The organism is Halomonas sp. ND22Bw (genome assembly GCF_003011945.1).
GTDB classification, from domain to species: Bacteria; Pseudomonadota; Gammaproteobacteria; order Pseudomonadales; family Halomonadaceae; genus Halomonas; species Halomonas halophila.
Genome location: NZ_PXWD01000001.1, coordinates 563,816 through 610,949, shown reverse-complemented (window position 1 = coordinate 610,949; position 47,134 = coordinate 563,816). Strand labels below are relative to the sequence as shown.

The 47,134-nt window shown below is 69.5% G+C and carries 45 protein-coding genes and 1 tRNA gene (1 of these 46 only partly in view); 23 read left to right on the top strand and 23 right to left on the bottom strand.

The window, feature by feature from the left end; translation table 11 throughout:
• Window positions 1-83: 83 nt before the first annotated feature.
• The 6 genes from CVH10_RS02875 to bioB form a co-directional block, all read right to left on the bottom strand.
• Window positions 84-168: transfer RNA gene (locus tag CVH10_RS02875), tRNA-Leu, on the bottom strand.
• A 45-nt stretch (window positions 169-213) separates the two neighbouring features.
• Window positions 214-915 (bottom strand): dethiobiotin synthase, encoded by a 702-nt coding sequence (gene bioD / locus CVH10_RS02870; RefSeq protein WP_106487751.1) that lies wholly within the window; start codon window positions 913-915, stop codon window positions 214-216.
• A 1-nt stretch (window position 916) separates the two neighbouring features.
• On the bottom strand, window positions 917-1,735 hold the full coding sequence (locus CVH10_RS02865; protein ID WP_106487750.1) for a malonyl-ACP O-methyltransferase: 819 nt from the start codon (window positions 1,733-1,735) through the stop codon (window positions 917-919).
• Entirely contained in the window at window positions 1,732-2,502 is a 771-nt protein-coding gene (locus CVH10_RS02860; protein WP_106487749.1) for an alpha/beta fold hydrolase, read from the bottom strand. Before CVH10_RS02860 ends, CVH10_RS02865 begins: the two co-directional genes overlap by 4 nt.
• A complete protein-coding gene (bioF, locus tag CVH10_RS02855) occupies window positions 2,499-3,650 on the bottom strand; it encodes an 8-amino-7-oxononanoate synthase (protein ID WP_106487748.1) in 1,152 nt (383 codons plus the stop codon). The genes CVH10_RS02860 and bioF overlap by 4 nt, the downstream gene beginning before the upstream one ends.
• A gap of 4 nt (window positions 3,651-3,654) precedes the next feature.
• Window positions 3,655-4,752 (bottom strand): biotin synthase BioB, encoded by a 1,098-nt coding sequence (gene bioB / locus CVH10_RS02850; RefSeq protein WP_181244341.1) that lies wholly within the window; start codon window positions 4,750-4,752, stop codon window positions 3,655-3,657.
• A gap of 70 nt (window positions 4,753-4,822) precedes the next feature.
• Here bioB and CVH10_RS02845 point away from each other — a divergent pair, with 70 nt between their 5' ends.
• The gene (locus CVH10_RS02845; RefSeq protein ID WP_369335713.1) at window positions 4,823-5,563 is read left to right on the top strand and encodes a phosphoribosyltransferase family protein; all 741 of its coding nucleotides are present in this window, start codon (window positions 4,823-4,825) and stop codon (window positions 5,561-5,563) included.
• A 16-nt stretch (window positions 5,564-5,579) separates the two neighbouring features.
• Here CVH10_RS02845 and CVH10_RS02840 read toward each other — a convergent pair whose 3' ends face one another.
• Complete coding sequence (locus CVH10_RS02840; protein WP_106487747.1) at window positions 5,580-6,272, bottom strand: glutathione S-transferase family protein; 693 nt, start codon at window positions 6,270-6,272, stop codon at window positions 5,580-5,582.
• 34 nt (window positions 6,273-6,306) lie between these two features.
• Window positions 6,307-6,948 carry a LysE family translocator gene (locus CVH10_RS02835; RefSeq protein ID WP_106487746.1) on the bottom strand — a complete coding sequence of 214 codons (642 nt, stop codon included), beginning with the start codon at window positions 6,946-6,948 and terminating at the stop codon, window positions 6,307-6,309.
• A 155-nt stretch (window positions 6,949-7,103) separates the two neighbouring features.
• Here CVH10_RS02835 and CVH10_RS02830 point away from each other — a divergent pair, with 155 nt between their 5' ends.
• Window positions 7,104-8,087: a serine/threonine protein kinase gene (locus tag CVH10_RS02830; protein WP_035599689.1), complete on the top strand. Its 984-nt coding sequence runs from the start codon at window positions 7,104-7,106 to the stop codon at window positions 8,085-8,087.
• Window positions 8,088-8,323: 236 nt separating this feature from the next.
• Here CVH10_RS02830 and CVH10_RS02825 read toward each other — a convergent pair whose 3' ends face one another.
• Window positions 8,324-8,842, bottom strand: coding sequence for a hypothetical protein (locus CVH10_RS02825; RefSeq protein WP_035599686.1), 519 nt, complete (start codon window positions 8,840-8,842; stop codon window positions 8,324-8,326).
• A 273-nt stretch (window positions 8,843-9,115) separates the two neighbouring features.
• On the opposite strand from CVH10_RS02825, the gene folE reads away from it, so the two are divergent.
• From folE to CVH10_RS02810, 3 genes are all read left to right on the top strand, one after another.
• Entirely contained in the window at window positions 9,116-9,673 is a 558-nt protein-coding gene (gene folE, locus CVH10_RS02820; RefSeq protein ID WP_035599683.1) for a GTP cyclohydrolase I FolE, read from the top strand.
• Between the two features lie 19 nt (window positions 9,674-9,692).
• The gene (gene folX / locus CVH10_RS02815; RefSeq protein ID WP_052052603.1) at window positions 9,693-10,103 is read left to right on the top strand and encodes a dihydroneopterin triphosphate 2'-epimerase; all 411 of its coding nucleotides are present in this window, start codon (window positions 9,693-9,695) and stop codon (window positions 10,101-10,103) included.
• Between the two features lie 121 nt (window positions 10,104-10,224).
• Complete coding sequence (locus tag CVH10_RS02810; RefSeq protein ID WP_035599680.1) at window positions 10,225-11,685, top strand: NAD-dependent succinate-semialdehyde dehydrogenase; 1,461 nt, start codon at window positions 10,225-10,227, stop codon at window positions 11,683-11,685.
• Window positions 11,686-11,907: 222 nt separating this feature from the next.
• Here the strand turns inward: CVH10_RS02810 and purH are convergent, their stop codons facing one another.
• The 7 genes from purH to dsbD form a co-directional block, all read right to left on the bottom strand.
• Window positions 11,908-13,482, bottom strand: a complete 1,575-nt coding sequence (gene purH / locus CVH10_RS02805) for a bifunctional phosphoribosylaminoimidazolecarboxamide formyltransferase/IMP cyclohydrolase (protein ID WP_106487745.1) — start codon at window positions 13,480-13,482, stop codon at window positions 11,908-11,910.
• 74 nt (window positions 13,483-13,556) lie between these two features.
• The gene (gene fis / locus CVH10_RS02800; RefSeq protein ID WP_235207488.1) at window positions 13,557-13,781 is read right to left on the bottom strand and encodes a DNA-binding transcriptional regulator Fis; all 225 of its coding nucleotides are present in this window, start codon (window positions 13,779-13,781) and stop codon (window positions 13,557-13,559) included.
• A gap of 107 nt (window positions 13,782-13,888) precedes the next feature.
• Window positions 13,889-14,947 carry a tRNA dihydrouridine synthase DusB gene (gene dusB / locus CVH10_RS02795; RefSeq protein WP_081945903.1) on the bottom strand — a complete coding sequence of 353 codons (1,059 nt, stop codon included), beginning with the start codon at window positions 14,945-14,947 and terminating at the stop codon, window positions 13,889-13,891.
• Window positions 14,948-15,071: 124 nt separating this feature from the next.
• On the bottom strand, window positions 15,072-15,992 hold the full coding sequence (gene prmA / locus CVH10_RS02790) for a 50S ribosomal protein L11 methyltransferase (RefSeq protein WP_035599674.1): 921 nt from the start codon (window positions 15,990-15,992) through the stop codon (window positions 15,072-15,074).
• Window positions 15,993-16,071: 79 nt separating this feature from the next.
• Window positions 16,072-17,412, bottom strand: a complete 1,341-nt coding sequence (gene accC, locus CVH10_RS02785) for an acetyl-CoA carboxylase biotin carboxylase subunit (protein ID WP_035599672.1) — start codon at window positions 17,410-17,412, stop codon at window positions 16,072-16,074.
• A 29-nt stretch (window positions 17,413-17,441) separates the two neighbouring features.
• Complete coding sequence (gene accB / locus CVH10_RS02780) at window positions 17,442-17,912, bottom strand: acetyl-CoA carboxylase biotin carboxyl carrier protein (protein WP_035599669.1); 471 nt, start codon at window positions 17,910-17,912, stop codon at window positions 17,442-17,444.
• A gap of 186 nt (window positions 17,913-18,098) precedes the next feature.
• Entirely contained in the window at window positions 18,099-19,961 is a 1,863-nt protein-coding gene (gene dsbD / locus CVH10_RS02775) for a protein-disulfide reductase DsbD (protein WP_106487744.1), read from the bottom strand.
• 240 nt (window positions 19,962-20,201) lie between these two features.
• On the opposite strand from dsbD, the gene CVH10_RS02770 reads away from it, so the two are divergent.
• The gene (locus tag CVH10_RS02770; RefSeq protein WP_369335712.1) at window positions 20,202-21,509 is read left to right on the top strand and encodes a DUF2333 family protein; all 1,308 of its coding nucleotides are present in this window, start codon (window positions 20,202-20,204) and stop codon (window positions 21,507-21,509) included.
• Window positions 21,510-21,585: 76 nt separating this feature from the next.
• Here the strand turns inward: CVH10_RS02770 and ppa are convergent, their stop codons facing one another.
• Entirely contained in the window at window positions 21,586-22,116 is a 531-nt protein-coding gene (gene ppa / locus CVH10_RS02765; protein WP_035599659.1) for an inorganic diphosphatase, read from the bottom strand.
• 261 nt (window positions 22,117-22,377) lie between these two features.
• Between ppa and CVH10_RS02760 the strand changes: the two genes are divergently transcribed.
• A complete protein-coding gene (locus CVH10_RS02760) occupies window positions 22,378-24,096 on the top strand; it encodes a bifunctional protein-serine/threonine kinase/phosphatase (protein ID WP_035599704.1) in 1,719 nt (572 codons plus the stop codon).
• A 111-nt stretch (window positions 24,097-24,207) separates the two neighbouring features.
• Here the strand turns inward: CVH10_RS02760 and CVH10_RS02755 are convergent, their stop codons facing one another.
• Window positions 24,208-25,467, bottom strand: coding sequence for a 6-phosphofructokinase (locus CVH10_RS02755; RefSeq protein ID WP_106487743.1), 1,260 nt, complete (start codon window positions 25,465-25,467; stop codon window positions 24,208-24,210).
• A 242-nt stretch (window positions 25,468-25,709) separates the two neighbouring features.
• Between CVH10_RS02755 and mpl the strand changes: the two genes are divergently transcribed.
• The 3 genes from mpl (at window position 25,710) to CVH10_RS02740 (ending at window position 28,427) form a co-directional block, all read left to right on the top strand.
• Window positions 25,710-27,095, top strand: coding sequence for a UDP-N-acetylmuramate:L-alanyl-gamma-D-glutamyl-meso-diaminopimelate ligase (gene mpl / locus CVH10_RS02750; RefSeq protein WP_106487742.1), 1,386 nt, complete (start codon window positions 25,710-25,712; stop codon window positions 27,093-27,095).
• Window positions 27,085-27,714, top strand: a complete 630-nt coding sequence (locus CVH10_RS02745) for a flavin prenyltransferase UbiX (protein WP_046080180.1) — start codon at window positions 27,085-27,087, stop codon at window positions 27,712-27,714. The genes mpl and CVH10_RS02745 overlap by 11 nt, the downstream gene beginning before the upstream one ends.
• Window positions 27,715-27,803: 89 nt before the next feature.
• A complete protein-coding gene (locus CVH10_RS02740; protein ID WP_181244340.1) occupies window positions 27,804-28,427 on the top strand; it encodes a LysE family translocator in 624 nt (207 codons plus the stop codon).
• 147 nt (window positions 28,428-28,574) lie between these two features.
• Here CVH10_RS02740 and CVH10_RS02735 read toward each other — a convergent pair whose 3' ends face one another.
• From CVH10_RS02735 to CVH10_RS02725, 3 genes are read right to left on the bottom strand one after another with little or no spacing between them, the layout of a single operon-like run.
• Window positions 28,575-29,978 (bottom strand): bifunctional DedA family/phosphatase PAP2 family protein, encoded by a 1,404-nt coding sequence (locus tag CVH10_RS02735; protein WP_106487741.1) that lies wholly within the window; start codon window positions 29,976-29,978, stop codon window positions 28,575-28,577.
• 25 nt (window positions 29,979-30,003) lie between these two features.
• Window positions 30,004-30,939, bottom strand: coding sequence for a diguanylate cyclase (locus CVH10_RS02730; RefSeq protein WP_106487740.1), 936 nt, complete (start codon window positions 30,937-30,939; stop codon window positions 30,004-30,006).
• Window positions 30,932-31,801: a hypothetical protein gene (locus tag CVH10_RS02725; RefSeq protein WP_106487739.1), complete on the bottom strand. Its 870-nt coding sequence runs from the start codon at window positions 31,799-31,801 to the stop codon at window positions 30,932-30,934. Before CVH10_RS02725 ends, CVH10_RS02730 begins: the two co-directional genes overlap by 8 nt.
• Before the next feature lie 90 nt (window positions 31,802-31,891).
• Here CVH10_RS02725 and CVH10_RS02720 point away from each other — a divergent pair, with 90 nt between their 5' ends.
• The 11 genes from CVH10_RS02720 (at window position 31,892) to lipB (ending at window position 42,230) form a co-directional block, all read left to right on the top strand.
• Window positions 31,892-33,184, top strand: a complete 1,293-nt coding sequence (locus CVH10_RS02720) for a glutamate-5-semialdehyde dehydrogenase (protein WP_035596270.1) — start codon at window positions 31,892-31,894, stop codon at window positions 33,182-33,184.
• Window positions 33,185-33,195: 11 nt separating this feature from the next.
• The gene (nadD, locus tag CVH10_RS02715; RefSeq protein ID WP_106487738.1) at window positions 33,196-33,873 is read left to right on the top strand and encodes a nicotinate-nucleotide adenylyltransferase; all 678 of its coding nucleotides are present in this window, start codon (window positions 33,196-33,198) and stop codon (window positions 33,871-33,873) included.
• A gap of 121 nt (window positions 33,874-33,994) precedes the next feature.
• Entirely contained in the window at window positions 33,995-34,369 is a 375-nt protein-coding gene (gene rsfS, locus CVH10_RS02710) for a ribosome silencing factor (RefSeq protein ID WP_035596198.1), read from the top strand.
• Window positions 34,366-34,833 (top strand): 23S rRNA (pseudouridine(1915)-N(3))-methyltransferase RlmH, encoded by a 468-nt coding sequence (rlmH, locus tag CVH10_RS02705; protein WP_035596195.1) that lies wholly within the window; start codon window positions 34,366-34,368, stop codon window positions 34,831-34,833. The genes rsfS and rlmH overlap by 4 nt, the downstream gene beginning before the upstream one ends.
• A gap of 22 nt (window positions 34,834-34,855) precedes the next feature.
• On the top strand, window positions 34,856-36,760 hold the full coding sequence (gene mrdA / locus CVH10_RS02700; protein ID WP_106487737.1) for a penicillin-binding protein 2: 1,905 nt from the start codon (window positions 34,856-34,858) through the stop codon (window positions 36,758-36,760).
• Window positions 36,760-37,917, top strand: a complete 1,158-nt coding sequence (gene rodA, locus CVH10_RS02695; protein WP_035596189.1) for a rod shape-determining protein RodA — start codon at window positions 36,760-36,762, stop codon at window positions 37,915-37,917. The genes mrdA and rodA overlap by 1 nt, the downstream gene beginning before the upstream one ends.
• A gap of 36 nt (window positions 37,918-37,953) precedes the next feature.
• A complete protein-coding gene (gene mltB / locus CVH10_RS02690) occupies window positions 37,954-39,018 on the top strand; it encodes a lytic murein transglycosylase B (protein WP_106487736.1) in 1,065 nt (354 codons plus the stop codon).
• Window positions 39,015-39,941, top strand: a complete 927-nt coding sequence (locus tag CVH10_RS02685) for a septal ring lytic transglycosylase RlpA family protein (RefSeq protein WP_035596184.1) — start codon at window positions 39,015-39,017, stop codon at window positions 39,939-39,941. The genes mltB and CVH10_RS02685 overlap by 4 nt, the downstream gene beginning before the upstream one ends.
• 44 nt (window positions 39,942-39,985) lie before the next feature.
• Window positions 39,986-41,203 carry a D-alanyl-D-alanine carboxypeptidase family protein gene (locus CVH10_RS02680; protein WP_035596267.1) on the top strand — a complete coding sequence of 406 codons (1,218 nt, stop codon included), beginning with the start codon at window positions 39,986-39,988 and terminating at the stop codon, window positions 41,201-41,203.
• Between the two features lie 72 nt (window positions 41,204-41,275).
• A complete protein-coding gene (locus tag CVH10_RS02675; protein WP_035596183.1) occupies window positions 41,276-41,593 on the top strand; it encodes a YbeD family protein in 318 nt (105 codons plus the stop codon).
• 1 nt (window position 41,594) lies between these two features.
• On the top strand, window positions 41,595-42,230 hold the full coding sequence (gene lipB, locus CVH10_RS02670) for a lipoyl(octanoyl) transferase LipB (RefSeq protein WP_106487735.1): 636 nt from the start codon (window positions 41,595-41,597) through the stop codon (window positions 42,228-42,230).
• Window positions 42,231-42,347: 117 nt separating this feature from the next.
• Here the strand turns inward: lipB and lipA are convergent, their stop codons facing one another.
• Together lipA and CVH10_RS02660 are read right to left on the bottom strand one after the other, a co-directional pair.
• Window positions 42,348-43,406 carry a lipoyl synthase gene (lipA, locus tag CVH10_RS02665; protein ID WP_035596179.1) on the bottom strand — a complete coding sequence of 353 codons (1,059 nt, stop codon included), beginning with the start codon at window positions 43,404-43,406 and terminating at the stop codon, window positions 42,348-42,350.
• A gap of 138 nt (window positions 43,407-43,544) precedes the next feature.
• The gene (locus CVH10_RS02660) at window positions 43,545-44,531 is read right to left on the bottom strand and encodes a LysR family transcriptional regulator (RefSeq protein ID WP_106487734.1); all 987 of its coding nucleotides are present in this window, start codon (window positions 44,529-44,531) and stop codon (window positions 43,545-43,547) included.
• A 149-nt stretch (window positions 44,532-44,680) separates the two neighbouring features.
• Between CVH10_RS02660 and CVH10_RS02655 the strand changes: the two genes are divergently transcribed.
• Window positions 44,681-45,592, top strand: a complete 912-nt coding sequence (locus tag CVH10_RS02655; protein ID WP_035596175.1) for a hypothetical protein — start codon at window positions 44,681-44,683, stop codon at window positions 45,590-45,592.
• A gap of 126 nt (window positions 45,593-45,718) precedes the next feature.
• Window positions 45,719-47,134 carry the 5' portion of a DUF3141 domain-containing protein gene (locus tag CVH10_RS02650; protein ID WP_369335711.1) on the top strand. It continues 1,167 nt past the right edge of the window, so the window shows 1,416 of its 2,583 coding nt (coding positions 1-1,416); the start codon lies at window positions 45,719-45,721; its stop codon lies beyond the right edge, outside the window.

Here is a 47,134-nt window from a genome sequence, read left to right as displayed (position 1 = left end):
TCTATAACCCACGGGGGGCACTATGGCCACTTTGCTTTTCAGCGGCCGACTGTCAGGTAAATACCGTCACACCTCATTCAGAATGGTGCGGATGGGGAGACTTGAACTCCCACGCCCGAAGGCACCAGAACCTAAATCTGGCGTGTCTACCAATTCCACCACATCCGCACGGGTCAGGCAGGCGTCATTATTTTACGGACGCCTTGCGGCAAGTCAATCGTCGTCGGGCAACTCCAGGTGATCGGCGGCCGCAGCGGCGCGGGCGTCCGGGGTGTCGGCATCCAGGCGCGGCACGATGCCGAGGCAGGGCGCGTTCAGGGTGCGCTCGAGGGTGGCCAGGTTGTCGCGATAGCAGGCCTCGTCGGCAGAGAAGTCGGGGTCGATCAGGTTGCCTACCCAGCCGGCCACGCGCAGGCCGTCGGCGCGGATCGCCTCGGCGGTGAGGCGGGCATGGTTCAGGCAGCCGAGCTTGAGCCCCACCACCAGGATTACCGGCAGCTCGAGGTGCCGCGCCAAGCCGGCGAGGTCCTCCTCGTCGTTGAGCGGTACGCGCCAGCCGCCGGCGCCCTCGATCAGCGTCAGGTCGCGTCGCTCGGCCAGCGGTGCGGCGACGTGGTCGGCCAGGGCGTCGATCGTCGGCCGCTCGCCGATCTGTCGGGCGGCCAGGTGAGGCGCGATGGGCGGCGCATAGGTGTAGGGGTTGATGACGGCGTAGGGCGTGGCCGGTTCGCTCTGGGCCTGCAGGGTCAGGGCGTCGATGTTGCGCAACCCCTCGGCGGTGGCGTCGCAGCCGGAGGCCACGGGCTTGAGCCCGAGAGTGGTCAGCCCGCGGCGGCGGGCCTGGGCCAGCAGGCCGCTGGCGACGAGGGTCTTGCCGGCGTCGGTGTCGGTGCCGGTCACGAAGTAGGCGGTCATCTCAGCGTTCCAGGTCCAGCGTCAGAAGTTGGTAGGAGACAGGCAGGCCGTCCTCGGTGCGCAGCGCTTCGAAGCGGCGGGCGGCGCGGGCGACGTCGGTGCGCGAGAGCCGGGCGCCGTCGCGGGCCACCTGGGCGCCCACGCCCTTGATCGAGGCCATCACCGCGGACAGGTCGGGATAGTGGAAGCGTTCGATGCGCTCCGTGACCTCGACGCGGCGGAAGCCGGCCTCGTGGGCGGCGCGGCGATGGTGGCCGGCGTCGCGGAAGTCGAGCAGGGCGGCGGGGCGCTGCCAGGCCTGGCCGACCTCGGAAAGCGTGCCCGGTGCCAGGGTGTTGATCAGCGCGCGACCGCCGGGGCGCAGCACCCGCCGGACGTCGGCCAGCACGGCGTCCAGGTCCGGGCACCACTGGATCGCCAGATTGGAGACCACCAGATCGAGGCTGCCGCTCGGCAGCGGCAGGTCGGCGGCGTCGGCGCACAGCCAGTGAATGGCCTCGCTGTGGCGGCGGCGGGCCTCGGTGAGCATGCCCGGCGCCAGGTCGAGGCCGTGGATGGTGGCGTCGGCACCGAAGCGTGTGGCCAGCTCGGCGGTCAGGTCGCCGGGGCCGCAGCCCAGGTCCAGCACGGCGCCGGCACGGTCGGGCAGCCGTTCGATCAATCGCTCGGCCATGGCCTGCTGTGCCCGGGCGCGTTCATGATAGTACGGCGCGGCCCGGGAGAAGGCGTGGGCGACCCGGGCGCGCCAGTCGCGATTCCTCTGATCGTTTTGCTCGTCGACGGTGCGCGCGTCGACGGCGTGGCTCGGCTGGGCGGTCATGGCGTGGGCTCCCGGGCCGTCTCGGCCCTGGCCCCGGAAAGCGTCGTGCGCTCGGGTGCCTCGGCGATGGCGGCCAGCGCGTGGGCGAGCTGTGCCGGCTGGCTGATCAGCGGGCAGTGGCCGGCCTCGGGCAGTCGCAGGTCGGCCCGCTGGCGCTCTGCCGGAGCCAGCAGCGGGTCGGCCTCGCCCGCCAGCCGATGCACCGGGCAGGGCGGCGAGGCGAGGCGCTCGGCGTTGTCGATCTCGGCGAGCTGGGCGAGCCCCGCGGCCAGGGTCGCGGTGTCGGCGCTGGCGTCATCGCCGAGCAGGGCGCGCAGCCGGCGATGGGCGGCCCGGGGCGACGGCTCGCCGCCGAGCTGCCAGCGCAGGAAGTGGGTGTGGGTTCCCGCCGGGTCGCGCCGGAAGGCCTTGCGAAACTGGGCCAGGGCGGCGCGGCTGACGCCCTCGGGATGCGGGAAGCGCTCGCTCATGCCGAGCAGCACCAGGGCGCGGGGTGCCGGCAGGCGGTCGAGCAGGGCGCCTGCCAGCAGGCCGCCCAGCGACCAGCCGACCCAGACGGCGTCGCTCGGCAGATCGTTGGCCATGGCCTCGGCCAGTTCGTCCAGCGAGGCGGGATCCTCTAGGGCGTCGCGCTCGCCGTAGCCCGGCCACTCCGGCGTGGTGACCTCGAGCCCGCTCGGCCAGTGGCCGTCGAGCGCCTGCCAGATTCGCGCGTCGCAGCCCCAGCCGCTGAGCAGCACCAGCTTGTTGTCTGCCGATTCGCTCATGCGGCCTCCTCACGCTGGCAGGCGGCCAGCTCGTCGAGCAGGGCGTCCAGGGCGTCGTCGTCGTGGGCGGCGGAGAGCGTGATGCGCAGCCGCGCCTCGCCTTTCGGCACCGTCGGGGCGCGGATGGCGCCGACCCGCAGGCCCGCGTCGCCCAGCCGGGCGGCCCAGCGCAGTGTGCGCGCGCTGTCGCCGAGGCGCAGCGGCTGGATCGGCGTGGTCGATTCGTCCAGCGTCAGGCCTAGGGTGGCGGCTTCCCGGCGGAAGCGCGCGATGCGCTCGTGCAGCCGGGCGCGCCGCTCGGGCTCGGCCTCCAGCACGTCGAGGGCGGCCAGGGTCGCCGCCGCCACGCCTGGCGGCTGGGCGGTGGTGTAGACGTAGGGCCGGGCGAACTGCACGAGATGCTCGATCAGCGCCTCGTCGCCGGCCACGAAGGCGCCGGCGCTGCCCAGCGCCTTGCCCAGGGTGCCGACCAGCACCGGCACGTCATCGACGCCGTGGGTCCGGCCGGCGCAGCCGTCGCCCACCTCGCCGAGCACGCCCAGGCCGTGGGCGTCGTCGATCATCAGCCAGGCGTCGTGGCGGCGGGCGGTGGCGGAAAGCCCCGCCACGTCGGCCACGTCGCCGTCCATGCTGAACACGCCGTCGCTGACCACCAGCGCCGGGGCGTCGCTCGGGGCGCGGGCCAGCAGGCGTTCGAGGTCATCGAGGTCGCGGTGGTGGAAGCGCCGCGAGGGCGCGCCGGCCAGCCGGGCGCCGTCGATCAGCGAGGCGTGATTGAGACGATCCTGGAAGACCGGCGTATGGCGATCGCACAGCGCCTGCAGCACGCCCAGGTTGGCCATGTAGCCGGTGGAGAACAGCAGCGCCCGGGGGCGGCCGGTGAGCGCGGCGAGGCGCTGCTCCAGCGCCTCGTGAATCTGCTGATGGCCGCACACCAGGTGCGACGCCCGGCCGCCGGCGCCGAAGCGCCGCGCGCCCTCGGCCTGGGCCTCGGCGAGCCGCGGGTCACGGGCGAGGCCGAGATAGTCGTTGCCGGCGAAGTCGAGCCGGCCGTCCGCCGGCCCTACGGTAGGCCGGGTGCGCCACAGCCCTGCGGCGCGGCGGGTCTCGGCCCGCTCGGCCAGGCGACGCGACCAGGTCTCGGCCATGGGGTCAGGCTCCGGTGGCGTCGTAGAACAGGGCGTCGTCCTGGCGCTCGCGCATGGCGGCTTCCAGGGCGGCCTCGGTCTTCTCGTCGTCGGCGCAGGTCTCGCGCTGCTCCGGGTGCAGGCCGAGCTTGTCGAACAGCGCCCGGTCGCGCTCCACCTGGGGGTTGCCGGTGGTCAGCAGGGTGTCGCCGTAGAAGATCGAGTTGGCGCCGGCCAGGAAGGCCATGGCCTGGGTGGACTCGTCCATCTGCTCGCGGCCGGCGGACAGGCGCACGTGGCTCTTCGGCATCAGGATGCGGGCCACGGCGATGGCGCGGATGAACTCCAGCGGGTCCAGGTCCTCGGCGTGCTCCATCGGGGTGCCCGGCACCTTGACCAGCATGTTGATCGGCACCGACTCGGGATGCGGCTCCAGGCGCACCAGCTGCTGGAGCAGGGCGGCGCGGTCGCGGGGCGCCTCGCCCATGCCCAGGATGCCGCCGGAGCAGACCTTCATGCCCGCCTCGCGCACGTTGGCCAGGGTATCCAGGCGGTCGGCGTAGGTGCGGGTGGTGATGATCTCACCGTAGTAGTCCGGCGAGGTATCGAGGTTGTGGTTGTAGTAGTCGAGCCCGGCCTCGGACAGGCGCTTGGCCTGATCGACGTCGACCATGCCCAGGGTCATGCAGGTCTCGAGCCCCAGCGCCTTGACCTGGCTGACCATCTCCATGACCACCTCGAGATCCTTTTCGCGCGGGCTGCGCCAGGCGGCGCCCATGCAGAAGCGGCTGGCGCCGGCCTCCTTGGCGGCCTTGGCCTGGTTCACCACCTTCTCGATCTCGAGCAGCTTCTCCTTGCCGAGCCCGGTGTTGTAGTGGCCGGACTGAGGGCAGTACTTGCAGTCCTCCGGGCAGGCGCCGGTCTTGATCGACAGCAGGGTGGAGACCTGCACGGCGTTGGCATCGAAGTGCGCGCGGTGGACCTGCTGGGCGCGGAACATCAGGTCGTTGAAGGGCAGCGCGAACAGCGCCTCGATCTCCTCGAGGGACCAGTCGTGGCGAAGGTCCGGACGACTGGCTAGGGTCAGATCAACCGGGGCGTTGTCGTGGGGCTGGGCAGGCATGAGGGGCTCGCTTATGGTCAACTTGGCACGAATACGTGAGTTGACCGATAGGGTACGGAGGCAGGTCGGCATGTCAACCTTGTGGCGACATGAGGTTGACGACTGGCTGCGTCGCGTCCTGCCGGGCCGCTGCGCCTTCTGCCTGGCGGCCTGCGAGTCCGGCCGCCCCTGGTGCGCCGCCTGCCACGCGGCGCTGCCCTGGAATCGCATGGCCTGCCCGGTCTGCGCCGAGTCGCTCCCGGCTACCATCACCCCACGGCCCTGTGGCCGCTGCCTGCGTCGGCCGCCGGCCTACCTTCGCGCCCGGGTACCGCTGCGCTACGAGGGCGAGGTGGCGGGGCTGATGCAGCGTTTCAAGTTCCATGCCTCGCCGCGGGCCGGCACGCTGCTGTTGACGCTGCTGGAGGAGGGGATGAAAGAGGGGATGAAAGAGGGCCAGGCTGGCATCGCGCCGCCCCAGGCGCTGATCGCCGTGCCGCTGCATCCGCGACGCGCCCGTGAGCGCGGCTTCGACCAGGGCCGCTGGCTGGCCGAACGGCTGGCGGCGAGGCTCGAGGTGCCACTCGTCATGGCCCGGCGGACGAAGGATACGCCGAGCCAGCGGGGCCTCGACCGGCGAGGGCGGCGGGGCAACCTGCGCGGGGCCTTTGATGTGTCCGAAACGCTGCCGCCTCGGGTGGCGCTGCTCGATGACGTCATGACCACCGGCGCCACCCTCGACGCCCTGGCCCGGGCCTGTCGCCGGGCGGGCGCCGAGGACATTGAAGCGTGGGCGATCGCGAGAACGCCGCCGGGGCACGGCAGCGCCTAGCGGCCTTGCCGGGGGATCAGGCCGGGGAGGCGTCGCGGTGGTCGACCAGCCGCTCGCCGGCGGCCAGGGTCTCGCGCTCGTGGGGTTCGTCGCGCCAGGGCTCGGCGAGGGCGGCCCGGTACCAGGCCTGCGTTCCGGGCAGGGCCAGCAGCCGCTCGACGTAGCCGCGGGTGGCCGCGCCGAGGGGCAGGTCAAAGCCCTGCACGCGAAAGGCGACCGGGGCGAAGAAGGCGTCCACCGCGGTGAATGTTCCTCCGGCCAGGAAGGGTCCGCCGAACGTCTCCAGCCCTTGCGCCCAGAGCTCTTCCAGACGCGCCAGGTCGTGCCTCAGCGGCTCGGAAAGCGTCGTGACCCGCACGCGCAGCCCGCAGTTCATGGGGCATTCGTCTCGCAGTGCCCGGAAGCCGGAGTGCATCTCGGCGCAGGCCGATCGCGCCCAGGCGCGAGCGTCGGCCGCCGCCGGCCACACGCCGGGATGGTGTTCGGCCAGATACTCGACGATGGCGAGGGAGTCCCAGACGGCGATCTCGCCGTCGATCAGGCAGGGCACCTGGCCGGTGGGCGAGAAGGCGCGAAACGAGGCCCAGTTCGCATCGGCGTCGAAGGGCGTCAGCCGTTCCTCGAAGGGAATGGCCAGCTCGCTCATCAGCAGCCAGGGGCGCAGCGACCAGGATGAGTAGTTCTTGTTGGCGATATGCAGTCGATACACGGCGGCAGGCCTTTCGCGAGGGAAGGAAACGGGATCAATGCGACGTGGCGATTAGCGAGCCACCGGCGGCCATGAACAGGCCGCCGGTGGCACGATGAAAGCCCCTGGCACGGCCGGGATGACGGAACCACTGGCCGAGGCCCGATCCCATGGCGGCGTAGAGCCACATCAGGCTGAGGTCGATCACCGCCCAGGTGGCGGCGAGGATGGCGAACTGCGCCAGCTGGGGCTCACCCACGTCGATGAAGTTGGGGAACAGGGCGGCGAAGAACAGCAGATCCTTGGGATTGCTGATGCCGACCAGGAAGCCCTGGCGGAACAGGCGGAGGCTGGAGGTGTTCGCGGACGGAGGCGCCTCGGTGGCGTCCGGGGCGTCCAGCGGCGAGTCGTCGCCGGAGCGGCGCCAGGCCTGAAGGCCGAGGATCACGAGATAGGCGCCGCCGAGGAGCTTCAGCACGTGGAAGGCGGTCTCCGAGGCGGCCAAGATGGCACCGAGGCCCAGCGACGACAGCACCATCAGGGCCAGCGAGGCCAGGGTGCCGCCGCACACGGTGGCCGTGGCGCGGCGGCGGCCGAAGCGCAGGCCGTGGCTGGTGCAGAGCAGCGCCACCGGGCCGGGGAAGATGATCAGGGCGACGATCACGCCGAGGTAGGTGATCCAGGTAAGCAGTTCCATGGCGTGTCTCCGGCCGGGATGTCCGTGAAGTGCATCGGGCACCGTGCCGATGGAGGCACCAGCATAGGGCAGGCGCGGGGACGATTTCCAGGCCGCCGGCGCGGCAGGCCGGGCGGCTTTGTTACCATGGCGTTTTGCCTGCGACGAGAACGCCCATGACCGATGCGATTCATCCCTTTGCTCGCCTCGAGCCCGCCCGGGTCGTGGCGGCGGTGGAGTCCCTGGGCTTCTGGCTGCCGGGCGAGCCCTTCGCGCTCAACAGCTACGAGAACCGGGTCTACCTGGTGCATGACGACGAGCGTCGCCGCTGGGTGGTCAAGTTCTATCGCCCGGGCCGCTGGACCGACGCCCAGATCCAGGAGGAGCACGACTTCCTGGCCGAGCTCGAGGCGGCCGGTGTGACGGTGGCCGCCCCCTGGCGCGATGACGCGGGGGCGAGCCTGCACCGCCACGACGACTTCCGCTTCGCGCTGTTTCCCCATCTGCCCGGCCAGGCGCCGGAGCTGGACCATCCCGAGCACCTGTTCGCCCTCGGCGAGACCATCGGCGCCGTGCACGCGGTGGGCGAGCGCCGGGCCTTCGTGCATCGTCGCCACCTGGCGCCGCGGGCGATGGCCGAGGAGGCCGCCGAGACGGTGCTGGCCAGCCGCTGGCTGACGGATCATCAGCGCCCCGCTTACGAGCGCATCAGCCGGGGCCTGATCGAGGCGCTCGGCGCCCGGGACTGGCCGGCACGACAGCTGCGGGTCCAGGGCGACTGCCACCTGGGCAACATGCTGGGCCGCGACGAGCACTTCGCGCTGGTGGACTTCGACGACTGCCTGATGGCACCCGCGGTGCAGGACCTGTGGATGCTGCTCACCGCCGAGGACGAGGGCGAACGCCAGATGCAGCTCTCCGAAGTGATCGAGGGCTATGAGCAGCATCGCGACTTCGATCGTGGCGAGCTGGCGCTGGTGGAGCCGCTGCGTGCGCTGCGGCTGATGCGCCACAGCGCCTGGCTGGTGGCGCGCTGGGAGGATCCGGCCTTTCCCCAGGCATTCCCGTGGCTGGCGGATGCCGGCTACTGGGACGCTCACCTGCGCGAGCTCGAACAGCAGCGGGTGATGCTGGACGGCACGGCCCGCTGGCTGTCCTAGGCACTGCCCGAAAAGTGTCTGCGCTTGGTTATACGGTGTTAACAATCAGCTCGGGCGCGAGTCCGATCAAAATGCTCATTTACCGATCGTAAACTCCGCCTTTTCGCTAATTTTTGCCTTGCGACCCACAGGGAGGTGGGAAGTGCGTTGGCCCGTCGGGAACGGGCCTAGCCCTAACCTTCGCTCGCCGACTTTTCACACAGCGCCTTGTCGCCGCCTGATCGCCTGAGTGCCGGTTACGGCTGGTCGGCGGCCTCGTCGGCGTCGTGCTGGCGGCGACGGGCGTTGATCTCCGCGGAGGGGTTCGCCTGCTGTTCCAGGCTCAGCGGCCGGGTCAGCGTCAGCACGAAGACGTCATCCGGCGTCAGCCGGCAGCGGTCGCCCTGGCAAGCCGCGAGGCCGAAGTCGCCGTCCGCGTCGTAGGCGCCGGCAGTGAGTTCGCCGCTATAGATGGCGCTGTCGGCGCCGGCGGTCTCGATGCAGGTCAGGGCGCTGGCGGTCAGCCGCACGCGCTCGCCGTTGCGCCGGGCATCGCCGGTGACGACGCAGTAGTCGGGAAGGCGGTGGCTGCCCCGCTCGCTGTGGACCGGGTGCATCACCACGTCGTCGAGGCGCGGGGTCTCGGCGTCGAGGGTGAGGTCATCGACCAGGGCCATGGCGACCCGAGCGTCGGCGGGCAGGGAGAGGGTGTCGCCCATCGCCAGGCTCGGCAGGGTCAGGGCAGTTGCCATCAGCAGGATCGTCGGCTTGAACATGTCGGTGCTCGGCAGGCAGCGGGTCGAAAGAAGAGGGTCGGCCCAACTCTACCATAGCCATCGGCGGCAAGAAGCCGCCCTGGCGCGACATGGCGTCGCTCCAATCGGATGCCGAGGCCGCCATGGCACTGCGTCGGGCGGCGCCTTGCGCTAGAATAATGCGTTCCCCGAGCCGCTGGTTGTACAAAAGCGGTTTTTTGAATAATTTATGTATAAGGTGTGGCCGGGCCATCGCCGACGCACCGACATCACGACTCTGCATGGGGCCTGACCATGACCGAACATCTCGCCAACCACTACCGCCAGATCATCGAGGGACTGGGAGAGGACCCCGAACGCGAGGGGCTCCGTGACACCCCCAAGCGGGCCGCCAAGGCCATGCAGTTCCTCAACCACGGCTATCAGCAGTCGCTGGAGGAGATCGTCAACGGCGCGGTCTTCGCCTCCGAGACCGACGAGATGGTGCTGGTGAAGGACATCGAGCTGTACTCGATGTGCGAGCATCACCTGCTGCCGTTCATCGGCAAGTGCCACATCGCCTATCTGCCGCGGGGCAAGGTGCTGGGGCTGTCCAAGTTCGCCCGGATCGTGGACATGTACGCCCGTCGCATGCAGATCCAGGAGAACCTGACGCGCCAGATCGCCGAAGCGGTGCAGCAGGTCACCGAAGCCCGCGGCGTGGCCGTGGTCGTCGAGGCGCGTCACTTGTGCATGATGATGCGCGGCGTCGAGAAACAGAATTCCAGCATGACCTCCTCGGTGATGCTCGGTGCCTTCCGCGAGCACCAGAGCACGCGCCAGGAGTTCCTGACCCTGGTTCAAGGCCGCTGAGGCCGCGAAGGAGAGCGATATGCCACTGCACGCGCTGGGCGACGAGCACCTCGATCACGATCTGGCCACGATCCGTATCAAGGATCTGCGCCTGAGGACCCATGTCGGCATCAAGGAAGAGGAGATCCAGAATCGCCAGGACGTGGTGATCAACATGGTGATCCGCTATCGCGCCGACAAGGCGGTGGCCTTCAATCACATCGAGCAGGCGCTGAACTATCGCACCATCACCAAGGAAGTGATCGCCCACGTGGAGGGGCATCGCTTCCAGCTGCTGGAGCGCATGACCCGTGAGGTGCTCGACCTGGTGATGAGCTACGAGCAGGTGCTCGCCGCTCAGGTCGAGATCGACAAGCCCCATGCCCTGCGCTTCGCCGACTCGGTGTCGATCACGCTCTCCGACTCCCGCGAGGCGCGGCGCGAGGGTTGAGACGCAGGGGGATCGCCGCGCGAAGGGTTGAAGATCGCTCATGGATGAGCGGTTGGCGTGTCGGGGGGCTTGCGCTTAGCATGAGGTGCATCCCCGCAAGGCCGCACGCCAGGAGTCAACCATGGAAGCCCTGAAGGAAACCCAGCTCTACTGCCCGTTCGCCTACATCGACGGCAGCTGGGTCGCCGCCGACAGCGGCGAGCAGATCAACGTGATCAATCCCGCCACCGGTGAGCCGATGGGCGACGTGCCCCGGCTCGGCCGCGCCGAGACAGAGCGCGCCATCGCCGCCGCCGACGCGGCCCTGCCGGCCTGGCGTGCCCTCACCGCCCAGGAACGGGCCGATATCCTGATGAAGTGGCACGACCTGATGCTCGAGCATCAGGACGACCTGGCCATGATCATGACCTTCGAACAGGGCAAGCCGCTCAAGGAAGCCGCCGGCGAGATCGCCTATGCGGCGAGCTTCCTGCGCTGGTTCGCCGAGGAGGCCCGCCGGGTCTACGGCGAGACCATTCCCGCCGCTCAGTCCCAGCAGCGCATCCTGGTCACCAAGCAGCCGATCGGCGTGGTCGGCGCCATCACGCCGTGGAACTTCCCGGCGGCGATGATCACGCGCAAGGCCGGCGCCGCGCTGGCCGCGGGCTGCACCTTCGTGGTCAAGCCGGCCAGCCAGACGCCGTTCTCCGCCACCGCGCTGGCGCTCCTGGCCGAGCGCGCCGGGGTGCCGCGCGGCGTGTTCAACGTGGTCCCCGGACGTGCCTCGGAGATCGCCGCGGCGCTGACCGAGTCCCCGGTGGTGCGCAAGATCACCTTCACCGGCTCCACCGAGGTGGGCCGCGAGCTGATGAGCCAGGCCTCGCGCCACGTGCAGAAGATCTCGCTGGAGCTCGGCGGCAACGCGCCCTTCATCGTGTTCGAGGACGCCGATCTCGACGCCGCCGTGGAAGGCGCCATGGCCGCCAAGTTCCGCAACGCCGGCCAGACCTGCGTGTGCACCAACCGCTTCCTGGTGCAGTCCAGCGTGGTCAACGCCTTCTGCGAGAAGCTGGCGGTGGCCATGAACAGCGAGCTCAAGGTGGGGGACGGCACCCAGTCAGGCGTCAATATCGGCCCGCTGATCGACGACAAGGCGGTGGCCAAGGTCTCCGAGCACGTCCAGGACGCCGTGGACCACGGCGCCGAGCTGCTGCTCGGCGGCCATCCGCATCCGCTGGGCGGCAACTTCTTCACGCCGACCCTGATCAACGCCGCCAACGACAGCATGAAGGTCGCCACCGAGGAGACCTTCGGCCCGCTGGCCGCGGTCTTCCCCTTCGACGACGAAGAGGATGCCGTGGCCATGGCCAACGACACCGAGTTCGGCCTGGCCTCCTACTTCTATTCCCGCGACCTGGGACGCGTATGGCGCGTCTCCGAGGCGCTGGAGTACGGCATGGTCGGCATCAACACCGGGCTGATCTCCAACGCCGCGGCGCCCTTCGGCGGGGTCAAGGCCTCCGGCCTCGGTCGTGAGGGCGGTCATCAGGGCATCGAGGAGTTCCTCGAGACCAAGTACCTGTGCATCGACCTCGGTGGCTAGACCGGAAGCCTGAAGATCGGCCCTGCGCGCCTGGAAGCTGGAAACAAACACCCCGCCGAGCATGCTCGGCGGGGTGTTTGTTTCCAGATACCAGAGAAAACGGCTGGGCGAAGGTCAGGCTAGGCGAAAAGCGGCGAAAGAGCGGAGTTTGCTTTAGCAAATGAGCATCTTGATGCCGCTTTTCAACGACGCATGGCCGAGCTCCAGCGTTTTCCTCTCCGCTCAGTGGCGGAAGTGGCGCATGCCGGTGAACACCATGGCGATGCCGGCCTCGTTGGCGGCGTCGATCACTTCCTGGTCGCGCATGGAGCCGCCGGGCTGGATCACCGCGGTGATGCCGGCCTTGGCGGCGGCGTCGATGCCGTCGCGGAACGGGAAGAAGGCATCGCTGGCCATCACCGAACCGGGTACGGACAGGCCTTCGTCGGCGGCCTTGACGCCGGCGATCTTGGCCGAGTAGACGCGGCTCATCTGGCCGGCGCCCACGCCGATGGTCTGGCCGTCCTTGACGTAGACGATGGCGTTGGACTTGACGTACTTGCCGACCTTCCAGGCGAAGGCCAGGTCACGCATTTCCTGCTCCGAGGGAACGCGCTCGGTGACCACGGTCAGCTCGTCGCGGCCGACCATGCCCAGGTCGCGGTCCTGGACCAGCAGGCCGCCGGTGACGCGCTTGAGGTCGTGGGCGTGCTCGCGCTCGCCGGGCCAGTGCGCGGAGATGTCGAGCAGGCGCACGTTCTTCTTCTCGGCGACGATCTCGCGGGCCGCGTCCTCAACGCCGGGGGCGATGATCACCTCGACGAACTGGCGGTCGATGATGGCGCGGGCGGTCTCGGTGTCCAGCGGGGTGTTGAAGGCGATGATGCCGCCGAAGGCACTGGTCGGGTCGGTGGCGAAGGCCTTGTCGTAGGCCTCGAGCTGGCTGGCGCCGACGGCCACGCCGCACGGGTTGGCGTGCTTGACGATCACGCAGGCGGTCTCGGCGAAGCTCTTCACGCACTCCAGCGCGGCGTCGGTGTCGGCCACGTTGTTGAACGACAGCGGCTTGCCCTGCAGGGTCTCGGCGGTGGAGACGCTCGGCTCCTGGCAGTTCGGCTCGACGTAGAAGGCCGCGGACTGGTGCGGATTCTCGCCGTAGCGCATGGACTGCTTCTTGTGGAACTGCAGGTTGTAGGTGCGCGGGAAGCCGTCCTCGCCGCCCTCGACGCGCTGGCCGAGGTAATCGGCGATGGCGGCGTCGTAGCCGGCGGTGTGCTCGAAGGCCTTGACCGCCAGGTCGAAGCGGGTGGCCTGCTGCATGCCGCCCTGAGCGACTTCCTCGAGCACGCGGCCGTAATCGCCGGCGTCGACCACGATGGTGGTGTAGGCGTGGTTCTTGGCGCAGGAGCGGACCATGGTCGGGCCGCCGATGTCGATGTTCTCGATGGCGTCCTCGAGGCTGCAGTCCGGACGCGCCACGGTGGCCGAGAACGGATACAGGTTGACCACCACCATGTCGATCGGCGCGATGTCGTGCTCGGCCATCACCGCGTCGTCCTGGCCGCGACGGCCGAGGATGCCGCCGTGGATCTTCGGATGCAGGGTCTTGACGCGGCCATCCATGATCTCGGGGAAGCCGGTGTGCTCGGAGACCTCGGTGACCGGAATGCCGTTCTCCTGCAGCAGGCGGAAGGTGCCGCCGGTGGAGAGCAGCTCGACGCCCTGGTCGCTGAGGCCGCGGGCGAAGTCGACGATGCCGGTCTTGTCGGACACGCTGATCAGGGCGCGACGGACCGGAGTGGAAGAGGCTTGGGACATGAAGGTCACTCTGTTGGGCGTTGAGGGAACATCGAAACGCAAGCGAGGGCGCTCGATGGCGCCCTCGCGGGAATTCAGATCAGCCCGTAGTGCTTGAGCTTCTTGCGCAGGGTGCCGCGGTTGAGGCCGAGCATCTCGGCGGCGCGGGTCTGGTTGCCCTGGGCGTTCTCGAGCACCGAGGCCAGCAGCGGCGCCTCGACCTCGGCCATCACCATGGCGTGAAGGTCGGTGACGTCGCCGCCGTCGAGGTGGTCGAAGTAGCGTCGCATGGCGGCGTCGACGGCCTCGCGCAGGGGCATGTCGCCGTGGGGGCTCAGCGCGCTGCCGTCGGCCTCGTCGAGGCGCCGGGAGGCTCGGGCGTCCAGCTCGGTCAGCGCGGAATTCTGGTCAAGGGCTTGGCTGCTGGTCATGCGGCACAGGTTCCATCTGGCGTCATGGCCCGGGCGACACGGTGCGGCGCCGTGGCGGGGTCATGACGAAAGAGTTCGTCGATGAAGCGGCACTGGTCAGCGGGGCTGTCCAGGCCATTGAAGGTGGCGCGCAGGGCACGTCGTCCGTCGTCGTCGAGGCGTGCATCGCCGGCCAGGTACCAGCCGAGATGCTTGCGGGCGATGCGCACCCCCATGTGCTCGCCATAGAAGTCGTGCAGGGCCACCAGGTGGCCGTGGAGCACCGCCGCGCGTTCGGCGTCGTCGGGCGCCGCGAGGCGCTGGCCGTGTCGCAGGTAGTGATCGATCTCGCGGAAGATCCAGGGGTTGCCCTGGGCGCCGCGGCCGATCATCACCGCATCCGCCCCAGTATAGTCGAGGACGTGGCGGGCCTTCTCGGGCGAGTCGACATCGCCGTTGGCGAAGATCGGCAGCTTCACCGCGGCCTTGATGGCGGCGATGGTGTCGTACTCGGCCTCGCCGCCGTAGCGCTGCTGGCGGTGACGGCCGTGCACGGCCAGCGCCTGGATGCCGGCGTTCTCGGCCAGCTTCGCCACCCGCACGCCGTTGTTGCTGTCGGCGCACCAGCCGGTGCGGATCTTCAGCGTCACCGGCACGTCCACCGCGGCGACCACCGATTCGAGGATTTCGGCCACCAGCGCCTCGTCCCGCAGCAGCGCCGAGCCGGCGGCCTTGTTGCAGACCTTCTTGGCCGGACAGCCCATGTTGATGTCGATGATCTCGGCGCCCATCTCGGCGTTGAGCCGTGCCGCCTCGGCGAGCATCTCGGCGTCGCCGCCGGCGATCTGCACGGCGCGGGGGCCGGGCTCGCCGCGATGGTCCATGCGCAGCCGCGACTTGCGGGTGTGCCACAGATTCGGGTCCGAGGTCACCATCTCGCCCACCACCAGGCCCGCGCCCAGCCGCCGGCAGAGCGCGCGGAAGGGGCGGTCGGTGACGCCGGCCATGGGGGCCAGGATCACCCGGTTCGGCAACGCATGAGAGCCGATGCGCGGCAGGGGACGTGAGTCGGGCATGGTCGAGATCGATGGTTCGAAGGGGGGACATATCATACGCCCCCCGATGGCCTGGGTGAAGGATCGGTGTGCGGCAGAGCGTCGCCCGACATGGCAGTGCCTGCCCCGGGCGACGCCCGGCCGATCAGCCGTCGGCGGCGCGGCGTCCGGTGAGGCGCACCCAGCCCTCGCGCACTTCGGGCTCGTCCATGATCAGGCCGCGCGCCTCGTAGGCCTCGCGCACCTCGTCGGCCTGGGCCTCGAGGATGCCGGACAGCGCCAGGCGGCCGCCCGGCGCCACGCGCCCGGCGATCTCGCCGGACAGCTCGACCAGCGGGCCGGCCAGGATGTTGGCGATCACCACGGGGAAGCGCGCCGCGGCGTCGAGCTGCTCCGGGTAGTGGAGCGCGAAGTCGTCTTCCTCGACGCCGTTGCGCTCGGCGTTGTCGCGGCTGGCGGCGAGCGCCTGGGGATCGATGTCGGTGCCCCGGGCCGAGCTCGCGCCGAGCTTGAGCGCGGCGATGGCGAGAATGCCGGAACCGCAGCCCACGTCCAGCACCTCGCGGCCGTCGAGCTCGCCGGCCACGGCCAGGCCGTCGAGCCACGAAAGGCACAGCGCCGTGGTGGGGTGGGTGCCGGTGCCGAAGGCCAGGCCGGGATCGAGATGCAGGTTGACCGCCTGGGGGTCCGGCGCCTCATGCCAGCTCGGCACGATCCACAGCTTCTGGCCCATCTGCAGGGGCTCGAAGTCGTCCATCCAGGCGCGCTCCCAGTCGCGATCGTCGAGCAGCTCGTGCTCGATCTCGGGGCAGGGCTCGCCGGGCATGGCCTCGGACCAGGCGCCGGCCAGGCGTTCGAGCATCGCGGGCAGGCCCTCGAGATCGTCGTAGAGGCCGGTCAGCACCGTCTCGTCCCACAGCGGTGTGGTGCCTCGCTCGGGTTCGAACAGCGGGTCGTCCTGGGCGTCCTGGAGGGTGATGGCGGTGGCGCCTTCGTCCAGCAGCAGTTCCTCGAGCAGGTCGGCCTGCTCGGGGGCGATGCGGGCCTTGAGTTGCAGCCAGGGCATGGGAACTCCCGGGAATCGCGTGAGGAAACGACGGCGGGGCGGCCAAGCCGCCCCGCTGCCGGAGGAGTGTCGACCGGGCTCAGAGGCCCAGCTTCTTCTCCAGGTAGTGGATGTTGACGCCGCCCTGCTGGAAATAGCCGTCGCGGACCAGATCCTTGTGCAGGTCGGTGTTGGTCTTGATGCCTTCGACCAGCAGCTCGTCCAGGGCGTTGCGCATGCGGGTCAGCGCCGTCTCGCGGTCGACGCCCCAGGTGATCAGCTTGCCGATCAGGGAGTCGTAGTGCGGCGGCACCGAGTAGCCGGTGTAGACGTGGGAGTCCATGCGCACCCCGATGCCACCCGGCGGGTGGTAGAGGGTGACCTTGCCCGGGGAGGGCATGAAGGTCCGGGCGTCTTCGGCGTTGATGCGGCACTCGAAGGCGTGACCACTGAGCTCGATCTCGTCCTGGCTGACGGACAGCGGCAGGCCGGAGGCGATGCGCAGCTGTTCGCGGACGATGTCGACGCCGGTGACCATTTCGGTGACCGGGTGCTCGACCTGCACGCGGGTGTTCATCTCGATGAAGAAGAACTGGCCGTTCTCGTACAGGAACTCGAAGGTGCCGGCGCCGCGGTAGCCGATCTCGATGCAGGCGTCGGTACAGGCCTTGAGCACCTGGGCACGGGCGTCCGGATCGAGGCCCGGGGCCGGTGCTTCCTCGAGCACCTTCTGGTGACGGCGCTGCAGCGAGCAGTCGCGGTCATAGAGGTGGATGGCGTTGCCCTGGCCGTCGGCCAGCACCTGGACCTCGACGTGGCGCGGGTTCTCGAGGAACTTCTCCATGTAGACGGTGCCGTCGCCGAAGGCCGAGTGGGCCTCGGTGCGGGTCACGGTCACCGCGGAGAGCAGGTGGCCCTCGGTGTGCACCACGCGCATGCCGCGTCCACCGCCGCCGGCGGCCGCCTTGATGATCACCGGATAGCCGATGCGCCGCGCGGTGGCGAGGATCTCGCCCTCGTCGTCGCCCAGCGGGCCGTTGGAGCCCGGCACGGTCGGCACGCCGGCCTTCTTCATGGCCTCGATGGCGCTGACCTTGTCGCCCATCAGGCGAATGGTCTCGGCGCGGGGGCCGATGAAGGTGAAGCCGGAGCGTTCCACCTGCTCGGCGAAGTCGGCGTTCTCCGAGAGGAAGCCGTAGCCGGGGTGGATGGCGCTCGAGTCGGTGACCTCGGCGGCGCTGATCAGCGCCGGGATGTTGAGGTAGGACTGCGCGGAGGAGGCCGGGCCGATGCACACGGCCTCGTCGGCCAGGCGCACGTGCATCAGGTCGCGGTCGGCCTTGGAGTGCACCGCGACCGTGCGGATGCCGAGCTCCTTGCAGGCGCGCAGGATTCGCAGAGCGATCTCGCCGCGATTGGCGATGAGAACCTTGTCCAGCATGATGGGGTCCGCCAATGTGGGTGAAGGGATCAGGAGATGACGACCATCGGCTGCTCGAATTCGACCGGCTCGCCGTCGTCGACCAGGAAGGCCTCGATGACGCCGTCACGATCGGCCTCGATCTGGTTCATCATCTTCATCGCCTCGACGATGCAGATGGTTTCACCCTTCTTCACGCTCTGGCCGACTTCGGCGAAGGGCTTGGCGCCCGGGGCCGGGGCGCGGTAGAAGGTGCCGACCATCGGCGACAGCACTTCCTGGCCCTGGTAGGCCGGCGCCTGCTCGGCGGCGGGCTCGGCGGCAGCGGCCGGTGCCTGCGGGGCCGGCGCGGCGGGCTGGGCCGGTGCGGCCGGCCAGGCGGGAGCGGCCGGCTGCGGGTAGGCGGTGCCGTTGGGGTGACGGCTGATGCGCACAGACTCTTCGCCTTCCTGGATCTCGATCTCGCTGATGTTCGACTCTTCCAGCAGCTCGATCAGCTTCTTGACCTTGCGAATATCCATATGACGTCGTCTCGATGGTGAGTTCGGGGGTAGCGGCCGGCGCAGTCAACCATGGCTAACTTGCTATAGATCGCGGCAAGATGGCGTCTCTTGTCGCCTCTATCGGCCTCGAAAAGCGGTGTGGGCGGAGTTTGCCGAAATTCATGGGCGATGTCCAGCGGCCCGAACGGCGTTCGCCAATGAACCCTAGCCCGGGCGGCTGCCGGCGTCGAGCGAGGCGCTGACGCCCTCCAGGTGGCGGGCCAGCCGATCGGCGTCGACCTCGCCCTGGATGCGCGCCTGGCGCAGTTCGCGACCGCCGTCGAAGAATAGCAGGCTCGGTGGGCCGAACAGTTCGAAGCGTTCCAGCAGCGCCCGGCTGTCGGCGTCGGTCTCGGTCACGTCGACCTCGATACGGTGGAAGCTCGCGAGCGCCTCGGCCACCGGCGGGGCGGGGTAGACCTCGCGCTTCATGACCTTGCACGAGATGCACCAGTCCGCGGTGACGTCGACGAACACCGGCCGGTTCGCCGTGGCGAGAGCGGCGTCCAGTTCGTCGAGGCGGGTGACCACGGTCACCGGCTCGGGGGCGCCGGCACCGTCAGTGGCGGCAGCCTCGCGCTGGGCCAGCGGGCGCAGCGGGTCCTCGGCGCCGCTGGAGGCGCCGATCACCAGGGTCACGCCCCATGTCAGCAGCAGCAGGCCCAGCGCCTGGCGGGCCCGGGCCCAGCCCGGCGGCGTGTTCAGGCTCAAGGCGCCGAGGGCCAGCGCCGCGCCGATGGCCAGGGCGGCCCACAGCAACAGCGCCACCGGGCCCGGCACCAGGCGCTCGATCAGCCAAACGGCGACGCCCAGCAGCAGGATGCCGAAGGCGGCCTTGATGCCGGTCATCCAGGCGCCGGTGCGCGGCAGCAGGGCCGGGCCGAAAGTGCCGACCAGCAGCAGCGGCACACCCATGCCGAGCGCCAGGGTCAGCAGGGCGGCGCCGCCCATCGCGGCATCGCCGGTCGAGGAGATGAACACCAGGGCGCCGGCCAGCGGCGCCGAGACGCAGGGTGAGACCACCAGTACCGAGAGTGCGCCGGCCAGCGCCAGGCCGGCCGGGCCGCTCCGCTGGGCACGGGTCTGCCAGGCTTCGATGCGCCCGGACAGCCGCGGCGACAGGCGCAGGTCGAAGGCGCCGAACATGGCGAGGGCGAACAGCGTGAACAGCGCCGCGAAACCGATCAGTACCGGGGGCGACTGGAGCCTGGCCTGAAGATTCAGCCCGGCGCCGAAGCTGCCCATCAGCACGCCCGCGACGGCGTAGGTCAGCGCCATGCCGGCCACGTAGGACAGCGACAGCGCGAAGGCGCGGGAACGGCTGGGCTGCTGGCCGACGATGATCGAGGACAGGATCGGGATCATCGGCAGCACGCAGGGGGTGAAGGTCAGGCCCAGGCCGGTGAGGAAGAACAGGCCCAGCACCAGCGGCAGGCTGGCGTCCGCGAGCAGGGCGCTGAAGCGGCCATCCTCGCTGATCGGGGCCGCGGGCGCGCCGCCGGTCGTGCCGGCAGCGTCCCGGCCGTTGCCGCCCGGTGGCGTCGCATCGACGTCGGCGAAGGCGGCGGGGGCTTGCCCCTCGGGCGCCTGCAGCGAGACGCTCTCGGGCGGATAGCAGAGACCGGCATCGGCACAGCCCTGGAAGCCGAACGTCAGGTCGAGCGGGCCCTCGGCGTTGCCGCCGGCGCGCTCGATGGGCACCGTGAAGGTGACCCGATCGTAAAAGACGCGCACGTCGCCGAGGAATTCATCGGTCTTGGCCGTGCCGGCCGGCAGGCGAGGCTCGCCGAGGCTGACGCCCGGGGTTGCGCTGTCGACACTGAAGCGATGGCGATAGAGATAGTAGCCGTCGGCATTCTCGACGCCGATCGTCAGCGTCTCGCCGTCGTGCCAGGCGCTGGGCTGGAAGGCCTCCTCGACGGGCAGGAAGTCGCCGTCGCTGCCGCCGTCGTCGAACCACTGTGCCTGGGCGATGAGCGGGATCCATAACAGCAGAAGCAGGCTTATCAAGCGGCGGGCGTGCGGCACGGGGTGGTCCTTGAGCGTGAGTGAGCGTCATCGATGGCGCCGCCGCGAGCACGACGGCGGGTTTGTGACCCGTGGTGGGGCATGGGGTTCCACGGCGTCGGCCGCTATGCTCTGATGCGGGAAGCAGCGGTGCCGGTTCGGCATCGGCGTTAGCATATCGTAGCGGCGGGGTAGCTGTGGATGCGCCTTGCCGTCGCAGCTCGGCGGATTCCGAGCCCACATCGTCAGGGAAATCCTATCATGGCATCGAAGCGACGGGCGGCCGAACGGCGTCGCCGCAGTAAAGAGACGCTGGAGCGTCCGCAATACGGTTGGATCTGGAAGCCGCTGCTGGCGGTGCTGGTGATCGCGCTGGTCGTGGCGCTGGGGTTGGGCGTCTGGTGGAGCCGCACGCCGGCGTTGAAGCCGGTGTCGGATGACGCCGTCGCCGCCTCCGACACGGCGCCGGGCATGGCCGTCGTGGGTGGCCTGTCGGGCCTGGTGGGGACGCTGCTCGACAAGCCGGGCGGCTATCTGCACAACGACCTGGCCCCGCCTGGGGTATGGCTCGACAACATGCCGGCCTGGGAGCTCGGCGTGCTCGGCCAGGCGCGCTGGATGAGCCAGTCGCTGCCGACCATGGCCGGCAGCGACGCCTCGGCGCTGGATGCCGCTCGCACCGCGCTGGAGGGCGACGCCGACGACTGGTTCTATCCCTCCACCGAGCGTCGCCTCGAGCAGGCTCGCGTCGCCCTCGACGGCTATCGCCAGGCGGTGGCCGGCGGTCAGGCCGCCTTCGCGACCGATGCCCAGGGTCTGGCGGCCTGGCTGAACGGCGTGTCGCGTGGGCTCGATGACATGGGGCGGCGCCTCTCGGCCAGCGTTGGCAGCCCCGAGGCGCTGGCCGGGCTGGACCTCGACACCGAAGGGCTGCCCACGGAGACGCCGTGGTACCGGCTCGACAACGTCTTCTTCGAAGCCCGCGGCCAGACCTGGGCCCTTTATCGCCTGCTCGAGGCGGTGCGTCGTGACCAGGCCGAGCGGATCGAGGCCGCCGGGCTGACGATGCGCTGGGAGGCCCTGCTGGCCGAACTCGAGCTCAGCCAGCGACGGCTGTGGAGCCCGGTGATTCTCAACGGCTCCGGCTTCGGGCTGTTCGCCAATCACTCGCTGGTGATGGCGCATCATGTGCTGCGTGCCCGGGACCTGAGCCGCGAGCTCGCAGAGGGGGTGGCGACGCAGCTTGATGCCCTCGAGGTGCCGGCGGCCGATGACGACGCTCGGCGGGAGGGCGGCGCGGAGACCGTCGCCGCAGAGAACGAGACGGCGCGGGAGGTGGCTGCCGAGCCGGAGGCGAGCGAAGGCGAGGTCAAGGCGACTCGGGACGCGGCGAACGGTGATGGTGACGTGACGGCGGAAGAGGTCGGTGGGGAAGAGGCCGTCGAGGAAGAGGGGGTCGAGGAAGTGGGCGTCGAGGAAGAGGGGGTCGAGGAAGTGGGCGTCGAGACTGAGGAAAATGACGCCGTCGGTGAGGCCCTGTCCATGCCGGAGGCCGACGAGGAGCGTTGAGTCCGTCGCCATGCCGGAATGACGAAGGGGCCGCCCATCGGGCGGCCCCTTCCTGTCCGGGCATGATCGCGGGCGATCAGGCCTTGTCGTGCGCCGCGGCGGCCTTCTCGATGGCCTTGCGGGCGGCCTCGACGCCTTCCCAGGATTCCACCTTGACCCACTTGCCCTTCTCGAGATCCTTGTAGTTCTCGAAGAAGTGGGCGATCTGCTGGCGCAGCAGTTCCGGCAGGTCGGTCACTTCCTGGACGTCGTCGTACAGGCTGGACAGCTTCTCGTGCGGCACGCAGACCAGCTTGGCGTCCTCGCCGGCTTCGTCGGTCATGTTCAGGATGCCGACCGGACGCGCGCGGATGACGCTGCCGGGCTGGACCGGATACGGCGTCACGACCAGGGCGTCCAGCGGGTCGCCGTCGTCGGCCAGGGTATGCGGGATGAAGCCGTAGTTGGCCGGGTAGAACATCGGAGTGGCCATGAAGCGGTCGACCAGCAGGGCGCCCATGTCCTTGTCGATCTCGTACTTGACCGGGGCATGGTTGGCCGGGATCTCGATGGCGACGTAGAGGTCGTTGGGCAGGTCCTTGCCGGCGGGGATGTTGTCGAAGTTCATGAGGGCGTCCTTCTATGGCTTATGGCCCTGGGCTTGTGGCCCTGGCGGGTGGCCGTCGGGTGAAATTCGGCGAATTATACGAGGCCGCTCCGGCGATTACCAACCCGACCTAGGTCGTCCGAGCGGGGATGCGGTCGCCGTGGCCCCGGAGGGCGGGTCGACGACGGGGGGAGAGCCAGGCCCCCGGGCTGGCGTGTATCATGAGCGCTCATGGAGGGAGGCCTTGCGGTCTCGAAGTCGCTGACACACAAGGAGATCGTCGTGGCATCCGCGCAACTGTCATTGAGTTTCGGCCAGGCCTTCGTGGTGCCGGATCGCGGCCGGCATCGCAGTTCGATGTCGGTCTGCGTGCCCGACGAGACGGCGCTGCTGACGAGCAAGGGCGCCAGTGCGCTGATCACCGATTCCACCTCGCGCAACCCGCTGGCCAAGCAGGCGGGCGACCTCAGCGTGCAGGGGTTTCTGGCCGACTTCTACTCGACGCCCGAGCACTGGGGGGCCAAGGTGTCGGCGCACCGGGTGCTGCACGCCCTCAACGGCTGGTGCTACGGGCAGAGTCGTCAGGTCCGCGATGGTGGCTACGTGAGCTCGGTGTCGGCGATGGTCTATCAGGGCCAGACGGCGCATCTCTTTCATATGGGCGATACCCTGGTGTTCCGCCTGCGCGGAGCCGAGTTCGAGCAGCTCAGTCGCGATCACGTCACCGACCTCGGCGGCTACCGCTATCCCTCGCGGGCGCTGGGCATGGATGTCAGCCTCGATATCGACTACGTGGAGATGCCGCTCAAGCAGGGGGACATCTTCCTTTTCACCACCCAGGCGGTGCAGGGCACCCTGATGCCGTCGGACTACGTGCGACTGATCCGCGAGGACGCCAGCGACCTGCACGCGGCCTGCGAGCGCCTGGCCGAGACCGCCAGCGAACGGGCCCGGGAGCGCGGCTACGGCGGCGATCCGTTCTGCTTCCAGCTGGTGCGCATCGATGCGTTGCCCGAGGCGCAGGAGGATCGGCCGGACCGTTCCTACGGCGAGCTGCCGATCCCGCCGGAGCTGGCGGTGGGCGAGCGGCTGGACGGGCTCGAGGTGCTGGAGGTGCTGTCGCGCACCGCGCAGTCGCGGGTCTACCGGGTGTGTGACACGCACACCGAGCGCGAGATGGTGATGAAGGCGCCGAGCCCGGAGCTCTCCAGTCGCAACGCCTACCTGGAGCACTTCCTGCTTCAGCAGTGGATCGTCGAGCGGGTGCGCTCGCCCTTCGTGGTGCGGGTGATGACGCCCTCGCGGCCGCGCCGTTACCTCTACTACCTGATGGCCTACGTGGAAGGCATGACGTTGGAAGAGTGGGCGCGGCGTCATCCCCGCGCCAGCCTCGGGCAGCGGCTCGATATCGCGACCCAGCTCGGCAAGGCGGTCCAGGCGCTGCACCGGCGCGACCTGCTGCATCAGCAGATCCATCCCGAGAACGTGCTGATCGATCGCCATGGCCAGGTGGTGCTGGCCGACTTCAGTGCCTGTCACCTGCGCGACGTGGACGGTCATCGGCGCTCGAGGGGGCTGCTGCGCCAGGTGGGGCTGACCGAGCACAGCGCGCCGGAGTACGCCATGGATGACGAGGTCGGCCGACGCAGCGACCAGTATTCGCTGGCCTCCACCGTCTACTGGCTGCTGACCGGCGCCTTGCCCTACGAGCTGCCGGTAAAGGACCTGCTGCGCCATACCGATCTGGAACGGATGCACTATCGCAGTGCCCAGGCGCTCAATCCCGAGGTGCCGGCGGCGCTCGACGAGGCCCTCAAGCGTGCCCTGATGCCTCAGCGGGCCCTGCGCTTCCGTCGCCTGTCGGAGTTCCTGCATGCCCTCAAGACGCCGAAGCCGGCGTCGGACGGGGGGCCGCCGAAGCGGGGTGGAGCGACGTGGTTCTGGCAAGTCGTGGCGGCCGCGCTGCTGGTGTTGCTGGTGCTGAGCTGGCTGTTGAGATAGGAACCGACGTGGGCTAGCCGCCTTTGGCGCCGAGCTACAAGAAAACCCCGAAGGTTTTGCCTTCGGGGCTTCTTTTTGCGTCGTTCGTGTCGCGGGCGGATCGTTCGCTGTTTAGATGCTGAATGCCGGCAGCTTGCGTTCGACGCGATGCTTGGCCAGATGCGCGATCTTGGGCAGGCCGTTCTCGAACGGGGGGAAGTCCTCGCCCTGGATCAGCGGCGACAGGTAGCGGCGGCATTCCTCGGTGATGCCGAAGCCGTCCTCGCGGATGAAGTCGCGGGGCATGAACTTCTCGCGGTTGGCCACCTCGGCCAGCGGCGCGGCCTCCACGGTCCAGGTGTAGGGGGCATCGCCGGTGCGCTTGATGGCCGGCATCTTGGCGTTGTCGCCGGCCAGCGCCAGCTCGACGGCCTTCTCGCCCACGGCGTAGGCCTGGTCCACGTCGGTCTTGGAGGCCAGGTGGCGGGCGGCGCGCTGAAGGTAGTCGGCCACGGCCCAGTGGTACTTGTAGCCCAGGTCCTGCTTGACCATGCCGGCGAGTGTCGGTGCCACGCCGCCCAGCTGGCGGTGGCCGAAGGCGTCGGTATTGCCGGAGTCGGCCAGGAAGGTGCCATCCTCGTAACGGGCGCCCTCGGAAACCACGATCACGCAGTAGCCGTAGTCCTTGACGGACCGCTCGACCCGGGCCATGACCGCGGCACGGTCGAAGGCCACCTCGGGGAAGATCACCAGATGCGGTGCGTCGCCTTCCTTGTCGCCGGCCAGGGCGCCGGCGGCGGCGATCCAGCCCGCATGCCGGCCCATCACCTCGAGCACGAACACCTTGGTGGAGGTGGCGCACATGGAGGCGATGTCGAGCGACGCCTCGAGGGTGGAGGTGGCGATGTACTTGGCCACGCTGCCGAAGCCCGGCGAGTTGTCGGTGATCGGCAGGTCGTTGTCCACGGTCTTCGGCACGTGGATGGCGGTCAGCGGGTAGCCCATCTTCTCGGACAGCTGGGAGACCTTGAGGCAGGTGTCGGCGCTGTCGCCGCCGCCGTTGTAGAAGAAGTAGCGGATGTCGTGGGCCTTGAAGACCTCGATCAGGCGCTCGTACTGGGCGCGGTGGGTCTCGATGTCCTTGAGCTTGTAGCGACAGGAGCCGAAGGCGCCGGCCGGGGTATGGCGCAGGGCGGCGATCGCTTCGTCACTCTCCTCGCTGACGTCGATCAGGTCCTCGGTGAGGGCGCCGATGATGCCGTTGTGGCCGGCGTAGACCTTGCCGATCTGGTCGGAGTGGCGGCGGCAGGCCTCGATCACGCCGCAGGCACTGGCGTTGATCACGGCGGTGACGCCGCCGGACTGGGCGTAGAAGGCGTTGTGCTGGGCCATGGAGCTATCCTGTTGCTGGTCGCGTCAAGGGAAGGGCAGCCGTGGCGCGGCGAGCGCTTCCCGGCTTCGTCCCGAAAAGCCGCGATTCTAGCCCATCGCCCCCATGGCTGCATCCTGTCGGCGACACGCGACGTGCGACGCCTGACACGCGGCGCCGTGCGCTGGAGAGGTCGCAGGCGCCATGCTAGGCTGCCGCTTTTCGCCGGTCCGCCGGCACACCGACGTTCGGTAGCGGAGTTTGCATGCACCTTCATATTCTCGGCATTTGCGGCACCTTCATGGGCAGCCTGGCCCTGCTGGCTCGTGAGGCCGGCCATCGGGTCAGCGGGTCGGACGCCGGCGTCTATCCGCCCATGAGCACTCAGCTCGAGCAGGCGGGCATCGCGCTGACCGAGGGTTTCGCCGCCGAGAACCTCGAGCCGGCGCCGGACCTGGTGGTGATCGGCAACGCCCTCTCGCGGGGCAATCCCGAGGTGGAAGCGGTGCTCGACCGCGGCCTGCCCTATGTCTCCGGCCCCCAGTGGCTGGCCGAGCAGGTGCTGCCCGGGCGGCGGGTGATCGCCGTGGCCGGCACCCACGGCAAGACCACCACCGCCAGCCTGACCGCCTGGCTGCTGGAGGCCGCGGGCCTGGCGCCGGGGTTCCTGATCGGCGGCGTGCCGCGCAACTTCGGCGTTTCGGCGCGGCTGGGTGGCGCCGATGCGCCCTTCGTGGTCGAGGCCGACGAATACGACACGGCCTTCTTCGACAAGCGCTCCAAGTTCGTGCACTACCGGCCCGAGATCGCGGTGCTGGGCAACCTGGAGTTCGACCACGCCGACATCTTTCCCGATCTGGCCGCCATCGAGCGCCAGTTCCACCACCTGGTGCGCACCGTGCCGGGCAAGGGGCGGCTGCTGGTGGCCGACGGCGAGCCGGCGCTTGAGCGCGTGCTCGAACAGGGTCGCTGGACGCCGGTGGAGCGCTTCGGCACCGCACCGGACAGCGCCTGGCACCTGGCCCTCGAGCGCGACGATGCCAGCCGTTTCCGGGTCGTGCATCGCCGCGATGACGGCGGCGAGGACGCCGCGCTGGTCGACTGGTCGCTGAGCGGCGCCTACAACGCCCGCAACGCCGTGGCGGCGCTGGCCGCCGCCCACGCCTGCGGCGTCTCGCTGGCCGATGGCGCCGAGGCGCTGGCCCGCTTCGCCACCCCGCGGCGGCGGCAGGAGCTGCGCGGCGAGGTGGCCGGCATCCAGGTCATCGACGACTTCGCCCACCACCCCACCGCCATCGCCGCCACTCTCGGCGGGCTGCGGGCCTCCGCCCGGCAAGGGCGGCTGCTGGCGGTGATCGAGCCGCGCTCCAACACCATGCGTCTCGGCACCCTGCGCGAGCGCCTGGCCGGCAGCGTGGCCGATGCCGACGCCGCCTACTGGTACCAGCCGGCGGGACTCGACTGGACCTTGGCGCCGGTGGTCGAGGCCAGCGGCCGGCCCGGCGGCGTGTTCGACGATCTGGACGGCCTGGTGGCGGCGCTGGTGGCCGAGGCGCGCCCGGGCGACCGACTGGTGGTGATGTCCAACGGCGGCTTCGGCGGTATCCATGAGAAGCTGCTGGCGGCGCTGGAGGTGGCCCATGGCGGCTGAGCACGGCAGCGAGCGCTTCGGCGCCCCGGTCACCGTGGCGCTGACCGGCGCCTCCGGCGCCCAGTACGGGCTGCGCCTGATCGAGGCGCTGGTGGCGGCCGAGCGCGAGGTCTGGGTGATGATCTCCAAGGCCGCGCACCTGGTCATCGCCACCGAGACCGAGACCGACCTGCCGGCGCGCCCCGAGCGGCTGGCCGAGGCGCTCACCGAGCGCGCGGGTGCCGCGCCGGGGCAGATCCGCTGTTTCGGCCGCGAGGACTGGATGGCGCCGGTGGCCAGCGGCTCCGGCGCCAGCTCGGCGATGGTGATCTGTCCCTGTTCCACGGGCACGCTCTCGGCGGTGGCCTGCGGGGCCAGCAACAACCTGATCGAGCGCGCCGCCGACGTGGCGCTGAAGGAACGCCGTCAGCTGATCCTGGTGCCGCGTGAGACGCCGCTGTCGGCGATCCACCTCGAGCACATGCTGAACCTGACGCGCCTGGGGGCGGTGGTGATGCCGGCGGCGCCGGGCTTCTACCATCGGCCGGCCTCGGTCGAGGACCTGGTCGACTTCATCGTCGCGCGCATTCTCAATCAGCTCGGCATCGCGCATCGTCTGATGCCTCGCTGGGGCGAGTAGACCGGCCCGGGCCAGGGAGCGCCCGGACATGCCGCCGTCATGTCGGCCCGCCATGCTGAGCGGGTCGCAAGTTCAAGGAGGATCTTGTCATGATCTCGCTGTCTGTGCTGTCGGTGTTCGTGCCGACCTTCCTGCTGGTGTCACTGACGCCGGGCATGTGCATGACCCTGGCCATGGTGCTGGGCATGACCCAGGGCGTGCGACGCACCCTGTGGATGATGGTCGGCGAACTCGTCGGCGTGGGGCTGGTCGCCGTGGCGGCCGGCGCCGGCGTGGCCACGCTGATGCTGAGCCAGCCGGCGCTGTTCGCGGTGTTCAAGTGGCTGGGCGGGGCCTATCTGGCCTATCTCGGCGTGATGATGTGGCGCTCCCGCGGTCGCATGGCGATTCCCGACAACCTCGAGAGCCAGGGCTGCGCCGGACGCCGGGAACTGGCCATGCAGGGCTTCGTCACTGCGGTGGCCAATCCCAAGGGCTGGGCCTTCTTCGTGGCCCTGCTGCCGCCGTTTCTCGACGCCTCGCGGCCGCTCGCCGCGCAGCTGGGCGCGCTGGTGTCCATCATCCTGACCATCGAGTTCGTTGCCCTGCTGGCCTACGCCACCGGCGGCCAGACCCTGCGCCATCTGCTGGGCCAGGCCGACAAGGTGCGGCTGCTCAACCGCCTGGCCGGTACGCTGATGATCGGCGTCGGGGTCTGGTTGATCCTGGGCTAGCGTCGAGCGACAAGCGCCGAGCTACCCGCAAACCCCGAAGGTGCCAGCCTTCGGGGTTTTCTCATGTGTCGGACGGTTCACGCTATGTGAGTTGCAGCTTGCAGCTTGCAGCTTGCAGCTTGCAGCTTGCAGCTTGCAGCTTGCGCCCTAAGCGGGCCCCAGCCAGGCGATGCGCGCGGCGACCAGCGCCAGCGATGCCGTGCCGAGCATCAGCCACGGGCAGGGCCGCAGGGTGCGGTGGGGCCGGCGTTGCCAGGCGAGCTGTACCAGCGCGCAGACCACCAGCCCCATCAGGGCGCCGCCGATCAGATCGCTCAGCCAGTGGACGCCCAGCACCAGCCGCGACAGCGCCATGGGCACGATGAGGGCGATGGCGCCCCAGTAGGCCCAGAAGCGGCGTGGCAGCGGCAGCTCCCGGGCGATGAAGGCCGCGGCCAGGCCGAACAGCACCACGGCGGTGGACGTGTGGGCGCTGGGGTAGGAGAAGGAATCCGTCAGGTGCAGCGGCGTGTGCGGGCGGGCGCGGCCGATCAACGCCTTGCCGAGACCGTTGAGCGCGGCGATGCCGACCAGTCCGCCGACGAAGTGGCTCAGGATGTCGAGTCGCCCCCGGGCCAGCCACCAGAGCGTCCAGGGCAGCATCAGGGCGATCACGCCGTACAGGTCGCCGAGGCGCGCAAGGAGCTCGGCGAGGCCCGTCAGCCCGGGAATCGCCAGCTCGTTCAGCAGCGCATCGAGCCGCCGGTCCATGGGCAGTGGGCCGCCGTGCTGCAGCACCACCAGGGTCCAGGCCGACAGCGCGGTGAGTGAGGTCAGCAACAGCAGCCAGGTGCCGAGGGGCGCCTCGCGGCCTCGGCGGCGGGCCAGGGAGCGCCACAGTCGGCGGCCATGGGGGTGGCGGCGCAGCAGGGCGGCCATGGCCCGATAGATCAGGCCGTCGTGGTGGGTCTGATGGCGCAGCCAGGAGAAGATCAGTGCCAGCACGACGACCAGGCCGCCCAGCCCCGCCAGCCAGGGGTGCAGGGCCTCGGGCACGCCCGGCAGGCGCTGCCAGGTGCGGCCGAGCAGATAGCCGGGCAGCACGTAGGCCGGCGCCCACAGGGCGGCCGAGCCGAGGTTGGCCAGGGTGAAGCGGCGCGGTGGCATGTGCAGCATGCCGGCGATCAGCGGAACCACCGGCCGCACCGGGCCGACGAAGCGGCCCAGGAAGACCGACAGCGTGCCATGGCGGTGAAAGAAGCGAGCGCCCTGGGCGAGCCATTCGGGGTAGCGGGACAGCGGCCACAGAGTGGTAACGCGCTCGCGCTGGGTGTAGCCGAGCCAGAAGCTCAGGCCGTCACCGATCACGGCGCCGACGAAGGCGGCTGCCATCATCGCCGCGACCGATAGCTCCTGGTGGCCGGCCATGGAGGCGACGGCGGTGATCAGCACCACCCCGGGCACCAGCAGGCCCACCAGGGCCAGCGACTCCACCAGGGCGATGAGCGCGGTGAGCAGCAGCAGCATCGCTGGCGATGGCGTCAGCCGCTGAAGCAGGTCGACGAGATCCAAGGTTCCCTCCTTGATCGATGGGGCGCTAGCCGATGGCCAGGGCCTGGGTCATGGCCTGCAGGCGGGTCAGGAAGGAGACTCGAGGTTCGCCTGGGCGTGGCGTTTCCATGCGCAGCCGCACTTCCAGCGGGCCGGTATCCATCAGCATCACCTGCTCCAGCGTCTGCTGCAGGCGCTGTTGGACCAGCAGCGCGCCGCTTTCCGTGGTGTCGGGCAGCACCAGCCAGAAGGCGGCTTCGTCCTCACGGCCCAGCGCGTCGAGTTCGCGACAGTCCTGGTGCACGCTGTGGCAGAACGTGGTCAGCATGGTGCGGCGTGTGGCGTCGCCGAACTGCTCGCGGGTCATGTCGAGCTGGGGCAGGTGGATCACCAGCACCGCCAGGGGGCGCTCGAGCAGGCGAGCACGCTCGAACTCGCCGATCAGGCGCTCGTGCAGCCGTGTGCGGGTCAGCGCCGTGCATTCCCGTTCCAGCGGGTCGGTGGCCTGCAGCAGCATGCGCTGGCGCAGGCGGTCCCACAGCGTCAGGGTGGCCACGGCGACCAGCGCCAGATAGGTGGCGGCGAGGTCGGCGTCGGCCTTGCCGTTGCCGAGCAGCGCCAGCCAGATCGGCGTCAGGGCCAGGTTGAGGAAGATGGCGGGGCCCAGCGGCAGCAGCACCAGGGTGAGAATCGGCGGCAGGCCGATCCAGAGCGTCGGGTGCCCGCTCTGGTCAGGCAGCTCGACGGCGATCAGCAGGAAGCCGCAGATCAGGGCCAGATAGGCGGAGGCGCGTGTCGGCGTTCTGCCGGTGGCGGCCAGCAGTGCGGCCAGGGCCATGACCGGGGCCAGCAGGGCGGGCAGCAGGATGCGTGCGTAGTGGCCCATCAGGTAGAACCACAGCGCCTGGCCGAGCAGCAGCAGGGTGGTGATGCCGAGCACCAGAAGGAACAGGCGCGGACGGGGCGTGCTCGTGTCAGTCATGATGGACGATCTCCCGGGCCTCGATGTGCCGGGCCTGGCGCTTCAGGGCGCGGCGTTCGCCCGACAGCGAGCCCAGCCTTGGCAGGGCGATGACCCGGACGCGTGCCGAGTCGTCGATATCCGCCAGCAGGACCCGGCGCCGTTCGGCGGCCTGTTCGGCGTCGCGATGAATCAGCAGCAGCGCCAGGGTGCGTCGGTCCAGGCGGTAGCCGTTCTCGAACGGTCGGAGTCGCTGGCACAGCCGTTCGGCCAGCGACCACAGCTGCCTTCGGCGGACGTGGAGCAGCACCAGTTCCACATGGCTGTCTTCCCGTCGGGCTCGCTCCCGTTCGCGCTGCACGTCGTGGCGCAGGCACTGGCTCGGCCACAGGGGCAGTCCGGGAAGCAGTCGGGCGCGATGGCGGATCCTGCGCTGCAGGGCCTGTAGCTCCAGCGCGCGTGCCAGCCCCAGCAGCATCAGGCCGGCCAGCAGCAGGCCGGCCAGTGCCCACTGTTCCGTATCCAGCGACGGGCGCAGGTGCCACCAGCTGGTGACGGCCAGCGCCGCGTTGAGCAGCAGCACCCAGCGAGGCTGAGGCACCATCAGCAGGATGGCCCAGGCCCACAGCCAGGTCAGGTGGCGGTCCGGCGTGACCCACAGCAGGGCGGCCAGCAGCAGCCCCGGCAGCAGTTGCCAGGGCACGGTGGCCGGATGGCGGCGGCGGCGGGCCGCCTGGCTGGCGGTCACCGTCAGCCACAGCGCGGCGAGGCCCAGCAGCAGGGCGTCCGGCAGCGTCTCGGCGGTGATGGCCAGGAAGCTGGCGAGGCCGGCAGCGATCAGCAGGTTGACGCGCATCAGCCCGACTTTGTACTTGCTCAGCATGGTGACTTAGTATGGGCTCCTTCCCGTTCCGACACGAGCCTGGGGCGCGGTCTGATGCCCCGCAGCGATTTCCTGGAGACACTCTACGGCATGACAGCTCACGCCTCCCACTCCGATGATGCCATCACCGACGTCGACGCCTACATGCAGCGCCTGGGCCAGCAGGCTCGTACCGCCGCCGCTCGCCTGCGCCGCGCCGACACCGCATCCAAGAACGCCGCCCTGAAGGCCATGGCCGAGCGCCTGGATGACGCCCGCGACGCGGTGCTGGCGGCCAACGCCCGGGACCTGCAGCGCGGCCGCGAGAACGGTCTGGATGCAGCGCTGCTCGACCGCCTGGCGTTGAACGAGGCGCGCGTCGACGCCATGATCGAGGGCCTCCACCAGGTCGCGGCACTGCCTGATCCGGTGGGCGAGATCGACGGTCTGAGCGCCCGGCCGAGCGGCATCCAGGTCGGCCACATGCGGGTGCCGCTGGGCGTGATCGGTATCATCTACGAATCGCGGCCCAACGTCACCATGGAAGCGGCCAGCCTGTGCCTGAAGTCGGGCAACGCGGCCATCCTGCGCGGCGGCTCCGAGGCCCGTGAATCCAACGCCGCCATCGCGGCCTGCCTCCGCGAGGGGCTCGAACACGCCGGCCTGCCGGAGGCGGCGGTCCAGGTGGTGGCGACCACCGACCGCGCCGCGGTCGGACGGTTGATCGGCATGCCCGAGTATGTCGATGTGATCATCCCGCGGGGCGGCAAGTCGCTGATCGAGCGTATCTCCCGCGAGGCGCGCGTGCCGGTGATCAAGCACCTGGACGGGGTCTGCCACGTCTATCTCGACGCCAGCGCGGACCGTGACAAGGCGCTGGCCATCGCCGTCAATGCCAAGACCCAGCGCTACGGCACCTGCAACACCATGGAGACCCTGCTGGTCGACGCCCCGGTGGCCGAGGACCTGCTCCCGGCCCTGGCCGCGGCCTACGCCGAGTATGGCGTGGAGCTGCGTGGCTGCGAGCGCACTCGGGCGATCCTCGCCGACGTCGCCCCGGCCAGCGAAGCCGACTGGGCGGCCGAGTACCTGGCGCCGGTGCTGGCGATCCGCGTGGTCGATGGCATCGACGACGCCATGGCGCATATCGAGCGCTACAGCTCGCGGCACACGGATGCCATCGTCACCGAGAACTACACCCTGGCGCGGCGCTTCCTGGCCGAGGTCGACTCGAGCTCGGTGATGGTCAATGCCTCGACCCGCTTCGCCGACGGCTTCGAATACGGCCTGGGGGCCGAGATCGGCATTTCGACCGATCGCCTGCACGTGCGCGGCCCGGTGGGACTCGAGGGGCTGACCACGCGCAAGTACGTGGTGCTCGGTGACGGTCAGATCCGTCAGTGAACGAGGTGTCGATGAAGGCGGCGTCAGAGCGCGCGGCGGGCGAGAGCGCCCCGCGCATCGCCATGCTGGGCGGGACCTTCGACCCGGTCCATCTCGGTCACCTGCGCAGCGCCGTGGAGCTGCATGAGGCGCTGGGGCTCGATCGGGTGCACATGATGCCCGCGGCCCGGCCGCCTCTGCGGGGCGAGCCGCGCATCACCCCCGAGGAGCGCCTGTCGCTGCTGCGCCTGGGGATCGGCGATACCCCAGGTCTGATCGCCGACCCGCGTGAGCTTGAGCGCGAGGGGCCGTCCTACAGCGCCGATACCCTGGCGGAGCTGCGCCGGGAGTTCGGCCCCGAGGCGCGGCTGGTCATGGCGCTGGGTCACGATGCCTTCCTGCGCCTGGCCGACTGGCATGCCCCCGAACGGCTCTTCTCCCTGGCCCACCTGGTGGTGGTGGATCGCCCTGACCACGAGGCCGACCTGCCCGGGCCGCTCGCCGAGCTCATCGACGGTCGTGAGGTCGAGACTCCGGCGGCGCTGATGGCCTCGCCGGCCGGCGGGCTCCTGCGCCTGCGGCTGCCGTCGCGCATGGCGATTTCCGCCACCGAGGTGCGTCGGCGCCTGGCGGAGGGACGCAGCGTGCGCTATCTGCTGCCCGAGGTGGTCGAGGAACGAATCCTCTCCGCGGGACTCTACCGTCGCTAGCCGCCGGCGGCTCGGCGCAAAAAAACGTCGTCGAGCCGTCATCGGGCGCTGCCAGGCTTCGCCCGAGCCGGTACAATGGCGGCAACATCATTTTCCGCCTAGAGGGGCTGATACGAAGGGTATGCACATCGACGCACTCAAGACGCTGGTGCTGAATGCACTGGAGGAACTCAAGGCTCAAGACATCGCCGTCATCGACGTTTCCCACCTGACCAGCGTGACCGACCTGATGGTGGTCGCCAGCGGCACCTCCAACCGCCACCTGGCGGCGCTGTCCAGCAAGCTGATCCAGACGGTGAAGGAAGAGGGCGTGGCGCCGCTGGGGGTCGAGGGTGAAAGCGGTGCCGACTGGGTGCTGGTCGACCTCGGCGACATGGTGGTGCATCTGATGATGCCCGAGACCCGGGCGCTCTATGACCTGGAGCGTCTGTGGGCCGACCTGCCGAGCGACGGCCAGGCGCTGGAGGAAGAAGAGCGGGCCCACGGCGCTTCATGAAGGTGAGACTGCTGGCCGTCGGCACCAAGATGCCCGACTGGGTGACCAAGGGCGTCGAGGAGTATCGCAAGCGCCTGCCGCGAGACTTCGCCCTCGAGATCGAGGAGATCGCCCCCGGGGCCCGGGGCAAGAACGCCGATACCCGCCGCGCCATCGCCCAGGAGTCCGAACGCCTGCGTGCCCGGCTCAAGGGCGACGAGCATCTGGTGGCGCTGGAGGTGGGCGGCAAGACCTGGAGCACCGAACAGCTGGCCGCCCAAGCCGAGGACTGGCGCCTCGGCGGGCGCGACGTGGTGCTGCTGGTCGGTGGGCCCGACGGGCTCGACCCGGCGCTGTCCGCCAGTGCCGATCAGCGCTGGTCGCTGTCGCCGCTGACGCTGCCGCATCCGCTGGTGCGCATCCTGCTGGCCGAGCAGCTCTATCGGGCCTGGACCCTGATGGTCGGCCATCCCTACCATCGCTGATCGCTCGAGGTCGCCGCCAAGCATGCGTCAGCCACGCGACACCCTGAAGAACCCCCAGCAGGAACTGCGGATCTTTCGCCTGCGCTCGCTGCTGGCGGTGGTCATCGTGCTGCTCCTCAGCGGCCTGCTGGCGGGCCGCCTGTTCTACCTGCAGGTGGTTCAGCACGAGAAATACAGCACCCGTTCCGAGAAGAATCGCGTGCGGGTCGAGCCGCTGCCGCCGACCCGCGGGCTGATCTACGACCGCAACGGCGAGCTGCTGGCCGAGAACCGGCCGACCTACAATCTGACGCTGGTGCGCGAGCGGGTCGACGACCTGGACGCGACCCTGGCGCTGCTGGTCGACCTGCTCGATCTGCCCGCGGATCAGGTCGAGGCCTTCCGCGAGCGCTCGCGGCAGCGTCAGCGCCCCTATCAGCCGGCGCTGCTGATGAGCGATCTCGACGAGGAGCAGATCGCCCGGCTGGCGGTCAACCGCCATCGGTTGCCCGGCGTCGAGGTCGAGGCGCAGCTGCTGCGCTATTACCCGGACGCCGAGGCCATGTCCCACGTGCTCGGCTATGTCGGCCGGATCAACACCGAGGAGCTGCAGCGGGTCGATGCCGGCAACTATGCCGGGACCCACTTCATCGGCAAGACCGGCGTCGAGCGCTTCTATGAGGACACGCTGCACGGTCAGGCGGGGCTGCGCAAGGTGGAGACCAATGCCCGCGGCCGGGTGCTGCGCGAGCTGGGACACACCGATCCGGTGCCCGGGGAAAACCTGACGCTGACCCTGGACAAGGGGCTGCAACACCTCGCCGTGGACCTGCTCGACGGGCGGCGGGGCTCCATCGTGGCGATCGCCCCGCAGACCGGCGAGATCCTGGCCATGGCCTCGGTCCCGGGGTTCGATACCAACCAGTTCGTGACCGGCATCGACGTGGCCTCCTACCGGGCGCTGCAGCAGGACATCGACCTGCCGCTGTTCAATCGCGCCATCCGTGGCAGCTATCCCGCCGGCTCGACCATCAAGCCGTTCATGGCCATCACCGGCCTGCGCGACGGGGAGATCACCCCCGACGAGGTGATCTACGACCCCGGCTACTACCAGCTGCCCAACGATTCGCGCCGTTATCGCAACTGGCTGCGCTGGGGGCACGGGCGGGTGGATCTCGAGCGGGCGCTGGAAGTGTCCAACAACACCTACTTCTATTCCCTGGCCCACGAGCTCGGCATCGACCGCATCCACGACAGCCTGGCGCAGTTCGGTTTCGGCACCCGGGTGGCCGCCGACGTCTACGGCCAGGGCACCGGCCTGCTGCCGTCCCGGGACTGGAAACGGGCCCGCTTCGATCAGCCCTGGTATCCCGGCGAGACGCTCTCGGTGGGCATCGGCCAGGGCTATCTGCAGATCACGCCGCTTCAGCTGGCCTCGGCCACCGCGGTGCTGGCCAATCGTGGCGACTGGGTCAAGCCGCGCCTGGTGCGCGAGACCGGCGACGCGCCGATGCCGCTCGACCTGGACGATACGCCGCCGGACGTCGAGCTCGAGCATCCCGAATGGTGGGAGCGGGTCGTCTCGGGCATGGAGCAGGTGCTCTCCGGCAACGAGGGCACCGCGCGGCGTGCCGGGGCGGGGCTCGAGTATCGCATGGCCGGCAAGTCCGGTACCGCACAGGTGTTCTCGCTGGGGCAGGATCAGCGCTACAACGCCGACGAGCTCAAGGAGCGGCTGCGCGACCATGCCCTGTTCATGGCCTTCGCACCGGTGGAAGACCCGCAGATCGCGGTGTCGGTGATCATCGAGAATGCCGGCGGGGGCAGCAGCCATGCGGCCGCTCCGGCCCGGGCCATGACCGACTACTGGCTGCTCGAGCGCGATCACGGCGAGATCCCGCCGGAAGAGGTGGCCGACGAGGAAGCCGACATCGAGGGAGAGGGATGATGGCCATGGTCGACGTGCTGCTGCGACGCCCGCACCCGGTGAAACCCACCGCCAGCGGGATGTCTCGCAAGCGCAGCCTCTGGGAACGCATTCACCTCGACCCCTGGCTGCTCGGCCTGCTGCTGGCGCTGATGTCGGCCGGCCTGGTGGTGCTCTACAGCGCCGGCGGGCAGAGCATGCATATCGTTATCGCCCAGGCGATTCGCTTCGGGGTCGCCCTGGCGGGCATGGTGATCATCGCCCAGTTCTCGCCGGCCACCCTGTTGCGCTGGGCGCTGCCGGCCTATCTGGTGGGCATGCTGATGCTGCTGGCGGTGGAGATCATGGGCGACATGGGCATGGGTGCCCAGCGCTGGCTGGAGATTCCCGGGGTGGTGCGCTTCCAGCCATCCGAGATGATGAAGCTGGCGGTGCCGATGATGGTGGCGGCCTGGCTGAGTCGTCGCGAGCTGCCGCCGCGCTGGCAGGACCTGCTGGTCTGTGCGCTGCTGATCGGCGCGCCGGTGCTGCTGATCGCCCGTCAGCCCGACCTCGGTACCTCGCTGCTGGTGGCCATGGCGGCGGTGTTCGTGATCCTGCTGGCCGGGCTGTCGTGGCGCATCATCGGGGTGCTCGCCGCGCTGGCCGCCGCCGCGCTGCCGCTGCTGTGGATGAACATGCACGACTATCAGCGCCAGCGGGTGCTGACCTTCCTGTCCCCCGAGAGCGACCCGCTCGGCGCCGGCTGGAACATCATTCAGTCGACCACCGCCATCGGCAGTGGCGGGGTCTGGGGCAAGGGCTGGCTGCAGGGGACCCAGTCGCAGCTGGAGTTCCTGCCCGAGAGCCACACCGACTTCATCGTCGCGGTGCTCGGCGAAGAGTTCGGCATGATCGGCATGCTGGCCTTCCTGGTGCTGTATCTGCTGATCGTGTGCCGTGGGCTGTGGCTCGCGGGGGCAGCACAGGAGTCCTTCGGGCGTCTGCTGGCCGGCAGCATCATCCTGACCTTCTTCATCTATGTCTTCGTCAATATCGGCATGGTCAGCGGCATCCTGCCGGTGGTCGGCGTGCCGCTGCCGCTGGTCAGCTACGGGGGGACCTCCAGCGTGACCTTGCTGGCCGGTTTCGGTATTCTCATGGCCATTCACTCGCACCGCCGCCTGCTGCCGCGCTAGCGCGGCCGGCGGGCCGACAGACTCAGGGAGAGACGCATGACGGTGACGATGTCGCGACACGGACGCCGCTGGTTGGGCCTGGCCCTCGGCGGCCTGCTGGCGGGCTTGTCCGCCGGCGTTTCGGCGGCGGATTTCGATCCGCAGCAGGGCAAGGTCCGGGCACTGGTGGATGAAGTGGCCGAGCGCGGCATCGACCGCGACTGGGCCGAGCGGGCCATGGGCCGCGCCGAGTTCCGCCAGGAAGTGCTCGACGCCATGTCCGGCGCCGCCGAACATCGCATGGTGTGGCACGACTATCGCGATATCTTCCTCGGCGAGGAGCGCATCCAGCAGGGCGTGGCCTTCATCGACGCCCATCGCGAGGCCTTCGAACGCGCCGAGGCCGAGTACGGCGTGCCGCCGGAGATGATCGCCGCGATCCTCGGCGTCGAGACCCGATACGGCCGGATCACCGGCGATCATCGGGTGCTCGACTCGCTGTCGACCCTGGCCTTCAACCACCCGCGGCGAGGCGACTTCTTCCGCGGCGAGCTCGCTGCCTTCCTCGAGATCACCTATCGCCAGGAGGTCGATCCGGCGAGTATCGAGGGCTCCTATGCCGGCGCCATGGGCTACCCGCAGTTCATCCCCACCAGCTATCGCGCCTATGCGGTGGACTTCGACGGCGACGGCCATCGCAACCTCTGGACCAATCCCGTGGATGCCATCGGCAGCATCGCCAACTACTTCGCCGAGCACCGCTGGCAGCCGGGGGCGCCGATCTACCACGAGGCCGAGGGGCCGAGCGTGCGCCCCGATGGCATCACCTTCAACGCCGCACGGCCACCGAGCGCGAGCGTTGGCGAACTGGCCGCGGCGGGCATCGAGAGCGAGGCGGCGCTGGCCGCCGACACCCAGGTGGTACCGCTGGCGCTGGAGATGGAAGACGGCAGCCTGCGCTACCGTTTCGGTCGCGACAATTTCTACGTCATCACTCGCTATAACCACAGCTATCTCTATGCCATGGCGGCCACCGAGCTGGCCGAGGCCATCGCCGAGGCGGAAGGGCGCCAGGCCGACTGGTTCACCGCGACCGCCGCCGACCCGGAGGAACGCCCATGAAGGCCTGGTGGATTCCGCTGCTGGCCACGCTGGTGTTGACCGGCTGTGCCGGTGGCGGCGGTACCGCGCCGGCGCCGTCCGGGCAGGCGAGCGTCGACGATGGCGCCGCCGACGACGGGGGGCGTTACGCCATGAGCAGCGACGCCTATCCCGAGGAGCCGCCCGACGTCAGCCAGGTACCGGATGCGGTGCCGCGCGTCGAGCCACGCTCCCGGGCCGGCAATCGTTCGACCTACGAGGTGTGGGGCAAGACCTATCACGTGCTGGACGACGCCACCGGCTATGAGCGCCGAGGCACCGCGTCCTGGTACGGCGAGAAGTTCCAGGGCTATGCCACGTCCAACGGCGAGATCTACGACATGTACAAGATGAGCGCCGCTCATCGCTCGCTGCCGCTGCCGAGCTTCGCGAGGGTCACCAACCTCGACAACGGCCGCTCGGTGATCGTGCGCGTCAACGATCGTGGTCCCTTCCACAGCGAGCGCGAGATCGATCTCTCCTATGCCGCGGCGGCGCGCCTCGACATCCTCGATCACGGTACCGGCCGCGTGCGGGTCGAGGCGATCGACCCCGTGGCCTGGCAGGCCGAGCACGGGGGCGGTGCCGATGAGGCTCGGGCCGTGGCGTCCGGCGAGGCCTCGGCGCCGACCGAGCCCGTCGACGCGGCCCCGGCCCGCGCCCCGGCGTCTGAGCACGTCGTCTATCTGCAGGTCGCGGCGCTGGGCTCTGCCGAGGGCGCTCGCGAGCTCAAGGTCCGGCTGCAGGATGCGCTGTCACAGCCGGTGCGGGTGGCCTCCGAGGCCGGCCTGCATCGCGTTCAGGTCGGCCCGCTGGCCGGCCGAACCCAGATCGACCCGGTGCGCGGCGAGTTGCGCCGGGCCGGTTTCGACGAGGCCTTTGTCGTCGATACCAGGGCCGACTGAGTCGGCCCCGAATCTTCCCGATGTTCCCGAAGAGACTGTCCTTCATGAAACCCCTGAGCTCCATCATGCTACGTCGGCTGCTGCCGATTCTGTTGATCTGCCTGTCGCTGGTGTCCTCGCCGCTGCTGGCGCAGATGCCTCAGCCCGATACCGCCGCGATCCCGCGGTCGGTGATTCCGTCGCCGCCGCGGCTGGCGGCCAGCTCCTGGATCCTCATGGACGCCGACAGCGGTCGCGTGCTGGCGCAGCACAATCCCGACGAGCGCCTGCCGCCGGCCAGCCTGACCAAGCTGATGACCGCCTACCTGGTCGAGCGCGAACTCGAGAGCGACAACATCTCGCCGGACGACATGGTGCCGATCAGCGAGAAGGCCTGGCGCACCGGGGGCTCGAAGATGTTCGTCGAGGTCGGCGATCGGGTGCCTGTCAGCGAGCTGCTGCACGGCATCGTCATCGTCTCCGGCAACGACGCCAGCGTGGCCATGGCCGAGTACCTGGCCGGCGGTACCGAGCCCTTCGCCGATCTCATGAACCAGCACGCCGTGCAGCTGGGGATGACCAACACTCACTACGAGAATCCCACCGGGCTGCCCCACGACAACCACTATTCCTCGGCCCGTGACCTGTCGATCCTGGCTCAGCACATCATCAACGACTATCCGGACCACTACCGGATGTACGAGCAGAAGCACTTCACCTACGGCGGGATCGAGCAGCCGAACCGCAACCTGCTGCTGTGGCGGGATGCCAGCGTCGACGGCCTGAAAACCGGCTGGACCGAGGCCGCGGGCTACTGCCTGGTAGCGTCCGCCGAGCGCGACGACATGCGCCTGATCTCGGTGGTGATGGGCACCGACTCCAAGGAGGCGCGGGCCCAGGAGTCCCAGAAGCTGCTCAGCTATGGTTTCCGCTACTACGAGACGCTCAAGCTCTATGATCAGGGAGCCGTGCTCAACACCCCGCGGGTGTGGGGTGGCGATCGCAACGAGCTCAAGGTCGGCGTGGACGAGGACGTGCACATGACCGTGCCCCGCAATCGCGACCAGGAGCTGACCGCCAAGCTGGACATTCGCTCCGACATCACCGCGCCGATCGCCGCCGGCGAGCAGGTGGGCACCATGGAAGTGCGCCTCGGCGACGAGGTGGTGGGGCAGCGCCCGCTGCTGGCGCTGGAGCCGGTCGAGGAGGGTGGTTTCTTCAAGCGCCTGTTCGACAAGGTGCAGCGCTTCTTCATCAACCTGGTGGGCGGCTTCTTCGACTGAGCGGGGTCGCCTTGGTGGGCGGGCGCGGGTCGCGTAGAATGAAGGGTCGACATGCTTTCGGACGGTTGACGGATGAGCAACAAGACCCTGCGCGACCTGCGCCAGCCCAGCACCACCGCTTCCGGCGGTGGTGAACCCCCCAGGATCGAATTTCCCTGCGACTACCCGGTCAAGGTCGTGGGCGACGCCGCCGAGGACTTCACCGCGGTGGTGTGTCAGGTGGTGACCCGCCACGATCCCGAATTCGATGCCAACGCCATCCAGGTCGTGCCGAGCCGCAACGGGCGTTTCGTCTCGGTGCGCATCACCCTGCGCGCCACCGGCGAGGCCCAGCTCCAGGCCCTGTTCGCCGAGCTCAAGGCCTGCGAGCGCGTGCACATGGTGCTCTGAGATGGTGCCTTTGACGCTGCATCGCCTCGGCCGGCAACCCTACGAGCCGGTATGGCGGGCGATGAGCGAGCTGACCGATACCCGCGACGCCGACACCCCGGATCAGATGTGGCTGGTCGAGCACGACCCGGTGTTCACCCAGGGGCGTGCCGGCAAGCCCGAGCATCTGCTGATGCCCGGCGATATCCCGGTGGTGCAGACCGATCGTGGCGGACAGGTCACCTATCATGGCCCCGGCCAGGTGGTGCTCTATCCGCTGCTGGACGTGAGACGCGCCGGCATCGGCGTGCGCGAGCTGGTCAGCGCGCTGGAGAATGCCGCCGTCGCGCTGCTGGCCGGGTACGGCATCGAGGCCCATGCCCGTCCGGACGCCCCCGGTGTCTACGTGGGCGAGGCCAAGATCGCTTCGCTGGGCCTGCGAATCCGGCGTGGGGCGAGCTTCCACGGCATTGCCCTGAACGTCGATGGCGATCTGTCGCCCTTCGATCGCATCAATCCCTGCGGCTACGCCGGCCTGGCGATGACCCGGGTGGCCGATCTGGTGGATGACGCGCCGTCGGTGGCGGACGTCGGCGAAGCGCTCGCCGCCTGTCTGGCCCGTGAGCTGGATCGAGGGCTGGTGCCGGTGGAAGAGTAGAAGAGTAGGGCATTGCCCGGCCGGATGCTCGGATGAGATCCGGGTCAGCCGATGCGCAACGAAAAAGCCCGAGGCGTCTGCCTCGGGCTTTTTCATGTCGGCGCCTGCCGCGATGTGTCAGCTGACGTTACGGGCGGGGATGATGTTCGGATCGGCCTGCTGGCCCGGCACCTCGGCGGGGGAGGCGAGCTCCAGGCCCAGGTTGTTGTTCTCGAACACCCGGTCGGCGCGGTAGCTGGAGCGCACCAGCGGGCCGGACGGCACTTCCATGAAGCCCTTCTCGAGGCCCTTCTGGCGATAGTGCTCGAACTCCTCGGGGGTGACCCAGCGCTCCACCGGCAGGTGGTTGCGGGTCGGACGCAGGTACTGGCCGAGGGTGACGATGTCGACGCCGATCTCGCGCAGGTCGTCGAAGGTCTGCATGATCTCTTCCTCGGTCTCGCCGAGGCCGACCATCAGGCTGGTCTTGGTGATCACGTCCGGCCGATGGCGCTTGGCGTGGGCCAGCACGTCCAGAGTCTTGCGGTAGCCGGCGCGGGGGTCGCGCACGCGGTGGGTCAGGCGCTCCACGGTCTCGACGTTCTGGGCGAACACCTCAAGGCCGGCGTCCACCACCTTCTCGATGGCGCTGGGGGCGCCATCGAAGTCCGGCGTCAGGGCCTCCACCGCGACCTCGGGGGTGCGGGCCTTGATGGCGCGGATGCAGTCGGCATAGTGGCCGGCGCCGCCATCGGGCAGGTCGTCGCGGTCCACCGAGGTGAGCACGATGTAGCGCAGGCCCATCAGCTCCACCGACTTGGCGGTGTTCTCGGGTTCCTCGGTGTCCAGCCAGCCCTTTGGGTTGCCGGTGTCGACGGCACAGAAGCGGCAGGCGCGGGTGCATACCGAGCCCATCAGCATGATGGTGGCGGTGCCGTTGCTCCAGCACTCGCCCATGTTGGGGCAGTGCGACTCGGCGCAGACCGTGCTCAGCCGATGCTCGGCCACGTTCTTCTTCACGGCGTCGAAGCGCTCGCCGCCGGGGATCTGGGCCCGCAGCCACTTGGGCTTGCGGCCCAGTTCGGGGCTCTCTTCGGCCTGCTGGCGCGCCTTCATGCCATCCTTGATGGCCGTGGCGCCGTGTTCGTTGCGGTATTTCTCGCCGCTGGACACTGACTTGCTGGTGTTGTCGCTCATGAGCTGGCGTTTCTCCACTCGGCGGCCGGTCGCCGCGCGTCTCGCCCTCGGGCGGCCGGTGGTGCTGTCTAGGATCTGTCTATCCAGAATCTTTGGGTGCTTAAACTACCATATTTGCTGTCCGGCTGGACAGGCGCCTCAGGAGAGGGCACTGGGCAGGCAGGCCACGCCGTGGCTGGGCAGGGGCGCGGGACCGGCGGCGAAATGGTGCTGCCATTCGTCCAGATGACGCCGCACGAAGCGCAGGAACAGTTCGGTGACCGGCGTGGGGAAGCGCTCCCGGTGGTAGACGGTGCACCAGGAATGTCGCAGCGGGAAGCCGGGCAGGTCGAGGGTCGCCAGCAGCCCGGCCTCGAGTTCCAGGCGCACCGCCAGGCGTGGCAGCACGGCCACCCCGAGCTGAGCCATCACGCCCTGCTTGACCGCCTCGTTGGTGCCCATCTCGATGGCGTGGTCGAGGCGCACGTCCTGGTCGGCGGCGAGCTCCTCCAGGGCGCCGCGCACGCCGGAGCCGGGTTCGCGCATCAAGAGGTAGTGGCGTGCGAGGTCCTCGAGCGTCGGTTGCCTTGCGTCGAGCAGCGGATGGCCCGGCCACACCACCGGGATCATCTCGTTGTCGAGGATCGGCATGAATTCCAGGGCGTCGTCGTCCGGCACCCGGGCCATGATCACCAGGTCGTCGCGGCGCTCGGTCAGTCGCTCCAGGGCCTGGCTGCGGTTGCACACCCGCAGGCGGATCTGGACGTTGGGATAGTGGGCGCGAAAGCGCGCCAGCAGGTGGGGCACCACGTACTGGGCGGTGGAGACCGCCGCCAGGTTGAGCTCGCCGGTGATGGTGCCCTCCAGATCGGAGAGGCTCATCTGCAGCCGCGAGATCTGGCCGAAGATGGCCTGGGTCGAGGCGGCCAGGGCATCGGCGGCGGGCAGGGCGTGCAGGGTGCGGCCGGCATACTTGAACAACGGATGGCCGAGGGCCTGCTCGAGCTGGCGCACCTGGGCGCTGACCGCCGGCTGGGTCAGGCCCAGGGTCTCGGCCGCCCGGGAGTAGGACTGGCGTTCGTAGACGGCGCGGAATACCTGGAGCTGGCGGAAGGTCAGGCGGTTGAGCAGCTTGGGCGTGGTCATGGATCATCCGTTGCGGCGGCGCGGGAGCGTCCGGCGGGGTGCCCGTTCATGCTAGCATCTCGAGCCTGCCCGCCGGTAATGTCCGACATTGGGCGCCTCCCGTTCGCCGCTCGCTCGGCCCCGTCGACTTCCGCCAGTGGAAACCGCTCATGATCTCTTCGCACCCCCTTCCTCGCCGGCCGCTGATCGTGGGCGATGGCGTCGCGGCCCTGCGGCTGCGTCAGGCCGCCCGGGAGCTGGGCATCACGACCCTCAGCGCCGAGGGTGAGCCCGAGGGGCTGGTGGCCAGGGCGCGAGAGCTCGGCTGTGATGCCCTGCATCCCGGCGAAACGCCACCCTCGTATCAATGGCGGATGGCCACCGCCTGCCGTGAGGCCGGACTGCGCTTTCTCGGGCAGGGCAAGACGCTGCTCGCCGCCATGGCCGACGAGGGGGTCATGCGACGTCTGATGCAGGAGGCCGGATTGCCGCTGGCCCCGGTCGAGGCCACGGGGCCCCAGGTGCGCGTCTCGCTGCTGGCCGACGGCGCGGGCCGGGTGGTGCATCTGGCGCCGCGTCAGACGCTGCCGGACGGTTCGTCGCTGGCGCCGCTGGCCTGGCTGACGCCCGAGCGAAGCGCCTACCTCGGCCGGCTGGCGGGGCAGGGCGTGGCGGCGCTCGGGGCGACGGGGCTGGTCGAGGCGAGGTTTCGCGTGGTCGACAATGCGGTGGGCTTCGATTCCCTGGTGCCCGGGCCGAACGGTGAGGAAGCCCTCGACGAGTCGCTGTTCGGCCTCGACCCGCTGCTGACCCAGTGGCGCCTTTGGGGGGGCGAGCGGCTGGGCGAGCGCCAGAGTGGCCTGCGCGCCCGGGGGCATGCCCGGCTGTGGCGTCTGACCCTGCCCGAGGGCGCGCGCCTCGACGGCGGCCCCGGCGTTCGTCTGGACAGCGCCGGTCCCGGTCATGCCTCGCGGCTGGTGGTCTGGGGGCGGCGCCCCGGGGATCTTCACGGGCGGACGCGGCGGGCGCTTTCGGCCCTGCTGGGAGAGGACGAGGCGCGGAAGCGCCTGGCCGATGACTGAGTCTGGTCTCGCGTCGTGGCGATGTCTGGGTTATATTGCATTGCAGCAAAGGCGGTTCGGCGCTGGAGGCGTGTCCGCCTTTCCCCCCATGGCGACCCATGGAGTGCCGATACGATGATGCCCCTCATGACGACCCTGCCTCCCGCCCTGGCGTCCTGGATGGACCCCTTTGGCTTCGGCCGTGCGGCCTTCGACTACTGGCGCGACGGCCTGGAGCGCAGCACGCTCTACCTGGATGTCATGCGTGAGCGTGGCAACCAGTACCTGGAACACATCGAGAAGACCAAGCCCAACGTGCTCGGCTTCGACGCCGACGTGCTGGTGGACGGGCGCGATCTGCCGCGCCCGGTCAACTACGAGCTGATGCGGGTCCTGCCCCCCGAGGGGGTGGAGACCGATCCCCTGATGCGGCCTTTCGTGGTCGTCGACCCGAGGGCCGGCCACGGGCCGGGGATCGGCGGTTTCAAGCCGGACAGCGAGCTCGGCGTCGCGCTGCGTGCCGGCCATCCCTGCTATTTCATCGGCTTTTTGCCTTACCCCGAACCCGGCCAGACGGTCGAGGACGTGGTCGAGGCCGAGGTGGCCTTCCTGCGCCACGTGATCTCGCTGCATACGGATACCGCCGAGAAGCCGATGGTGGTCGGTAACTGCCAGGCCGGCTGGCAGATCATGATGGCCGCGGCCCTGGAGCCCGAGGTGTTCGGGCCGATCCTGATCGCCGGGGCGCCACTGTCCTACTGGGCCGGCCACCGCGGTCAGGCGCCGATGCGCTACACCGGTGGGATGACCGGCGGCAGCTGGGTGACCTCCCTGCTCAGTGACCTGGGCGACGGTCTGTTCGACGGCGCCTGGCTGGTGCAGAACTTCGAACGACTGAACCCGGCCAATACCTGGTGGAGCAAGCAGTACCACCTGTATTCCCGCGTCGATACCGAGGCCGAGCGCTATCTGGACTTCGAGCGCTGGTGGGGCGGCCATGTGGTGCTGGGCGGCCAGGAGATCCAGTACATCGTCGACAACCTGTTCGTCGGCAATCGCCTCTCCACCGCTCAGATGGTGACCGCCGACGGTCGCCGCATCGACCTGCGCAACCTGCGCTCGCCGGTGGTGGTGTTCTGCTCGCGGGGAGACGACATCACGCCGCCGCCCCAGGCGCTCGGCTGGGTACAGGATCTCTACGAAGACACCGACGACCTGGTCGCCAACGACCAGACCATCGTCTACTGCGTGCACGACACCACCGGGCACCTGGGCATCTTCGTGTCGGGCAGCGTGTCGCGCAAGGAGCACGCCGAGTTCACCGCCAACATGGATTACATCGACGTGCTGCCGCCGGGGCTCTACGAGACCGCGATCTCGCGGGCCGAGGATCGTCCCGATGCGGAGCTCATCGAGCGCGACTACCTGCTCGAGTTCCAGCCGCGCAGCGTGGCGGAACTGGATCGGGAGATTCAGCACCGGGACGACGACGAGCGACGCTTCGCCACCGTGGCTCGGGTCTCCGAGATCAATCAGGGGCTCTATCGCGCCTTCCTGCAGCCC

Excerpts from the sequence above, each read along its gene's own strand:
- mltB (WP_106487736.1), top strand. The coding sequence starts at position 37,954 with ATGACGGTGACGATGTCGCGACACGGACGCCGCTGGTTGGGCCTGGCC.
- CVH10_RS02845 (WP_369335713.1), top strand. The coding sequence starts at position 4,823 with ATGTCAACCTTGTGGCGACATGAGGTTGACGACTGGCTGCGTCGCGTC.
- CVH10_RS02680 (WP_035596267.1), top strand. The coding sequence starts at position 39,986 with ATGAAACCCCTGAGCTCCATCATGCTACGTCGGCTGCTGCCGATTCTG.
- lipA (WP_035596179.1), bottom strand. The coding sequence starts at position 43,406 with ATGAGCGACAACACCAGCAAGTCAGTGTCCAGCGGCGAGAAATACCGC.
- CVH10_RS02725 (WP_106487739.1), bottom strand. The coding sequence starts at position 31,801 with ATGCTGAGCAAGTACAAAGTCGGGCTGATGCGCGTCAACCTGCTGATC.
- nadD (WP_106487738.1), top strand. The coding sequence starts at position 33,196 with ATGAAGGCGGCGTCAGAGCGCGCGGCGGGCGAGAGCGCCCCGCGCATC.
- CVH10_RS02865 (WP_106487750.1), bottom strand. The coding sequence starts at position 1,735 with ATGACCGCCCAGCCGAGCCACGCCGTCGACGCGCGCACCGTCGACGAG.
- bioD (WP_106487751.1), bottom strand. The coding sequence starts at position 915 with ATGACCGCCTACTTCGTGACCGGCACCGACACCGACGCCGGCAAGACC.
- accB (WP_035599669.1), bottom strand. The coding sequence starts at position 17,912 with ATGGATATTCGCAAGGTCAAGAAGCTGATCGAGCTGCTGGAAGAGTCG.
- CVH10_RS02745 (WP_046080180.1), top strand. The coding sequence starts at position 27,085 with ATGGCGGCTGAGCACGGCAGCGAGCGCTTCGGCGCCCCGGTCACCGTG.
- CVH10_RS02675 (WP_035596183.1), top strand. The coding sequence starts at position 41,276 with ATGAGCAACAAGACCCTGCGCGACCTGCGCCAGCCCAGCACCACCGCT.
- prmA (WP_035599674.1), bottom strand. The coding sequence starts at position 15,992 with ATGCCCTGGCTGCAACTCAAGGCCCGCATCGCCCCCGAGCAGGCCGAC.
- CVH10_RS02660 (WP_106487734.1), bottom strand. The coding sequence starts at position 44,531 with ATGACCACGCCCAAGCTGCTCAACCGCCTGACCTTCCGCCAGCTCCAG.
- folE (WP_035599683.1), top strand. The coding sequence starts at position 9,116 with ATGACCGAACATCTCGCCAACCACTACCGCCAGATCATCGAGGGACTG.
- mpl (WP_106487742.1), top strand. The coding sequence starts at position 25,710 with ATGCACCTTCATATTCTCGGCATTTGCGGCACCTTCATGGGCAGCCTG.
- CVH10_RS02810 (WP_035599680.1), top strand. The coding sequence starts at position 10,225 with ATGGAAGCCCTGAAGGAAACCCAGCTCTACTGCCCGTTCGCCTACATC.
- lipB (WP_106487735.1), top strand. The coding sequence starts at position 41,595 with ATGGTGCCTTTGACGCTGCATCGCCTCGGCCGGCAACCCTACGAGCCG.
- CVH10_RS02720 (WP_035596270.1), top strand. The coding sequence starts at position 31,892 with ATGACAGCTCACGCCTCCCACTCCGATGATGCCATCACCGACGTCGAC.
- bioF (WP_106487748.1), bottom strand. The coding sequence starts at position 3,650 with ATGGCCGAGACCTGGTCGCGTCGCCTGGCCGAGCGGGCCGAGACCCGC.
- rsfS (WP_035596198.1), top strand. The coding sequence starts at position 33,995 with ATGCACATCGACGCACTCAAGACGCTGGTGCTGAATGCACTGGAGGAA.
- purH (WP_106487745.1), bottom strand. The coding sequence starts at position 13,482 with ATGTCCCAAGCCTCTTCCACTCCGGTCCGTCGCGCCCTGATCAGCGTG.
- CVH10_RS02730 (WP_106487740.1), bottom strand. The coding sequence starts at position 30,939 with ATGACTGACACGAGCACGCCCCGTCCGCGCCTGTTCCTTCTGGTGCTC.
- CVH10_RS02825 (WP_035599686.1), bottom strand. The coding sequence starts at position 8,842 with ATGTTCAAGCCGACGATCCTGCTGATGGCAACTGCCCTGACCCTGCCG.
- ppa (WP_035599659.1), bottom strand. The coding sequence starts at position 22,116 with ATGAACTTCGACAACATCCCCGCCGGCAAGGACCTGCCCAACGACCTC.
- rlmH (WP_035596195.1), top strand. The coding sequence starts at position 34,366 with ATGAAGGTGAGACTGCTGGCCGTCGGCACCAAGATGCCCGACTGGGTG.
- CVH10_RS02655 (WP_035596175.1), top strand. The coding sequence starts at position 44,681 with ATGATCTCTTCGCACCCCCTTCCTCGCCGGCCGCTGATCGTGGGCGAT.
- bioB (WP_181244341.1), bottom strand. The coding sequence starts at position 4,752 with ATGCCTGCCCAGCCCCACGACAACGCCCCGGTTGATCTGACCCTAGCC.
- CVH10_RS02860 (WP_106487749.1), bottom strand. The coding sequence starts at position 2,502 with ATGAGCGAATCGGCAGACAACAAGCTGGTGCTGCTCAGCGGCTGGGGC.
- CVH10_RS02770 (WP_369335712.1), top strand. The coding sequence starts at position 20,202 with ATGGCATCGAAGCGACGGGCGGCCGAACGGCGTCGCCGCAGTAAAGAG.
- mrdA (WP_106487737.1), top strand. The coding sequence starts at position 34,856 with ATGCGTCAGCCACGCGACACCCTGAAGAACCCCCAGCAGGAACTGCGG.
- folX (WP_052052603.1), top strand. The coding sequence starts at position 9,693 with ATGCCACTGCACGCGCTGGGCGACGAGCACCTCGATCACGATCTGGCC.
- dusB (WP_081945903.1), bottom strand. The coding sequence starts at position 14,947 with ATGCCCGACTCACGTCCCCTGCCGCGCATCGGCTCTCATGCGTTGCCG.
- CVH10_RS02755 (WP_106487743.1), bottom strand. The coding sequence starts at position 25,467 with ATGGCCCAGCACAACGCCTTCTACGCCCAGTCCGGCGGCGTCACCGCC.
- CVH10_RS02685 (WP_035596184.1), top strand. The coding sequence starts at position 39,015 with ATGAAGGCCTGGTGGATTCCGCTGCTGGCCACGCTGGTGTTGACCGGC.
- CVH10_RS02740 (WP_181244340.1), top strand. The coding sequence starts at position 27,804 with ATGATCTCGCTGTCTGTGCTGTCGGTGTTCGTGCCGACCTTCCTGCTG.
- rodA (WP_035596189.1), top strand. The coding sequence starts at position 36,760 with ATGGCCATGGTCGACGTGCTGCTGCGACGCCCGCACCCGGTGAAACCC.
- CVH10_RS02830 (WP_035599689.1), top strand. The coding sequence starts at position 7,104 with ATGACCGATGCGATTCATCCCTTTGCTCGCCTCGAGCCCGCCCGGGTC.
- fis (WP_235207488.1), bottom strand. The coding sequence starts at position 13,781 with ATGCCCCTGCGCGAGGCCGTCGACGCCGCCATGCGACGCTACTTCGAC.
- CVH10_RS02835 (WP_106487746.1), bottom strand. The coding sequence starts at position 6,948 with ATGGAACTGCTTACCTGGATCACCTACCTCGGCGTGATCGTCGCCCTG.
- accC (WP_035599672.1), bottom strand. The coding sequence starts at position 17,412 with ATGCTGGACAAGGTTCTCATCGCCAATCGCGGCGAGATCGCTCTGCGA.